The organism is Halorubrum persicum (genome assembly GCF_002727125.1).
GTDB lineage: Archaea > Halobacteriota > Halobacteria > Halobacteriales > Haloferacaceae > Halorubrum > Halorubrum persicum.
This window is the reverse complement of sequence record NZ_NHOA01000008.1, coordinates 1-54,612: the sequence shown is the minus strand read 5'-3', so window position 1 is coordinate 54,612 and position 54,612 is coordinate 1. Positions and strand designations below refer to the sequence as shown.

The 54,612-nt window shown below is 70.6% G+C and carries 54 protein-coding genes, 1 tRNA gene, 1 other RNA gene and 1 pseudogene (1 of these 57 only partly in view); 32 read left to right on the top strand and 25 right to left on the bottom strand.

The genetic code is table 11. From position 1 onward, the window contains the following. The 9 genes from DJ69_RS01085 to DJ69_RS01045 form a co-directional block, all read right to left on the bottom strand. A protein-coding gene (locus DJ69_RS01085; RefSeq protein ID WP_099253910.1) for a 30S ribosomal protein S3 crosses the window boundary here: on the bottom strand, positions 1-497 show its 5' portion. It extends 448 nt beyond the left edge of the window; the window shows 497 of its 945 coding nt (coding positions 1-497); its start codon is at positions 495-497; the stop codon falls past the left edge of the window. Continuing rightward, positions 497-961, bottom strand: coding sequence for a 50S ribosomal protein L22 (locus DJ69_RS01080; RefSeq protein WP_099253909.1), 465 nt, complete (start codon positions 959-961; stop codon positions 497-499). The genes DJ69_RS01085 and DJ69_RS01080 overlap by 1 nt, the downstream gene beginning before the upstream one ends. 3 nt (positions 962-964) lie before the next feature. Then, positions 965-1,390: a 30S ribosomal protein S19 gene (locus DJ69_RS01075; RefSeq protein WP_099253908.1), complete on the bottom strand. Its 426-nt coding sequence runs from the start codon at positions 1,388-1,390 to the stop codon at positions 965-967. Continuing rightward, positions 1,387-2,109, bottom strand: a complete 723-nt coding sequence (locus DJ69_RS01070) for a 50S ribosomal protein L2 (protein ID WP_099253907.1) — start codon at positions 2,107-2,109, stop codon at positions 1,387-1,389. The genes DJ69_RS01075 and DJ69_RS01070 overlap by 4 nt, the downstream gene beginning before the upstream one ends. Before the next feature lies 1 nt (position 2,110). Beyond that, positions 2,111-2,365, bottom strand: a complete 255-nt coding sequence (locus DJ69_RS01065) for a 50S ribosomal protein L23 (RefSeq protein WP_099253906.1) — start codon at positions 2,363-2,365, stop codon at positions 2,111-2,113. Then, on the bottom strand, positions 2,362-3,108 hold the full coding sequence (gene rpl4p, locus DJ69_RS01060; protein ID WP_099253905.1) for a 50S ribosomal protein L4: 747 nt from the start codon (positions 3,106-3,108) through the stop codon (positions 2,362-2,364). Before rpl4p ends, DJ69_RS01065 begins: the two co-directional genes overlap by 4 nt. A 3-nt stretch (positions 3,109-3,111) precedes the next feature. Further along, complete coding sequence (locus DJ69_RS01055) at positions 3,112-4,128, bottom strand: 50S ribosomal protein L3 (RefSeq protein ID WP_099253904.1); 1,017 nt, start codon at positions 4,126-4,128, stop codon at positions 3,112-3,114. Between the two features lie 4 nt (positions 4,129-4,132). Then, a complete protein-coding gene (locus tag DJ69_RS01050; protein WP_099253903.1) occupies positions 4,133-4,999 on the bottom strand; it encodes a putative RNA uridine N3 methyltransferase in 867 nt (288 codons plus the stop codon). 221 nt (positions 5,000-5,220) lie between these two features. Beyond that, complete coding sequence (locus DJ69_RS01045; RefSeq protein ID WP_099253902.1) at positions 5,221-6,501, bottom strand: PQQ-dependent sugar dehydrogenase; 1,281 nt, start codon at positions 6,499-6,501, stop codon at positions 5,221-5,223. A 135-nt stretch (positions 6,502-6,636) separates the two neighbouring features. Here DJ69_RS01045 and DJ69_RS01040 point away from each other — a divergent pair. Continuing rightward, positions 6,637-6,707: transfer RNA gene (locus DJ69_RS01040), tRNA-Gly, on the top strand. 494 nt (positions 6,708-7,201) lie between these two features. Then, positions 7,202-8,035, top strand: coding sequence for an aldo/keto reductase (locus DJ69_RS01035; RefSeq protein WP_099253901.1), 834 nt, complete (start codon positions 7,202-7,204; stop codon positions 8,033-8,035). Between the two features lie 12 nt (positions 8,036-8,047). Here DJ69_RS01035 and gfo6 read toward each other — a convergent pair whose 3' ends face one another. Then, positions 8,048-9,145, bottom strand: coding sequence for a D-xylose 1-dehydrogenase Gfo6 (gene gfo6, locus DJ69_RS01030; RefSeq protein WP_099253900.1), 1,098 nt, complete (start codon positions 9,143-9,145; stop codon positions 8,048-8,050). Positions 9,146-9,214: 69 nt separating this feature from the next. After that, positions 9,215-9,742, bottom strand: a complete 528-nt coding sequence (locus DJ69_RS01025) for a redoxin domain-containing protein (RefSeq protein WP_099253899.1) — start codon at positions 9,740-9,742, stop codon at positions 9,215-9,217. A gap of 142 nt (positions 9,743-9,884) precedes the next feature. On the opposite strand from DJ69_RS01025, the gene DJ69_RS01020 reads away from it, so the two are divergent. After that, complete coding sequence (locus DJ69_RS01020; RefSeq protein WP_099253898.1) at positions 9,885-10,430, top strand: DedA family protein; 546 nt, start codon at positions 9,885-9,887, stop codon at positions 10,428-10,430. Between the two features lie 48 nt (positions 10,431-10,478). Here DJ69_RS01020 and DJ69_RS01015 read toward each other — a convergent pair whose 3' ends face one another. The 3 genes from DJ69_RS01015 to DJ69_RS01005 form a co-directional block, all read right to left on the bottom strand. After that, on the bottom strand, positions 10,479-12,311 hold the full coding sequence (locus DJ69_RS01015; RefSeq protein WP_099253897.1) for an acyl-CoA carboxylase subunit beta: 1,833 nt from the start codon (positions 12,309-12,311) through the stop codon (positions 10,479-10,481). A gap of 94 nt (positions 12,312-12,405) precedes the next feature. Next, positions 12,406-13,293 carry a class 1 fructose-bisphosphatase gene (locus DJ69_RS01010; RefSeq protein WP_099253896.1) on the bottom strand — a complete coding sequence of 296 codons (888 nt, stop codon included), beginning with the start codon at positions 13,291-13,293 and terminating at the stop codon, positions 12,406-12,408. Next, entirely contained in the window at positions 13,293-14,096 is an 804-nt protein-coding gene (locus DJ69_RS01005) for a class I fructose-bisphosphate aldolase (RefSeq protein ID WP_099253895.1), read from the bottom strand. Before DJ69_RS01005 ends, DJ69_RS01010 begins: the two co-directional genes overlap by 1 nt. Before the next feature lie 235 nt (positions 14,097-14,331). On the opposite strand from DJ69_RS01005, the gene DJ69_RS01000 reads away from it, so the two are divergent. Continuing rightward, a complete protein-coding gene (locus DJ69_RS01000; RefSeq protein WP_099253894.1) occupies positions 14,332-15,189 on the top strand; it encodes a 3-hydroxyacyl-CoA dehydrogenase family protein in 858 nt (285 codons plus the stop codon). Between the two features lie 32 nt (positions 15,190-15,221). Here DJ69_RS01000 and DJ69_RS00995 read toward each other — a convergent pair whose 3' ends face one another. From DJ69_RS00995 to DJ69_RS00980, 4 genes are all read right to left on the bottom strand, one after another. Continuing rightward, positions 15,222-15,905: a phosphate ABC transporter permease gene (locus tag DJ69_RS00995; RefSeq protein WP_099253893.1), complete on the bottom strand. Its 684-nt coding sequence runs from the start codon at positions 15,903-15,905 to the stop codon at positions 15,222-15,224. 101 nt (positions 15,906-16,006) lie between these two features. After that, positions 16,007-16,285, bottom strand: a complete 279-nt coding sequence (locus DJ69_RS00990; RefSeq protein ID WP_099253892.1) for a zinc ribbon domain-containing protein — start codon at positions 16,283-16,285, stop codon at positions 16,007-16,009. A 34-nt stretch (positions 16,286-16,319) separates the two neighbouring features. Continuing rightward, positions 16,320-17,636: an MFS transporter gene (locus DJ69_RS00985; RefSeq protein ID WP_099253891.1), complete on the bottom strand. Its 1,317-nt coding sequence runs from the start codon at positions 17,634-17,636 to the stop codon at positions 16,320-16,322. A 90-nt stretch (positions 17,637-17,726) separates the two neighbouring features. After that, positions 17,727-19,505, bottom strand: a complete 1,779-nt coding sequence (locus DJ69_RS00980; protein ID WP_099253890.1) for a PAS domain-containing protein — start codon at positions 19,503-19,505, stop codon at positions 17,727-17,729. 177 nt (positions 19,506-19,682) lie between these two features. Between DJ69_RS00980 and DJ69_RS00975 the strand changes: the two genes are divergently transcribed. The 3 genes from DJ69_RS00975 to DJ69_RS00965 all read left to right on the top strand — a co-directional run bounded on the left by DJ69_RS00975 (position 19,683) and on the right by DJ69_RS00965 (position 22,801). Beyond that, positions 19,683-21,110 carry a Y-family DNA polymerase gene (locus DJ69_RS00975; RefSeq protein WP_099253889.1) on the top strand — a complete coding sequence of 476 codons (1,428 nt, stop codon included), beginning with the start codon at positions 19,683-19,685 and terminating at the stop codon, positions 21,108-21,110. A gap of 85 nt (positions 21,111-21,195) precedes the next feature. Beyond that, complete coding sequence (locus DJ69_RS00970; RefSeq protein ID WP_099253888.1) at positions 21,196-21,741, top strand: NUDIX hydrolase; 546 nt, start codon at positions 21,196-21,198, stop codon at positions 21,739-21,741. 115 nt (positions 21,742-21,856) lie between these two features. Then, positions 21,857-22,801, top strand: coding sequence for a type II CAAX endopeptidase family protein (locus tag DJ69_RS00965; RefSeq protein WP_099253887.1), 945 nt, complete (start codon positions 21,857-21,859; stop codon positions 22,799-22,801). A 41-nt stretch (positions 22,802-22,842) separates the two neighbouring features. Here DJ69_RS00965 and rnpB read toward each other — a convergent pair. After that, positions 22,843-23,225: RNase P RNA component (gene rnpB / locus DJ69_RS00960), an RNA gene on the bottom strand. Between the two features lie 173 nt (positions 23,226-23,398). On the opposite strand from rnpB, the gene DJ69_RS00955 reads away from it, so the two are divergent. Then, complete coding sequence (locus DJ69_RS00955; RefSeq protein WP_099253886.1) at positions 23,399-24,001, top strand: TIGR00296 family protein; 603 nt, start codon at positions 23,399-23,401, stop codon at positions 23,999-24,001. A gap of 33 nt (positions 24,002-24,034) precedes the next feature. Here DJ69_RS00955 and DJ69_RS00950 read toward each other — a convergent pair whose 3' ends face one another. Together DJ69_RS00950 and DJ69_RS00945 are read right to left on the bottom strand one after the other, a co-directional pair. Continuing rightward, a complete protein-coding gene (locus tag DJ69_RS00950; protein WP_099253885.1) occupies positions 24,035-25,192 on the bottom strand; it encodes a nicotinate phosphoribosyltransferase in 1,158 nt (385 codons plus the stop codon). A 126-nt stretch (positions 25,193-25,318) separates the two neighbouring features. Continuing rightward, positions 25,319-27,106 (bottom strand): Hvo_1808 family surface protein, encoded by a 1,788-nt coding sequence (locus DJ69_RS00945; protein ID WP_099253884.1) that lies wholly within the window; start codon positions 27,104-27,106, stop codon positions 25,319-25,321. A 160-nt stretch (positions 27,107-27,266) separates the two neighbouring features. Here DJ69_RS00945 and DJ69_RS00940 point away from each other — a divergent pair, with 160 nt between their 5' ends. From DJ69_RS00940 to DJ69_RS00870, 15 genes are all read left to right on the top strand, one after another. Further along, complete coding sequence (locus DJ69_RS00940) at positions 27,267-27,845, top strand: cysteine hydrolase family protein (protein ID WP_099253883.1); 579 nt, start codon at positions 27,267-27,269, stop codon at positions 27,843-27,845. 88 nt (positions 27,846-27,933) lie between these two features. Next, complete coding sequence (locus DJ69_RS00935; protein ID WP_099253882.1) at positions 27,934-28,503, top strand: preprotein translocase subunit SecD family protein; 570 nt, start codon at positions 27,934-27,936, stop codon at positions 28,501-28,503. Positions 28,504-28,623: 120 nt separating this feature from the next. Then, complete coding sequence (locus DJ69_RS00930; RefSeq protein WP_303645876.1) at positions 28,624-28,791, top strand: HVO_2523 family zinc finger protein; 168 nt, start codon at positions 28,624-28,626, stop codon at positions 28,789-28,791. A 151-nt stretch (positions 28,792-28,942) separates the two neighbouring features. After that, a complete protein-coding gene (locus DJ69_RS00925) occupies positions 28,943-29,908 on the top strand; it encodes a phytoene/squalene synthase family protein (RefSeq protein WP_099253880.1) in 966 nt (321 codons plus the stop codon). Positions 29,909-29,920: 12 nt separating this feature from the next. Then, positions 29,921-30,130 (top strand): hypothetical protein, encoded by a 210-nt coding sequence (locus DJ69_RS00920; protein ID WP_099253879.1) that lies wholly within the window; start codon positions 29,921-29,923, stop codon positions 30,128-30,130. 63 nt (positions 30,131-30,193) lie between these two features. Further along, positions 30,194-31,471 (top strand): histidinol dehydrogenase, encoded by a 1,278-nt coding sequence (gene hisD / locus DJ69_RS00915; RefSeq protein ID WP_099253878.1) that lies wholly within the window; start codon positions 30,194-30,196, stop codon positions 31,469-31,471. A gap of 127 nt (positions 31,472-31,598) precedes the next feature. Beyond that, entirely contained in the window at positions 31,599-32,753 is a 1,155-nt protein-coding gene (locus tag DJ69_RS00910; protein ID WP_099253877.1) for a mechanosensitive ion channel family protein, read from the top strand. A 199-nt stretch (positions 32,754-32,952) separates the two neighbouring features. Beyond that, positions 32,953-33,318 (top strand): HesB/IscA family protein, encoded by a 366-nt coding sequence (locus DJ69_RS00905; RefSeq protein ID WP_099253876.1) that lies wholly within the window; start codon positions 32,953-32,955, stop codon positions 33,316-33,318. A 90-nt stretch (positions 33,319-33,408) separates the two neighbouring features. Then, positions 33,409-33,654: a DUF5816 domain-containing protein gene (locus tag DJ69_RS00900; protein ID WP_099253875.1), complete on the top strand. Its 246-nt coding sequence runs from the start codon at positions 33,409-33,411 to the stop codon at positions 33,652-33,654. Between the two features lie 114 nt (positions 33,655-33,768). Further along, positions 33,769-34,107 (top strand): DUF7116 family protein, encoded by a 339-nt coding sequence (locus tag DJ69_RS00895; RefSeq protein WP_099253874.1) that lies wholly within the window; start codon positions 33,769-33,771, stop codon positions 34,105-34,107. Positions 34,108-34,183: 76 nt separating this feature from the next. Beyond that, positions 34,184-34,384, top strand: coding sequence for a dodecin (locus tag DJ69_RS00890; RefSeq protein WP_099253873.1), 201 nt, complete (start codon positions 34,184-34,186; stop codon positions 34,382-34,384). Positions 34,385-34,516: 132 nt separating this feature from the next. Then, complete coding sequence (locus DJ69_RS00885; protein ID WP_099253872.1) at positions 34,517-35,821, top strand: alanyl-tRNA editing protein; 1,305 nt, start codon at positions 34,517-34,519, stop codon at positions 35,819-35,821. After that, a complete protein-coding gene (locus tag DJ69_RS00880) occupies positions 35,818-36,843 on the top strand; it encodes an AIR synthase family protein (protein ID WP_099253871.1) in 1,026 nt (341 codons plus the stop codon). Before DJ69_RS00885 ends, DJ69_RS00880 begins: the two co-directional genes overlap by 4 nt. Positions 36,844-36,920: 77 nt before the next feature. Beyond that, positions 36,921-38,111, top strand: a complete 1,191-nt coding sequence (locus tag DJ69_RS00875; RefSeq protein ID WP_099253870.1) for an acyl-CoA dehydrogenase family protein — start codon at positions 36,921-36,923, stop codon at positions 38,109-38,111. After that, positions 38,108-38,779, top strand: coding sequence for an HAD family hydrolase (locus tag DJ69_RS00870; RefSeq protein WP_099253869.1), 672 nt, complete (start codon positions 38,108-38,110; stop codon positions 38,777-38,779). Before DJ69_RS00875 ends, DJ69_RS00870 begins: the two co-directional genes overlap by 4 nt. Positions 38,780-38,817: 38 nt before the next feature. Here the strand turns inward: DJ69_RS00870 and DJ69_RS00865 are convergent, their stop codons facing one another. Continuing rightward, positions 38,818-39,282, bottom strand: coding sequence for a DUF5822 domain-containing protein (locus DJ69_RS00865; protein WP_245851430.1), 465 nt, complete (start codon positions 39,280-39,282; stop codon positions 38,818-38,820). Between the two features lie 124 nt (positions 39,283-39,406). On the opposite strand from DJ69_RS00865, the gene panB reads away from it, so the two are divergent. From panB to DJ69_RS00850, 3 genes are all read left to right on the top strand, one after another. Beyond that, entirely contained in the window at positions 39,407-40,213 is an 807-nt protein-coding gene (panB, locus tag DJ69_RS00860) for a 3-methyl-2-oxobutanoate hydroxymethyltransferase (protein WP_099253868.1), read from the top strand. A 72-nt stretch (positions 40,214-40,285) separates the two neighbouring features. Next, positions 40,286-42,340, top strand: coding sequence for a DUF460 domain-containing protein (locus DJ69_RS00855; RefSeq protein WP_099253867.1), 2,055 nt, complete (start codon positions 40,286-40,288; stop codon positions 42,338-42,340). A 91-nt stretch (positions 42,341-42,431) separates the two neighbouring features. Next, the gene (locus DJ69_RS00850; protein WP_099253866.1) at positions 42,432-43,418 is read left to right on the top strand and encodes a tyrosine--tRNA ligase; all 987 of its coding nucleotides are present in this window, start codon (positions 42,432-42,434) and stop codon (positions 43,416-43,418) included. A gap of 45 nt (positions 43,419-43,463) precedes the next feature. Here the strand turns inward: DJ69_RS00850 and DJ69_RS00845 are convergent, their stop codons facing one another. Further along, a complete protein-coding gene (locus DJ69_RS00845; protein WP_180271687.1) occupies positions 43,464-44,216 on the bottom strand; it encodes a topoisomerase DNA-binding C4 zinc finger domain-containing protein in 753 nt (250 codons plus the stop codon). An 84-nt stretch (positions 44,217-44,300) separates the two neighbouring features. After that, positions 44,301-46,643: a DEAD/DEAH box helicase gene (locus DJ69_RS00840; protein WP_099253865.1), complete on the bottom strand. Its 2,343-nt coding sequence runs from the start codon at positions 46,641-46,643 to the stop codon at positions 44,301-44,303. Between the two features lie 200 nt (positions 46,644-46,843). Between DJ69_RS00840 and DJ69_RS00835 the strand changes: the two genes are divergently transcribed. The 5 genes and pseudogenes from DJ69_RS00835 (at position 46,844) to DJ69_RS00815 (ending at position 52,861) form a co-directional block, all read left to right on the top strand. After that, a complete protein-coding gene (locus tag DJ69_RS00835) occupies positions 46,844-47,206 on the top strand; it encodes a TRAM domain-containing protein (protein WP_099253864.1) in 363 nt (120 codons plus the stop codon). A 119-nt stretch (positions 47,207-47,325) separates the two neighbouring features. After that, positions 47,326-51,381 (top strand): LAGLIDADG family homing endonuclease, encoded by a 4,056-nt coding sequence (locus DJ69_RS00830; protein WP_099253863.1) that lies wholly within the window; start codon positions 47,326-47,328, stop codon positions 51,379-51,381. After that, positions 51,382-51,690, top strand: a complete 309-nt coding sequence (locus DJ69_RS00825; RefSeq protein WP_099253862.1) for a DUF7854 family protein — start codon at positions 51,382-51,384, stop codon at positions 51,688-51,690. A 51-nt stretch (positions 51,691-51,741) separates the two neighbouring features. Then, positions 51,742-52,046: pseudogene (locus DJ69_RS00820) on the top strand (DUF7855 family protein). Beyond that, positions 52,043-52,861, top strand: a complete 819-nt coding sequence (locus tag DJ69_RS00815; protein ID WP_099253861.1) for a DUF7856 family protein — start codon at positions 52,043-52,045, stop codon at positions 52,859-52,861. Before DJ69_RS00820 ends, DJ69_RS00815 begins: the two are co-directional and overlap by 4 nt. 75 nt (positions 52,862-52,936) lie before the next feature. On the opposite strand, the gene DJ69_RS00810 is transcribed toward DJ69_RS00815, so the two are convergent. Beyond that, positions 52,937-53,356 carry a Rieske (2Fe-2S) protein gene (locus DJ69_RS00810; RefSeq protein WP_099253860.1) on the bottom strand — a complete coding sequence of 140 codons (420 nt, stop codon included), beginning with the start codon at positions 53,354-53,356 and terminating at the stop codon, positions 52,937-52,939. 121 nt (positions 53,357-53,477) lie between these two features. On the opposite strand from DJ69_RS00810, the gene DJ69_RS00805 reads away from it, so the two are divergent. Then, entirely contained in the window at positions 53,478-54,428 is a 951-nt protein-coding gene (locus DJ69_RS00805) for a winged helix-turn-helix domain-containing protein (protein ID WP_099253859.1), read from the top strand. Positions 54,429-54,612 lie beyond the last annotated feature (184 nt).

Genomic DNA, 54,612 nt, shown 5'->3' with positions numbered 1-54,612 from the left:
TGGCCGTGATCGACGACCTCCTCCGCGGGCTCACCGTTGTGCTTGATGTAGCCGCGGTTGAACTTCTCGACGCGCGAACGCGCGCCAGTGACCTTCCCGCTCAGGACGATCTCGGCGCCCAGCGCGCCCGCGTCCATGATCCGGTCGATCGTCGTGTGTCCGGCCTTCCGGAAGTACCAGCCGCGCTCCAGCGCGTTCGCGAGACGGTCCGCGACGATCTGAGCGTTCAGGTCGGGCTCGTCGACCTCCTGAACGTCGATCTGCGGGTCGTCCATGTCGAAGCGGTCCTCGAGCTCGGTGGTGATCTTGCGGATGTTCTTCCCGCCCTTCCCGATCACCATGCCGGGCTTTTCGGCCTTCAGGACGATCTGCGTGCCCATCGGCGTCTGGGCGACATCCATGCCGCCGTAGCCGGCGCGGCCGAGCTCGTCCGCGAAGAACTCGTTGATCTGTGAACGGCGCAGGCCGTCCTCGATGAATTGGTGTTCGTCAGCCATTATTCGTCAGCCTCCGGCTCTTCGATGATGAGCTCGACGTCGGCGAGGGTGGTGTTCCACCCGGTGGCACCCGCGGCTCGCGGGTTCCGGCCGGGTCGTTCGCCGACCTTGTGGGGAGCGACGTGTTTGATGACCATCCCGTCGCCGTCGAACCCCTGTTCGTCCGCGTTGTGCTTGACGTTCTCCAGGAGCTTCAGGAAGTCCTTGGCGGCCTTCTCGGGGTACCGTCCCGCGTCCCAGCCGTCGATGTCGGAGCGGTGGCCCGCGCCGGCGTTGTGCTGGCGCATCGGCACCGACGTCTCCTCGTCGATGACTTCCTGGAGGAACTCCTCGGCGTCGGCGACCGTCTCGCCTTTGATCTCCCGGGAGATCTCCTTGCTGTCCTTCACGCTGATGGGCCGCTCGCGGAGCATCCCCTTGGCGGTGGTCTCCGGGTCGGCCTCGACGCTGTAGTTGATTCCCATGGGTTACTTGAGGGGCACGAACTTCGAGGACCGGGTCGCGCCGATGCCGGCCTGACCGTGTTCGACGGTGCTTCGAGTCAGGTGGAACTCGCCGAGGTAGTGACCGATCATCTCGGGTTCGACCTGCACGCGCTCGAAGCTGTGTCCGTTGTACACGGAGAAGGTGACGCCGACGAACTCCGGCAGGACCGGCATGTCGCGCAGGTGCGTCCGGATCGGGTTGTCCGCCGTCGTCTCCTTGTCGCGGCTTCGGACCGTCTCCAGCAGCTTCTGCTGTTCGGTGCCGAGTCCGCGAACGATGCTTCGCCGCTGGCGTGCGGGGAGCAGTTCCGCGACATCCTCTACGTCCATCTCCTGCAGCTCGTCGAGCGAGTGACCGCGGTAGGCGAACTCCTTGCCCTCGCGGCCGGTGCGGTAATCTGAACTCATTTGTTGCCACCTCGTCCGGTGCGCTTGGATGCGATGTCACCGACCTTGCGTCCCGGCGGGGCGTCCCGCGAGACGGACTTCGGCTGGCCGGGGTGTTGGCGACCACCGCCACCGAAGGGGTGGTCGACGGCGTTCATCGCGACGCCGCGCACGCGCGGGTATTTGGTCCCGCGCGCTTTCATCTTGTGGTGTTTGTTACCGGCCTTGACGAAGGGTTTCTCCGTCCGACCGCCGCCGGCGACCACGCCGATCGTGGCGCGGCACTGCGGGTCGAGTCGCTTCACTTCGCCGCTGGGGAGCTGGACGACCGCGACATCGCGGTCGTGGGTGAGAAGCGTCGCCGACACGCCGGAGGCGCGCGCGAACTTCCCGCCGTCCCCGCGGTTGCTCTCGACGTTACACACCGGGACGCCCTCGGGGATCTCCGCCAGCGGGAGCGTGTTCCCGGGCTTGATCTCCGCGCTCACGCCGACCTGGATCGTCTCGCCCACGCGCACGCCTTCCGGCGCGAGCACGAGTCGACGGTCGTCGTCCCCGAACTCGATCTCCGCGAGCGGAGCCGAGCGAGCGGGGTCGTGTTCGATCCCGACGATTTCGCCGGTGATCGTGTCCACGTCTTCGAGCTTCTTGTGCGACAGTTCCGCCTTGTAGCGGTGGGACGGGGCCCGGAACGTCGGGCCGCCGCGTCCACGCCGCTGTCCTTGGATTCGTCGTCCCATCTCAGAACACCCCGATGCGCGATGCGATCTCGGTTGCGTCGTCGTCCTCGGAGAGCGTGACGGTGGCCTTCTTCGCGCCCTGCGGGGTCACCTGCGTGTTCACGTCCGTGACGGAGACGTCGTACCGGTCCTGCACTTCCTCGCGGACCTCGGGCTTGGTCGCGTCGACGTCGACGAGGAACAGCAGCTTGTTCTTGAAGTCCATCTCGTTCATCGCCTGCTCGGTGACGATCGGGTGCTCGATGATGGAGTTCATCGGTCGGCCACCTCCTCGACGGCGCTCTCGGTCCACAGCGTGAGTCGACCCGGGTGCGCGCCCGGCGCGAGGTCTTCCGCGTTGACCTCCTGCGCGGTCGCGACGTCGACGCCCGACAGGTTCCGGGCGGCGCGGGACGGCTCCTCGCTGGTGACGACGAGCACGGACTTCGGTTGGCTGTACTTGCGACCGCGGGTCTTCCCGCGGCCGGCTCGGACGGAGCGACCCTCCTCGGCGCGCTCGATGTCGGCGTCGACGCCGACGGCTTCGAGCACGCCCAGGGCCTCCTGGGTCTTCTGGAGGTCCTCGAACTCGTCGCTCACGACGAGCGGCAGGTCGAGGTCCTCGTCGAACGCGTGACCGCGCTCGGCGACCAGCTCGGCGTCGGCGGTGGCCGCGATGGCCGACCGAATGGCGAACTGTCGCTCCTTGTCGTTCAGGCTCTTCGTCTGGTCCTTCTCGGCCTTCGGCGGGTGCGCGGCGCGGCCCGACACGGCGTTCGGGACGCGTCGAGCGACGTTCTCGGAGCGCGGGATGTGTGCGAGCCCGCGTCCGGAGCCGAACGACTCCGCGGGGGTTCGCAGCCCGGCGAACTCGTCGGCACCGTAGGCCTGTTTCCGGTTAGCCTGTGCGGCGGAGACCGCCCGACCGATGAGGTCCGGTCGGAACGCGGTCTCGAAGATCGCCGGCAGCTCGACGCTGCCCGCGTCCCCGCCGTCCAGGTCGTGTACTGTTGCGTTCATGGATTATCCCTGGTTGGATGCGGTGGATACGTACCGGACCTCGGGATCGAGGCGCGGCTGGTCGTTCGGCCGGATGGCCGGGCGGAACCGAAGCAGGCGCTTGTCCGGACCGGGCAGCGAGCCCTTGATGAGCGCGTAGTCGCCGTCGACCTCGCCGTAGTTGACGAAGCCGCCGTCGACGGAGGCGTCGTCGCCCTCGCCGAAGTCGATGAGGCGCTTGTTGAGCTCGGTGCGCTGGTGGTAGCCGGTCTGCCCCTGCTGGGGGACGGTGGAGCGAACGCGGGAGGGGTTCCACGGACCGAGGTTGCCGATCCGGCGCCGCCATCCCTGGCGGGCGTGCTTACCCTTCCGCTTCTGGACGCCCCAGCGTTTGACGGGACCCTGGGTCCCCTTCCCCTTCGTGATACCCGACACGTCGGTGTACTGACCCGCGCGGAAGACGTCGCCGAACTCGTGGGCGCCGCCCTCCTCGATCAGGTCGAGTCCGAAGTCGACGCGCTCCTCGAGGGAGCCGCCGCCGACTCGGGTCTCCATGATGTCGGGCTTCTTCTTGGGCACGTTCGCGAGCTCCGAGGGGACGGTGTGAGTGATGACGCGGACGTCGTCGACCGCGCCCTCGTCGAGCAGCGCGCGCAGCTCGTCGGCGTCCTCCTCGAAGGTGTCTTCCGCCGGAAGGTCGAGCGCGCGGTCGAGCTCCTCGTGGAACTCGGTCGCCCAGACCTCTTCGACCGGCTTCTTTCCGTACGGCGTCTGTTCGTAGGCGCGCAGGGCCACCGCGTACATCGGCGGCGTCTCGACGACGGTGACGGGAACGGACGTTTCCATCCCCTCACGCGGCGAGTTGGCCTCGTCGTTGACCATAACGACGTGCGTCATACCGGCCTTGTAGCCGGCGAACCCCTGCAGTGCGGGGGCTCCGTCGTCGTCGGGCCACGAGCGAATGCGCGGAACCTCTCGGTCTGCGCGGGTACGCGGGCCGTAGCCCAGCGAGCCTTTTCGTGGTCGGCTTGGTTGTGGCATGTGTTTACTCCGTGAGTGTGAGCGAGCCGAGAGTCACGAACAGAGCCTCCTCCGTCCGGACGACCTCGCTCGCCTGTGCCGGGATCGTGTTCAGCCAGAGGTCGAACCCCGGATCGGGTTCGACCGAGCGGCCGTCGGCGACGGCCGCCCGAATGCCGTCGGGCGAAAGCCCGAGCATCTCCGGAAGCCCTCGCTCGGGCGCGCCGAAGGCGACGGTGTATCCGCCGGCCTCCCGCGCGTCCGAGACGATGGTGCCGAGCCGCGGGACGGAGAGTTCCTCCCCGTGCCGCGACGTCGCGACGGCCAAGCCGTCGCCGGCGAGCGCTTCCGACAGGTCCGCTTCCACGACCTGGAAACCGTCCTCCGGCTTCCCGGTGATGCGGGCGCGGACCGGTTCTCTCGAAGAGACCCTGATGGTGACGCGCTCCCCCTGCTCGACCTCCATTCCGGAGGGCACGAGCAGGGAGATCGGGTGTTCCCGCAGCGGGGAATTGACCCGGACGCGGCCTTCAGGTCCGACCTCGGTCACGAGTCCCTGTGTTTTCGACTCTTCCCCGCTAGGGGTCGAGCCGGTCCGCCACGGCACGCGGAGCGGCGGGAGCACGCCGACGTACCGGAGTTCGTCGTGCTCCCCCCAGAGATCCTTTCGGAGCTCCGGAGGGGTCGCGGCGTACCCCAGCACGGTCCGAACGTACTCGCCGCCCCGTCGCCGCTCGCCTTCCCTGTCGGGGAAGACGACCAGTCGATCCGCCCGGAACACCGCCGCCGCACGGGCGACGTAGCCGAGTTTGCGAGTCGCCTCGCGATCGTCCTCGGCCTCCCGGACGACCGAAGACGGAATGCAGATCGTGGGTCCGTCTTCGGTACGCATCGTGGCGAGACTGTACCCCTCGATTTCGGACGGCAGCCTAAAAGGGTAGCGGTCCCGATTTCGGGCTGTGGAGCGTTCACACGGGGTCTGGCGGGGGTTTTTCGTCCGAGGATCGAGGGACGGAGTCACACGGTCGAGCGTGAGGGCCGGCGGATCCGTGCGGTCGTCACAGGCCGACTCACGTCAGAGCTTGGGGCGGATGGCTCACACCGGCGACCGGATCAAGGCGGGACGATCCGCGCGATCGGCGCGTCCCCGTCGTCGACCGCGACGTAGAGGTGTCCCGTGGCGGGCTCGACCGCGATCGCCCGGATCCGCCATCCCTGGTCGTCGAGCAGGGGATCGCGCTCGGTCACCGCGGCGTCGGGGGCGCCCGCGCCGTCGACGGTGAACCGACCGAGGTACTGCCCGGCGAGCGTCCCCGCGAACAGGTCGCCCCGCCACGCGGGGAAGGCGTCGCCGTCGTAGAAGACGGCGCCGCTCGGCGGGAAGCCGCCGGAGCCGCAGGGCCAGTAGTGGACCGGAGCGACGACGTCGCCACGCTCGCGGTGGCTCGGCGCGACCCGTTCGTCCGTTCCGTACCGGCACGCCTCGCTGGCGACCGGCCAGCCGTAGTTGCCGCCCCGCTCGACGACGTTGATCTCGTCGCCGTCCTCCTCGCCGTGCTCGCACTGCCAGATCCCCCCCGTCTCGGGACGCACCGCCATCGCCTGCGGGTTCCGGTGACCGTAGCTGTAGATCGCGTCCGCCGCCGCCGGATCGTCGACGAACGGATTGTCGGGATGAGCGTCGCCGTCGGGCGTCAGCCGGAGGGTCGAGCCGAGCTCGTTCGCCCGGTCCTGCGAGACGTGGTCGGGTCCGAACTCGGTGTCGCGCCGGTCGCCGACCGTGACGAACAGCGCGCCGTCCGAGCCGAACGTCACCCGCGAGCCGAAGTGGAGGTCGGAGTCGACGAACGGCTCCGCGACGTGGACCGCCTCGAACGCGTCGAGTGCGGGCGGCCCGGAGTCCGCGAGGGAGAGTCGCCCGCTCCCGACGTGGGTCGCCGACTCGCCGGCGTCGTTCGTCGCGGCGTACGTGAGATACACGCGCGCGTCGTCCGGGTACGCGGGATGGACCGCGACGTCGAGCAGCCCGCCCTGTCCGGCGACGTGGACCTCGGGGGCTCCCTCGACGGTCGAGCGAGAGCCGCTCTCGGGATCGACGAGCGAGAGCCGCCCGGTGCGTTCCGTGACCAGCAGTCGCCCGTCTTCGGGGAGGAACGCGAGCCCCCACGGGTTCTCGAACCCCTCCGCGACGCGCTCGACGGCGTACTCGACGTCGGCGCCGTCGTCGGGCGCGACGGGCGCGCCGTCGTCGCTGTCACCGCCGTTGCCGTCGCCGTCGGACAGGCCGTCGTCGTCGCCGCCCTCACCGAGACAGCCGGCCAGCGAGATCGCCGTCAGACCGCCGGTCGCTCGGAGCACGGTGCGCCTGTCGGCGACAGTGGGGTGACGCGTCATGGGGATCGTCTCGTGTTCGCCTTGGTCGCGGGACCGATGACGCTTCCGACGGCCGAGGCGGGGATCGGCTGCGTCGGCGACCGTCGTTCGGAACCCTTATATCTCCGACTCGGGCTATGTGCAGATGCGAAGCACGCACCGGTAGTGTAGTGGTATCACGCAACCTTGCCATGGTTGCAACCCGAGTTCAAATCTCGGCCGGTGCACTCCCTTTGGTCGTGCACCACCCTGACTCCCCGCTCGCTGCGCTCGCGTGGAGTCTCGGCCGGTGTCTTTCTCGAACGTAGTGAGAGAAATCACCGAGTGATTTGAACGCTATCAGTCGCGCGCAGCGAACGCAGTGAGCGAGCACGTCTGATTCTGAGTCCAAATCTCGGCCGGTGCACTCCCTTTGGTCGTGCGCCGCCCTGACTCCCCGCTCGCTGCGCTCGCGCGGAGTCTCGGCCGGTGCGGTTCCTAACTACGCAAGTCGACTCTGAGAGAGATCCGTGTTAGTCGCGGCCAACGTGTGGACAAATCCGGCCTCACGCGCCCACCGCACGGCACCTCACGCCTCCCCAGCCTCGTCGCGAGCGCTGACACGCGCTCGCGACTCCCTCGCACGCGCTGTTCGCGCCCGAATGGCGCTCACAGGCGCGCGCCACCGCACGCGGTTCCCCGACCGGTAGTTTCAATCGGCGATCCGCCGAACCCGTTCCCCGTGACCGTTCCAACCAAGACGCTCCCGAGCGGCGCCGAGTTGCCGGCGCTCGGACTGGGCACTTACGACCTCGGCGACCAGACGGGCGACAGCGTCCGCGCGGCGCTCGACGCCGGCTACGCGCACATCGACACCGCCGAGGGGTACCACAACGAGGCGGCGATCGGCGACGCGCTCGCGGAGTACGACCGCGACGACGTGTTCCTCACCTCGAAGGTGCTCGCGAAGAACCTCAACTACGAATCGGTGATCGCGTCGTGCGAGGCGTCGCTCGACCGGCTCGGCACCGACTACGTCGACCTGTATCTCATCCACTGGCCCAACCCCGCGATCTCGCTGCGAGAGACGCTCCGGGCGATGGCCGAGCTCCGCGAGCGGGGGCTCGTCCGCGATGTCGGCGTCTCGAACTTCAGCGCGTATCAGCTGAGCTGCGCCCACCACGTCTCGGACGTGCCGATCGCGGTCAACCAGATCGAGTTCCACCCGTGGTTCCAGCGCCCCGACCTCGTCGACTACTGCCGCGAGTCCGACACCGTGATCGAGGCGGCGGCCCCGCTCGCGCGGACGGACGTGTTCGGCGACGAGGTCGTCGCCGAGCTCGCAGAGACGTACGACAAGAGTCCGGCGCAGGTCGTCCTCCGGTGGGCGCTCGACAACGACGTGGTCGCGCTGCCGCGGTCGTCGACCCCGGAGCACGTCCGGGCCAACGCCGACCTCGACTGGGAGCTCGACGAAGCCGACCGCCGGCAGCTCGACGAGCGCGACCGCGACGAGCCGGTGTACGACACCCCGGCCCGCGACTGGACGAGCGACGTGTACGGGATCGAGCAGTAACGGTCCTCGGCGTCAGGCGGCGTCGTCGAGGGTGACCGGGCGGCCGGTCTCGGCCGACTCGTAGATTCCGTCCAGCGCGCGCACGTCCGTGAGGGCGTGCTCGCCGTCCGGGTGGAACGGCTCGTCCGCCAGCAGCTGGTGGCCGAAGTACGCGAACTCCTCTTCGATCTGGTGGACCTGATCGAAGTCCACGTCCACGCGGGTGCCCTCGCGGACGACGGCGAACCCGCGGTCCTCGCGCTCGTAAAACGCCGGATCGAGGATCAGCCTGGCCTCCATCCCGACGACCTCCAATCGGCTCGCGTGCTGGGCGTTCTGGCTCACCGAACAGAGCGCGTCGACGCCGTCCGGGAACTCCAGCCGGAAGGTGGCGTGCTCGTCGACGCCGGCGAACGCCTCGTGGCGCGTTTTGGTCCGCCCGGAGACGCGCAGCGGGTCGGCCCCGAGCACGAACCGGGTCGTGTTGAGCGGGTAGACGCCCAGGTCCATGAGCGCGCCGCCGCCGGAGAGCTCCGGATCGAGCCGCCACTGGTCGTGGTCGCCGCCGAGCTCGCCGAGCATCGTCTGCGACATCGTCGCGTGGACGTGGATCACCTCCCCGGCGACGCCCGCGTCGAGGAGCTCTCGGAGCCGCCGGACGGCGGGGTCGGTCTGCATCCGATAGCCGACCATCAGGGGAACGCCGGCGTCCCGACACGCGGCCACGAGCCGGCGGGCGCGCTCCAGCGTCGCCTCCAGCGGCTTCTCACAGAGGACCGCCTTCCCCTGCTCCGCGGCGGCCCGAACGTACTCCAGGTGGGTCGCGTTCGGCGTCGCGACGTACACCGCGTCGTACGCGTCGGCGGCGACGCCGGACCGGAACTCCTCGGGGGTGACGCCGATCAGGTCGCGCTCGGCGGTGACCGCCTCCACCGCGTCGGCGTCCACGTCGGTGACGACGGTCGCCTCGGTGTACGGCGACCGGGCGATCCCCGGCAACGCCCAGTCGCGGGCGAACCAGCCGAGGCCGACGACCGCGATCCGGACGGGATCGGTGACGGCGTCCGGATCGAGGGTCTCCCAGTCTCGGCGCGTGAACTCGTCGAGGTAGTCCGCGAAGTCGGCTTCCATGTCGGAACGTCGACGCGGGGAGGTGAAATAACCCCCGCGGCGCGGGGGGTGACAACCACCGCGCCCGGGTCACCACGGCCCGTCGTAGTTCACCCGCGGCCGGTCGGCGTCGATCCCCAGTTCTCGGAGCGCCGCGGTCGCGTTCTGGACGGGCGCGGGCGCGGGACGGTCGAGCGCGTCGGTCGTCGCCTCGGCGAACCGCACCGTCCAGTCGCCGTCGACGACGACCACGGCCCGCCGGGGGATGTCCGAGTGGCCCTCCCACGAGTCGGCGAGCAGGTCGTACGACTCCGCGACGCCCCCGTGGAAGTCGGAGGCGATCGGGAAGGGGAGGTCGAACTGGTCGGCGTACGCGAACCCCGCGTACAGCGAGTCGCCGGTGACCGCGACGACGGCGAGGTCGTCGCGGGCGTGCCAGCCCGCGTCCCGCACCGCGGCGAGGGCGGCGGTACAGGTCGGGACGAAGTTCGCGGGCGCGAAACAGCAGACGACGGCGTCGTGTCGGTCGACGAGCCGGAACAGCTCCAGCTCGGTCGCCGTTCCGCCGACGGCCGCGGGCGCGATGAAGTCGGGTGCCGTGACGCCGGTGTCGATCATGGGGTCACGTGAGCGCCGGGCGGTAAATACCCACCTGCGGAGGGCTCCGTTCCGGCGGGCTCCGGGGCAAAAATCGAGGTATGTGCCCTGAGCGCACTGTTCACGGTGGAAGAGTTTTACGTGGTGGCGACCGACGGGAGCCGTGTTCGGTTCCCACGCGGCGGCCGCACTCGCCTTCGTCGACAGCTACGGCGCCGTCGCGGTCTTCGTCGTGTTCGCGCTGGAGGGCGCCCTCGTCGGGAAGGTGCTCCCGGCGCGGACGCTGTTCGTCGCCGCGATCGTCGCTGTCGGCGTCGAGGCGGTCGCGGTGCTGCCGGTGTTCGCCGCGGCGGTGGTCGGCGCGACCGTCGGCCAGTCGGCCGTCTTCGTGGCCGTCCGTCGGTTCGGCGTCGACCCCACGTCGCTCGCGGTGGTGCCGGTTGGCGAGGGGCGGCTCGACGGCGCGGGGCGCTGGTTCGACCGGTGGGGGCTCCCGGCGGTGGCGGCCTCGAACGCGGTCCCCGGCACCCGCGGCTGGCTCGCCGTCCCGACCGCGAACGCCTCGTCCGTCTCGGCCCCGCGGTTCGCCGCGGCGTCGCTCGTCGGCTCCGCCGCGTACGTCGGCGCGCTGCTGGCGGTCGGGATCGCGGTGGCGCTCGGGTTCGGGGGCGCTCTCGGACTGCTCGGCGCCGAGATGGCGGCGCTGTAGGGGCGGACCGCTTCCCACGCGCGGCGCAAAAGAACCGTCTCGCCGGGGTCAGAGGACGGTCCCGTGTTTCTTGTCCGGCAGATCCTTCTCCACGTCCTCGTAGAACGCGAAGCGGGCGGCCAGCTCCTCCCGGAGCGTCGAGGGGGGAACGATCTCGTCGATGACGACCTCGCTCGCCATCCGGTGGATGTCGATGTCCTCGCGGTACTCCTCGCGGAGCCGCTGCTCCGTCTCGGCGCGCTCCTCGGGGTCGTCGATCTCGGCGAGCCTCCGCGCGTACACGGCGTTGATCGCGGCCTCCGGCCCCATGATCGCGATCTCGCCGGAGGGGAGCCCGATGACGCTCTCGGGGTCGTAGGCGGGCCCGCCCATCGCGTAGATCCCCGCGCCGTACGCCTTCCGGACGACGACGGTCTGTTTCGGCACCGTCGCGGAGGAGGTGGCGTAGATCATCTTCTTCCCCTTCTCCAAGATCGCGTCCGTCTCGACCTGCGAGCCGGCCATGAAGCCGGGCGTGTCACAGAGGTACAGCAGCGGGATCTCGTAGGCGTCGCAGGTCCAGATGAACTCGGCGGCCTTCTCGGCCGCGTCCGGGAAGATGGCGCCCGATCGGACCGCGGGGTCGTTGGCGACGACGCCGACGGGGCGTCCGTCGATCCGGCAGAACGCCGTGACGATCTCCTCGCCGTACCCCTCCTTCAGCTCGAACACCGACTCGGCGTCGGCGATCCGGTCGAGCAGGTCGCGCACGTCGTAGGGGCGGTTCGGCGACTCCGGGATCAGCTCGTCGATGCCGTCGGGCGAGAACTTCGGCGACTTCGTCTCGGCTCTCGGCGGTTTCTCGCCGGCTTTGTCGGGGAGGTAGCCGATCAGGTCGGCGACGAGCTCGCGGGCGTGCTCCTCGTCGCGGGCGACCAGATCCGCGGAGCCGGACTCCTCGGCGTGGACGCGGGGGCCGCCCAGCTCGTCCAGTTCGATCTCCTCGCCCGTGACCATCTTCACCATCCGCGGGGACGCGATGGCCATCGCGGACATCCCCTCCACCATCACGGTGAAGTCGGCGAAGACGGGGGTGTACGCCGCGCCGGCGATGCAGGGGCCGTACAGCACGCATATCTGCGGCACCGCCCCGGAGAGCATCGAGTGGTTGTAGTAGTACTTCCCGATCCCCTCGCGGTTGGCGAAGAAGCCGGTCTGCTGGTCGATCCGGCCGCCCGAGGAGTCCATCAGGTAGAGCACGGGGTTCCCCGTCTTGAGGGCGCGCTGCTGCATCCGGAGGAACTTCTCGACGCCCTTCGCCGCCATCGACCCCGCCTTCACGGTGAAGTCGTTGGCCATGAAATGCACGTCGCGTCCCTCGAACTCGGCCGCGCCGGTGAGGAGGCCGTCGCCGGGGAGGCGGTCGCCGCTCTCCCCGTCGCCCTCGCCGTCCTCGTCCGCCCCTCCACGGCCCGCTCGTCCCGGCGCGTTCGGGTGCCAGTCGTCGAACGCGGCGAACTTCCCGTCCTCGAAGTGGACCCCGGCCGGGCCGCCGTCAGACGCGCCCGCGTCGCCAGCGCCGCGCGTCCCGCCCTCGCCGCCGAACCAGAGGTCGAGGCGGTCGCGGACGAACAGCTTCCCCTGCTCGGGGAGCCGGTCGCGGTACTTCTCGGGGCCGCCCTCGAGGATGTCGTCGATCTCGGCCCGAAGGGCGCGCTCGCGGTCCGTGGGACCGAGGTCGTCGTCGAGCGGGTACTCGACCTCGGGGGGTGACGCGCTCGCCGCGGGCTCCGCGCTCTCCCCGACGTGGACGTCGACGTCGACGCCGAGGTGTTCGGCGAGGGATTTCGCGATCGCCTCGGCCTCCTCCGGCGTCGCCGCCGCGCCGACGTGGACATTCATGCGCGCAAGATTTGCGGACAATCGTAAACAGTTTTCCATGCAACTCCGGCCAGCGCGGGGAGTCGGGTGCAGAAGGGACCGCGGGCCGCCCGACTCAGTCCAGCGCCGTCTCCAGCCGGTCGACCAGCTCCCCGTTGCCGACGTAGAGGGGAACGCGGTCGTGGACGCCCTCGGGCTCGATGTCGAGGATGTCGGTGTCGCCGTCGGTCGCGGCCCCGCCCGCCTGCTCGACGATGTAGGCGATGGGGTTCGCCTCGAAGGAGAGCCGGAGTTTCCCCTCGGGCGCGTCGACGAGGGCGGGATAGGCGAAGATCCCGCCGTAGGTGAGCACCTGGTTCACGTCGCCGACCATGGCGCCGCCGTACCGGAGCTTCAGCTCGTCTTCGATCTCGCGGGCGAAGGCTGTGAACGCGTCGGGCCAGTCGGGGACGCGCCCGCCGAACCCGTAGACGAGCGGGTCGTCGGGGAGCCGCAGGTCATCCTCGACGACGGAGCGGGAGACCGACCCGTCGTCGGCCTCGACGACCTCCTCGCGAACGCCGGAGTCGTCGGCGACGACCATCGTCGTGATCGGGCCGTAGAGCACGTACCCGGCGGCGACGAGGTCGCGCCCGGTCGCGGGGAGCGGGGCGTCGTAGACGCCGACCACGGTGCCCATCGCGTTGTTCGACCGGAGGTTCGAGGAGCCGTCGAGGGGGTCGATCGCGACGGCGTACGCGTCGCCGTCGCCGCTGCCGACCGCGCCGCCCGCGTCGACCGCCGCCTCCCGCTCCTCGCTGACGAACGAGCCGACGCCGTCGACCGCGGTCAACGCGTCGCCGAGCAGCTCGTCGGCGTACAGGTCGCCGGCCATCACGCTCTCGCCGGAGGGGTTGTCGGTCCCGCTCTTGACGCGGCGGCCGGGAAGCGCGGCGCGGATCTCGGGGGCGGTGGCCGCAACCGCGTCGAAGATCGCCTCGACGACCGGGTCGGGGGACGCCATCAGTCGTCGCTCTCGGCGATCGCCAGCGCCTCGGCCGGGTCGACCTCCTGGAAGATCACGGCCTCCAGGGCGTCGAGGATGCGCTCCGGCTGGTCGCGCTGGAAGACGTTTCGGCCGACCGCGATGCCGGTGGCGCCGGCGTCGATGGCGTTCGAGACGTTCCGGAGGAACGCCTTGTCGTCGCGCATCGTTCCGCCGGACATCACGACGTCGGCCGGTCCGGCCATCTCGACCGCGTGGCCCATCGCCTCGGCGGAGCCGGGGTATTTCACCTTCACCACGTCGGCCCCGAGCTCCAGGCCGAGCCGCGCGCCGTACGAGATAACGTCCGGGCTCCCGTCGTTGCGGAGCCCCTGGCCGCGGGGGTACGACCACATGACGACGGCCATGTCGTGCTCGCGAGCGCCCTCCTGGGCCCGCCGGAACTCCTCGGCCATCTCGACCTCGTGGTTCGAACCCCCGTAGACGGTGAACCCGATCGCGTCGGCGCCCAGCCCCGCGGCGTACTCGGCCGTGCAGTTGACCGCGCTGTCGGGCTCGCCGCGCCAGAGGTTCGAGGTCCCGTTGAGCTTCAACAGGAGGTTCACGTCGTCCTCGTAATCCGGGTAGTACGCCTCGGCGAGCCCCTTCTGGACGGCCAGCGACGTGACAGCCTCGTGGGTGGCGAGATCGAAGATCCGCTCGGGATCCGCCGTGTCGGGATTCGGTTCGAAGTCGACCGGCCCGTGTTCGAGCCCGTGGTCGTAGGCCAAGATGAGCGACTTTCCGTTCCGCGAGATGTTGTCGGCGGCGTGAGGAAGCATCAGTTCGTACTCCCGTTACATCAATAAAAAACGCTATGGTCGTCCCGCAAGACGTGAAGAAATGAATTCGGTGGTTTCCGCGCGTTTCGCCCGCATCTTCAGCGCATCCCACCGTAGGCATACTTACTACTCAGATAGTTACTTATCTACCAGACAAGGTGAACGGACACCCGGACCGGCGGGGCGCGACCGCGGAGCCGCAATACTTACCACCCGCGGCGCGGCAGCGACCTCCATGCGGGAGCTATCCGACATCGACACCGTCGGCGTGGTCGGGGCCGGCACGATGGGCAACGGGATCGCGCAGGTCGCCGCGACCGCCGGCTACGAGGTCGTGATGCGCGACATCGAGCCGGCGTACGTCGAGCGCGGGCTCGACGCCATCGACGACAGCCTCGCCCGACTCGACGGGAAGGACCGACTCGACGAGGACCCCGAGACGATCCGCGACCGGATCGAGGGAGCCGCCGATCTGGACGCGCTCGCGGAGGCGGACGCGGTCGTCGAGGCCGCCGTCGAGGATCTGGACGTGAAGCGCGACATCTTCGCCGACCTCGACGAGGTGACCGACGACGACGTCGTCCTCGCCACCAACACGTCGACGCTGTCGATCACGAGCATCGCGAGCGCCACCGAGCGCGCGAGCGACGTGATCGGCCTCCACTTCATGAACCCGGTCCCGATCATGGACGGCGTGGAGGTCGTCGTGGGGGAGCGCACCGCCGACTCCGTCGTCGACTTCGCACACGACTTCGCGGAGGGTCTCGGCAAGGAGACGTGGGAGGCCGACGACAAGCCCGGCTTCGTCACGAACCGCATCCTGATGCCGTGGATCAACGAGGGCGTTCGCGCGTACGACGAGGGCGTCGCCGACAGGGAGGACATCGACCGCGGGATGCGGCTCGGCACGAACGTGCCGATGGGGCCGCTCGAACTCGCCGACCACATCGGGCTCGATGTCGTCTTGGACGCCAGCGAGACGCTCCACGCCGAGCTCGGCGATCGCTACAAGCCGGCGTACCTCGTCAAGCGGAAGGTGGAGGCCGGCGACCTCGGGAAGAAGACGGGGAAAGGGTTCTACGAATACGAGTAGCGGGCAGGCGGCGGAGCGGTACCCCGGCGCGATCAGGTGCCTCCGGCGCCCTCGGCGGTGTCGTCGTCGCCGGCGGTCCACCGACGCGCGCCGGGGAGCAGGGCGACGAGCTTCGTCACGTAGCCGAACTTGAAGAGGCCGAGCTGGGAGAGCGCGCCGAGGGCGAACACGGCGAGGAACGCGGGGGCGCTCACGTCGAACAGCAGCGGTTCGATCGCCGTCTCCGCGGTCGCCGCGTCCAGCGTCGCGGGAGTGATCGACCGCGACGCGAACGCCGCGCCGATGAACGCCGTGGAGACGACGAGCGTCGTCCGGCTCATCACGAACCCGAACAGCGCGCCGACCGCGACGCCGGCGAGCGTGGCGCCGACGAGGAGGAGGGTCCCCTCGATCCCGGCCGCGTCGGCCGCGTACATCGGGCCGACCGCGAACCGCCCGGCGAAGCCGCCGACGAGCCCTCCGATGGCGACGACCGCGAAGGAGAGCCCGGCGTACGCGAGGAAGCCGCCCACCGCGGCGCCGAGCGCGGCGGCCGCGCCGGCCAGCGCCAGCCCGTCGACCGCGATCACCCCGGCGACGGTCGGCGCGGCGAGGTAGCCCGCACCGGCGCCGACGAGGATCCCGGTCAGCGTGACGGCGTAGACGGACACCGCAGCCCCGACGAACGCGAGGAGCAGGCCCGCGACGACGAGTCCGGCGGAGAGTGGCGTGATCATGTCACCACGTGGCCCGCGGTCCGACTTAAAACGTCGCGAGACGGGGCGACGACGGGGCGACGACGGGACGACGGGGGAGCGACTCCGCCAGCCAGACGCCGTCACCGGCTGCGACGCCCCGCTTGCCGATCGACGTGTCGGGTGTAGCCGCCGACGGCGAGGCCGAACCCGACCACGATCAGTCCGAGTCCGAGCATGCGGGTCGTCCCCAGCGTCATCAGCGCGAGGATGGCGCCGAAGACGAACGCGAACACCCCGGCGACGACGACGCCGACGTCGAGGAGCGGCGACGGCTGGACGGTCTCGCAGTGGGGACAGATCCGCGCGTCGCTCGGGATCGGCTCCCGGCAGTCGACGCAGTGGACGCGGTCGCGGGACACGGTCCGCGGTTCGGTCGTCGGGAACTTATATGAATCAGTCCGCCGCGGACGGGGTCGAAGCGTCCTTCCCCGCCCCGAGGGTCTCCTCGACCTGCGTCACGACGGTCACGAGCGCGACGACGGCGAGCGCGGCGCCGGCCGCGAAGGGAACGACGAAGCCGAAGCCGTAGAGCCAGCCGGACGCCAGCGGCCCGACCGCGACTCCGAAGCCGAACCCCATCGTGAGCACCGACAGCGTCGTGCCGGACTCGCCCTCCCGCGCGAGGTCGCCCGCGAGCGCCAGCGACGGCGCGAACACGCAGGCGACGGCGACGCCCTGGGCCAACCGGACGAGCGTCATCACCAGCGGGTCGGTGACGATCCCCTGCAGGAGCGTCGTGGGCGCGAGCAGCACGAAGCCGGCCAACAGGAAGGGGCGACGCCCGATCCGGTCGCTGGCCTGCCCGACGGGCACCTGAAACAGCACGTTCGCGATGGTGACCGCCGCGAACTGGAGGCCGAACCACACCGGCGGCTGGTCGAGCCGAGCGTTCACCTGCGTCTGAAGGGTCGCGAACAGCGCGATGCAGATCCCCATCGCGACCGTCGCCAGCCCGAGCGCGAACACCGGATCGAGCAGGCGCCCCTCGCCGCGGACGCGGATCGAGAGGTCGTCGCTCGCCTCGCTCGACTCGGCGGCGTCGCGCACGAGGAGGAAGACGAGCGCGAAGCTGAGGTACGCGCCGGCGCAGGCGGCCACGAACGCCGCGTCGAACCCGTCGAGGACCGGTACCCCGATCGCGGAGAGGTCGTACGGCCCCCGCGAGACGACGGCGCCGGCGACGACCGGCCCGAAGCCGAAGCCGATCAGCCGGAACGTGTTGTACACGCCGAAGTTGCCGCCGCGGTCGGCGTCGCTCGCGGCGTACTCGTTGACCAGCGCGACCGTCGACGGGATGATGAGGGCCGCGCCGAACCCCTGCGCCGCGCGGAGCGCGATCAGCTGCCAGTAGGCGTCCGCGATCGTGTACAGCCCGCTCGCGGTCCCCAGCAGGAGGATGCCGGCCAACACGAACGGGCGGCGCACGCCCGTCCGATCAGAGAGTCGCCCGGTGAGCGGCTGCGAGAGGCTGTTGAGGAAGCCGAACAGCGAGAGCACGAGCCCGATGAGCAGCGGTTCGGTCAGCGTCACCGACGCCGCGCCGACCCCGACCGCCGTCCCGAGGAGCGAGTCGATGTCGACCAAGTCGCTCGCGATGTACAGCGGCAGGACGACGATGAGAAAGGAGTTGCCGGCGGCGCCGACCATCCGGGCGAGCGCGAGCACGATGACTCGGCGGTCGGTGTCGACGACGCCGGAGACCAACCCCATTGACCGTGGGTACACCCGCAAGTTCAAAGGCGTTTGCGAACGCCGGGGATCGTTCCGGTTCCGCGCCCCGCTCCGACCGGTTCCGCCCCGTTACGCCGGCGACGGAGGGCGTCCGACGCCGCGGATCTCGAATCGCGCGCCGCCGTCGACCGCGTCGACCGCCTCGACGGTCCACCCGTGGGCGGTGGCGATCTCCTGGACGATCGCCAGCCCGAAGCCGGTGTTGCCGTCGACGCCGCTCTCTCCGGGCTCGAAGAGGGCGTCGCGAACGGGCTCGGGGATTCCGGGGCCGTCGTCCTCGAGGTAGAAGCCGTCCGAGAGGTCGCCGACGCAGATGCGCACCTCCTCGCCGGCGTGTTCCACGCTGTTGCGGACGAGGTTCTCGAACAGGTTCCGGAGCCGGTCCGGGTCGGCCATGATTTCGTCGTCCGACTCGACCGACAGCGAGGCCGAGCCGGTGTCGACCGTCTCCCAGCTGTCGGCGGCGACCTCGGCGATCGCGACCGGTTCCGGGTCGCCGACGGTCTCGCCCTCGCGGGCGAGCGTGAGGGTGTGCTCGACGATCGACTCGATCCGGTCGAGCGCGTCGGCCGCGGCGTCGAGGTGAGACGGCTCTTCGGTCGTTCGCGCCAGATCGACCCTCCCCTGCGCGACGTTGAGGGGGTTCCGGAGGTCGTGCGAGACGATGCTCGCGAAGGCGTCGAGCCGCTCGTTCTGGTGTTCGAGCGCCGTCTCGCGCTGCTTGAACGCCGTGATGTCCTCCTGGAAGCCGACCCACTCGGAGACGGAGCCGTCGTCGTCGCAGATCGGCGCGATGCTGACGCGGTTCCAGAACGGCGTGCCGTCCTTCCGGTAGTTCAGCAGCTCGACGCTTTCCGGCTCCTGGGCATTGATCGCCTCGCGGAGCCGGGCGACCGGCGCCGGATCGGTGTCGTCCCCCTGCAGGAACCGGCAGTTGACGCCGACCGCGTCCCCGCGGCCGTAGCCGGTCATCTCGACGAACCGGTCGTTGACGTACACCATCGGGTTGTCCTGCAGGGCCGGGTCGGTGATCGTGATGCCGACGGGGGCCTCGTCGAGCGCCCGCGTCTTCGTCTCCAGCTCCTCGCGGCGGGCGCGCTCGTCGGAGACGTTCCGGAGGATGCCGACGCTCCCCTCGAACGACGTACCCTCGTACGGGAGCGCCGCCATGTGGTCTCGGCAGGGGATCGGATCGCCCCCCTTCGGGACGATGTCCACCGAGAAGCGCTCGACGTCGGGGCCGGAGCTCGAGAGGACCCGACCGAGTCGGCGCTCGGCCTCGTCGACCGCCGCGGCGTCTTTGATGAGCTCCGGCCTGCTCCCGATGATCTCCTCGCGGTCGTAGCCGGTCAGCTCCGCGAACGGCTCGTTGACGAACCGGAAGACGCCGGTCTCGTCGACGACGTAGACGGGGTAGCCGAGCGCGTCGATGACCGTCGAGTAGCGGTCGGCGATCTCGCGGGTCCGGTGCTCCGCGACCGCCTGCTCGACCCGGTTCGCGAGCCGTCGGAGCTGCTCGGGGCCGCCCTTCTGGAAGTAGCCGGTGACGCCCGCGTTGAGCGCCTGGCTGGCGATCTCCTCGGACCCCTTGCCGGTGTAGAGAACGAACGGGAGCTTGCGGTGGTCCGTGTGGACGGCTTCGAAAAGCTCCAGCCCGTCCGTGCCGGGCATATCGTAGTCGCTGACGACGCAGTCGAACTGCTGCGCTTCGAGCGCGTCGAGGGCGGTCGCCGGCTCCGTGACGCTCGTCACCGCGACGGACTCCAGCTCGCGTTCGAGGTACGCCTCCGTGAGGTCCAGCACGGACGGGTCGTCGTCGACGTGCAACACGTCGATCCGTTCGGACATGGCCCTGTCTTCGCGCTCTCCGGATAAACGAATGTCGTCTCGGTTATCAGCGGTGAGGACGGCGCTCGTCCGGTCGCCGCCGCGGCGCCTCCTCCGCTCGTCCGGCCGCCGCGGTTCCGCTTCACTACCGCCCCGCGTGGCTGATTCTTAAGGCCGCGCGGCGCGGACCCCCGGGCGATGGCGGGCGGAACGCTCCCCGGGACCGACGCGGACGACGACGACGGGAGCGACCGCGTCGTGTTCCACGTCGACATGGACTGCTTTTACGCCTCCTGCGAGCGCCTGCGCCGCCCCGAGCTGGCGGGCGAACCCCTCGTCGTCGGCATGGGCTACGAGGCCGGGGAGACGATCGGCGCGGTCGCGACCGCGAGCTACGAGGCCCGCGCGCACGGCGTCGAGAGCGCGATGCCGATCTCGGAGGCGCTGGAGCTGCTCCCGCGGCGGGCGAACGCCGACCCCGCCGACCCGGACGCGCCCGATCCCGGCGAGGCGGGCCGGTACCTCCCCGTCGACCTCGACTTCTACAAGGAGGTCGCCGGCGACGTGAAGGCCGTCCTCCGCGACTGCGCCGACGTGCTCCGCGAGGTGAGCGTCGACGAGGCGTACCTCGACGTCACCGACCGGACCGCGTGGGACGCCGCGGGCACGCCGGCCGACCCCCCGCCGAGCGCCGCGGCCGGCCCCGCCGAGACCCGGACGCTGGCGGAGGGGTACGCCCGGCACGTCAAGGAGCGCATCGAGCGCGAGGCCGGGGTGCCCGCGAGCGTCGGCGTCGCGCCGAACATGTCGACCGCGAAGGTCGCCAGCGACGCCGACAAGCCGGACGGGCTGGTCGTCGTGCCGCCGGGCGAGGTCGAGCCGTTCCTCGCGTCGCTGCCGACCGCCGAGATCCACGGCGTCGGCCCGGTGACGGAGCGGACGCTGGCGGAGATGGGGATCGAGACCGCCGGCGATCTCGCCGCCGCCGACCCAGATCGCCTCGGAGATGCGCTCGGCGATCGGGGGCGAGAGCTCTACCGGCGGGCGCGGGGGGAGGACGACCGAGAGGTCACGCCCACGGGGCTGCCCAAGAGCCTCTCGCGGGAGTCGTCGCTGTCGACGACGGCGGACGAGGAGCGCAAGCGGGAGACGGTGCGCGCGCTGGCCGCCGACGTGGCCCGCCGCGCCCGCGAGCGGGGGTGTCTGTACCGCACTATCGGGATCAAGGCGGTCGAGCCCCCCTACGAGGTGAACACCCGCGCCCGGAGCCTCCCCGGACCGGTCGACGACCCCGACCTCGTGGAGTCGGTGGCGCTGGACCTCCTCGAGGAGTTCGCCGGCGACCGGGTTCGGAAGCTCGGCGTGCGCGTCTCGAAGCTGGACTTCGCGGAGAGCGATCAGGCGACGCTCGGCGGGTTCGACGCGGGGGGCGGCGGGGCTGATTCGGGCGGCGACGGACGCGACCGCGAACGCGGCTCGGAGCCCCGGTCACCCGCCACCGACGGCGACGGCGGCAAGCTCACCGACTGGGTCGGCGGCGAGCCGGACGGCACCGACGCGGACGACGGCGGGAAGGCCGACCGACGCACGGCCGACGGACAGGCGTCGCTCGGCGACTGGTCGTGAGTGACCGTCGGGCCGTCGCCGAATCCGAGCCGACACGCCGCGGCCGAGTGCGGGGATTTAGGTGCTCGAGCGCCGACGCCGACGCATGGACGACCTGGCGTGGGAGACCCTCGGCACCGACATCGACTACACCTGCCCCGGCTTCGACGTGCGGCGCGACGAAGTGCGCTTCCCGGACGGCGAGACCGACGGGTACCACTACGTCGACGAGCCGCCGGCGGTCGTGGTGCTCCCGCTGACGCCCGACGGCGACGCGGTCGTCATCGACGAGTGGCGGCAGGCGGTCGGCCGGGTCAACCGGGGACTCCCCGCGGGGTCGGTGGAGCCCGAAGACGCCGACGACCTCGAACGCGCCGCCGCCCGCGAGCTCGCCGAAGAGACGGGGTACGAGGCCGGCTCCTTCGAGCGCCTGACGACGGTGGAGCCGACGAACGGGCTGGCGGACTCGGTCCACCACCACTTCCTCGCGACCGGCTGCGAGCCGGCCGCCGAGCAGGACCTCGACCACAACGAGTCGATCGCGGTCGAGACGGTGCCGTACGACGACCTCCTCGAGGCCGTCGTCGACGAGGGGCTCCGCGACGGGCGGACCGTGACCGCCGTGCTGTGGTACGAACTGCTCCACCGATGAAGCCGGGGCAGGGGCGGCGACCGGTCGATTCCGGCGGGCGCGGCGACGGCAACCCGGTCCGGCGATCGCGCCGACGACGGACAGGCCTTTCAGCGATCGGTCCGTACGGGGCCCGATGAGCGATCCCTCCGACCCCGACACCGAATCCGGCCGCGGCGGGCGTGAGCGCGACGAGCCGGCGGACCCCGCGGCCAGCGACGGCGGCGAGCCCGGTACCGCCCGCACGGCGGTCGACACGGGTGACCCCCCCGACGAGACGGACGGCGGGTCGCCGCTGCGAGCGGTCGGCGTCGCCTTCGGACTGGGCGTCGCGGGCATTCTCGGTCTCCTCGCCGTCACCACGGTCGCCGGGGGGATCATCTTCGGCGTCGCGACGCTCACCGGGCGGCAACCCTCGCTCCTCGTCTCGTTCGTCGTGCCGTTCGTCGCCGGACAGGTCCTCGCGTTCGTCGGCGTCAGCCTCGGCTACCTGCGGTGGCGCGGCCTGAGTCGCGAGGAGATCGTCGCGTACCTCGGCGTCCGACGGCCGACCGTGGTCGAACTCGTGCTCGCCGTGTTCGGCGCGGTCGGGATGATCGCCCTGGCGCTCGTGCTCAGCTCGCTCGTGTTGCTTTTCGGAACGGAGCCGGCCCAGAACCAGGGCGCCCAGATGACCTTGGACAACCCGTCGATCATGCCGCTGATGATCGCGGCCATGTTCCTCGTCGTGGGGCCGTGCGAGGAGCTCCTGTTCCGCGGGGTCATCCAGAGCCGCGCGCGAGAGGCGCTCTCCGCGGCCCCCGCCATCCTCCTCGCCGCCGCCGTCTTCGCGCCCGCCCACGTCGTCTCGCTGAGCGGCGGCGCGAGCGCGGTGTTGACCTCGATCAGCATCCTCTTCGTCCCGAGCCTGATCTTCGGCGCGGTGTACGAGTACACCGAGAACCTCGCGGTCGTCGCGCTGATGCACGGGCTGTACAACAGCCTCCTCCTGACGATCGCGTACGTCGCCATCACCTACGGTCCCGAGGTGGAGAACGCGGGTCAGGCGGGCCAAGCGGGCGCGGCGCTCCTCGGCCTGTAGGTGATCGCGGCGGCGACACGCACGGCTCGCGAGCAGAGGCGGACTGAGGGGAGTAAGCCCCCTTCGGTTCGTCCCGACATTCGGCTGAGCGTCCGCGCCGTGGCCGGACTACCTTGTGGCGCGGACTTGCACCGGCGAGGATTCGCCGTTCCATCCGTTCCCGCCCGTCGATAACGTGGGAAACCCACGCGCCCTCGTCGGGTTAGCTCCCTTCCCTTGCGGGTCGGTTCGCGCGTTCGCGGGTGACCCCGCGAACGCCGCCGGTCGCCGAAGCGACCGAACGCGACTCACAGGTCGGGGCGGGGGGTGTCGTTGCTGTTCCAGAGCCAGCCGTCTCCGACTCCGGGCGTGTGCCCGGTCGCCTGTCCGGCCGGTGGGGGGACTTTCCTCATGCCAGAGGCACGGGAGTCGGGCTCCCTCTGTCCGGTCGCGTGTAGCCGGCGCCAGCGAATAAGCGGTTCGGTCGGCGGGGACTGACGCGGGCGAGACCGACGCCACGGAGGGATCGATCGCCCCCCGTATCTCCCAGATAAGCGGGGGTGAGCGGGCGAGTCCCCAAGGGAAGCGTTCAAGTCGTCAGCAACGTAAGGGACTATCATGTCCGAGGCTCAGACCGTTCAGCTGTCGTACGACGACGGTGCACGAGCGGTCGAACTCGCGCGGGAGGCGGTCGAGTCGTTCGTCCGACACGGGCAGCGAGAACAACCCGGCAGTATGCGCGAGGCGTTCTACGCCCGAACCGGGGCGTTCGTCCGGCTGGAGTCCACACGAGGGAGGGGGCGGCTCCGGGGCTGCGCCGGCGCGTGGGAGACCTCCGATCAGCTCGGTCACGCCATCGTCGAGGCCGCGATCAAGGCCGCCTCCGGCGACTCCTGCGGCTCCGAGGTCGAACCGAAGGAGCTCGACAACATCACCGTCTCCGTGTTCGTCGTCTCGAACACGGTGCTCACCAACGATCCCCTCGCCGACCTCGAGGTCGGCACCCACGGCGTCGCCGTCGACGGCGGCAACTCGCACGGCTGGCTCTACCCGACGGTTCCCGTCGAGAACGGCTGGTCCGGCGCCGAGTTCCTCTCGCGCGCCTGCCGGAAGGCCAAGCTCGCGCCGAACGCGTGGGAGGACGACGAGACGATGGTGACGCTCATCGAGGGACAGGTGTTCCGAGAGCGCGCCGACGGCGGCGCGGTCGAAGAGCTGTAGCGGCCGCAACCGACCCGATTTTTCGACGCCCCCTTACTCCGTCCCGTATCCCACCGCCGCTGCGTCGGCGAGCGCGCGCTCCGCCGCGGCGTCGAGGTCGAACGCGTCGTCGGCGACAACCTCGCCGTCGCGGATCACCGGCTCCATGAGCGACTCGGCGCCCTCGGGGGCCGGGCGGTCCGCCAGCCCGACCGCGTGTGCGCCGTCGGCGGTGCGATACACGTCCTTCGCGCCGGAGAGCTTGCCGCGCTTGGCGGCCAGCTCCCCGTCGACTTCGACGATGTCGAGCGCGAAGTCGACCGGGTCGGCGTTCGAGACGTACCCGCCCACGCCGAAGCCGTCGACCACGTCGCGGAGCTCGCGGAGGTCGTCGGGACCGAGCCCGCCGGAGACGTACACGTCGACGTCGTCGTGGCCGCGAACGTCGAGCTCCCACCCCACCTCGCGGGCGATGTGTCTGAAGTCGCCGCGGCGCGACCCCGTGGTGTCGAGCCGGACGCCGTCGAGCCGGTCGCCGAGCGTCGCGACCGCGCGCAGCACCTCGTCGACCTCGTCGGAGTAGGTGTCACAGAGGGCGACGCGCGGGACCGACTCGTCGACGGCCTCGTCGAAGGCGCGCCACGCCGCCTCCTGTTCGCCCCGACCGAAGCAGATCGAGAGGGCGTGGGGCATCGTCCCCGACGCCTCCCGGCCGATCACGTCGCCGGCGGCGACGTGCGAGAACCCGTCGAGCCCCGCCGCGAGCGCCGAGCGCTCGACCGCCGCCGCCATCGACGGATGAACGTGGCGCGCGCCGAAGGAGAGCACCTGCGACCCCGGCGCCGCGACGCGGCAGTCGAGTCCGGCGGTCGCGATCCCGGAAGCGTGCGAGAGGAACCCCAGAAGAGCGGTTTCCAGCCGCGCGAACGCGAGGTACGGCCCCTCGATCCGCATCACCGGGCCGCCGTCGAACAGGCGCCCCTCGGGGATCGCGTCGACGTCGACCGCGCGACCCTCCAAGAGCGCGACCGCGTCCTTCAGCCCGGCGAACAGCTCGAAGTCGCCGTCGGGGAACTGGTCGGCGGTGACCTCGGCGACGACGCGGGGGTTTCGCCCCGCGTGCTCCAAGGCCGCCTCGGTCCGCTCGAAGTACGCGTCCGTCGCCCGGCCCTCGCGGATCGCGGCCGCGTCGACGATGTCGAACTCGGTCATGCCCGACGGTTCGGCCGCCAGGGAGGAAAAGCCACCCGGGTCCGCCGGGCGGTCGTCTGCGGGTCGGCGGGCGGGTCCGGCGGGAGGTCGCTCCCGGCTCAGGGGCGCCGGGCGGTCACCTCCGGCTCAGGGGCGCACGCGGCGCGCGAAGACGGCCACCGTCGCGAGCAGACCGACGAGGGCGGCGGTGACGCCGAACCCGGGCGCGCCGTCACCGGTGGCGGCGTCTGGGCCGCCGGAGCCGCCGTCGTCGCCGTCGGGGGTGTCATCGGTTCCGCCGTCGGTCCCGTCCGCGTCGTCGATGCCGCCGTCGGTTCCATCGTCCCCGTCAGTCCCGTCTCCGTCGGTCCCGTCCCGGTCGGCTCCGTCGTCGTCTCCGGTCGAGGGGAGGTCGAAGCCGGCGTCGGGCCGGAGCTCGAGGACGTCTCGCGGCTCCGGACCGTGGGCGATCGTCACCGTGGTCCCGTCGCGCTCGACGCCGTAGGCCCCGCGGAAGTCGCCGTCGGCGATGTCGTACGCCTCGCCGTCGGCGTACTCGGCGTCGCCGTGGGCGGTGAGCATGCGGAGGTACGCCGCGCGGAACTCGGCCGCGTCCGCGGTCGTCTGCCACTCGGTCACCCAGACGTAGCCGTCCTCACCGTCGGTCGCGTTCCCGCCGCTCCCGTTCGCGGTGGCGTTGCCGCCGTTCCGGTAGGGGTACAGCCTGTCGCCCGCCCAGCCGTCGGTCGACTCGTGGGCGTAGTTGTAGTTCATCCGGGTCCGGAGCCGCTCGTCCGGCCGCGTGTGGATCTGGACGTTCTCCTGGACGTCTGCCGACGGATCGAGGACCGAGTAGTCGTACTCCCAGCTCTGGTACCAGAACATCACGAACATCGACGCCTCGCCGGCGGTGTCGGAACCGTTGACGCCTTGGTCCGGATACGTCTCCCATCCGTCAGTGGCCGTGTCATTGAACGCCACCTCGCTGGTCTCGTAGTCGGGGTCGCGGTGGATCACCTCCGCGGTCGCGGTCGGCGGCTGGTTCATCGTCTCGTTGACGGCGCTCCACCCGCCCTCGTCGACGAGCTCCGCGGCGTAGAGCGCGCCGTCGGAGTACGGTTGGAGCACGGTCTGGAGGATGCCGAGGTTGTAGTCGGGCGTCGTTCCGCCGCCCCCGCCGGCGGAGTCGGGCGCGGCGAGACAGCTCCAGTTGGCGGCGCAGCGCGCGTCGTACAGCTCCTCGACGTGGACCGCCTCGCCCTCGACGATCCCGTCGACCGCGAGGTCGGCGTCCTGCGTGGCGCCGACGTAGCGGGGGCGCGTGAGGTCGTGGTACTGGTCCTGCATCGCGTGGACCAGTTCGTGTGCCAGCGTCGACGGGTCGATCTGCGGATCCTCACCCTCCGGGACGACGAGGACGATCCGGTCTTGGCTCGGCGAGTAGAACCCGGAGACCGCGCCGCCGTAGACGCTGTCGATCGCGTCGGAGGCGTTCTCGTCCTCGCCGACGACGAACAACGCCTTCCACACCTGGTCGTTCCAGCGCTGGAACTCGGCGTCCGACCCGCCCGCGCCCTCGCTCGCGGAGTCGTTCGTGAACGCGGAGCGCGTGACGGTCTCGACCGGCACGTCCTCGCGGAAGGGACGCTCGCGAACGTGTTCGACCCGAGCCATCGTCAGGTCGGTCAGCGCCTCCAGCTCCGACTCGTTCAGCCCGTCCGTCTGGTTGAACGCGAGGTCGTCCTCGTAGTGGGTGCCGTTCCAGCAGCCGACGATGTCCGTCCCGTCGCCGACATCGCACTCGGCGGCGGTCGCGCTGGCGGGGGCGTCTCCGGGTGCCACGGCCGCCGGTCCCGCGGCGGCGGCCCCGGCGGTGCCGATCAAGAGGAGGGCTATCGCGGCGGCGATGACGGAGAGGGTGAGAACCCGTCGCATAGGTGCGATTACGGCCGACCCGATAAGTAGTTTGTCGGTGGCGTCGAGTAGTTTGTCGGCGGCGACGCCACGACGAGGGCAGGGGTCGGGTGGCGACCGAACCGGGCGGCGGGGGGCGACGCGACGATGACTTTTGCCCCCGGACGTTCAACGCCCGGACATGCCGTACGATCCGACCGAGACCGCGGTGATCGTCGTCGACATGCAGAACGGGTTCTGTCACCCGGACGGGAGCCTCTACGCCGAGCCGAGCGAGGCGGCTGTCGAGCCGGTGACGGCCCTCGTCGACCGCGCCCGCGAGGCCGGCGCGAGCGTCGTGTACACCCGAGACGTGCACCCGCCCGAGCAGTTCGACGACACCCACTACTACGACGAGTTCGACCGGTGGGGCGAACACGTCGTCGAGGGGTCGTGGGACGCCGAGCTCCTCGCTGACCTCGACGTGCGCGGCGAGGATCACGTCGTCGAGAAGCACACGTACGACGCCTTCTACCGGACGGATCTGGACGGGTACCTCGACGCGCACGGGATCCGCGACCTGCTGATCTGCGGGACGCTCGCGAACGTCTGCGTGCTCCACACCGCCGGCAGCGCCGGACTCCGCGACTATCGCCCCGTCGTCGTCGAGGACGCGCTCGGCTACATCACCGAGGACCACCGCGAGTACGCGGTCGATCACGCCGACTGGCTGTTCGGCGAGACGGCGACCCGCGACTCGGTCGCGTTCGGGTCGCGGTGAGCACAGGGCGCGGAGCGAACGCCGCCCCCGTTATCAGCCGTGTGAATCGGCGTGTAACCCTTTTTACCGCCGGCGGGGACCGTCGCGTATGGAACTCACTCGACGCGGCATGCTCGGCGGGGCCGGGGCGGCGCTCGCGGTCGGCGCCGTCGGCTTCGCCGGCGCCGCCTCGGTGTCGGACGGCGACGCGGTCGCGGACGGAGCCGACCCCGGCGGTGACGCGGTCGGCACGGGCACGGACGGAACGGGCAGCGACGACGAGAACGGCGATTCCGGGTCCGTCCCGGTCGATCCCGAGGCCCCGTTCGAGGCGCGACTGCTCCACGAGGGCGACGGCGAGCGGAGGCTCTTCGACGCGGGCGACCTCGACCGCGTGCAGGGCGTGGTCGCCGACGGCGGCGAACACCTCGTGTACGTCTCGCTCGGGGACGCCGGGATCGACGCGGTACAGTCGGGGCTGGCCGACGCCGGCGCGACGGACGATCCGGAAGGGTTCGTCGTGTCGATGACCCTCGACGGGACCGAGGTCAGGCGGGTCGCGCTGGACGAGGCGACGGTGTCGGAACTGACGGACGAGGAGTGGGGCGGCGTGTTGACGCTCCCGTTCGGCGAGCCGTCGGTCGCGGAGTCGGTGTACGACTCGCTGGCGGACGCCTGATTCGCGTGCAGGCCTCCGGCCCGCGTGCCTCCGTCGAGGACAGCGGTTATGGCGGCCGCGTCCGTTCGACACGGTATGAGCGACGCCGAGGGAGACGTAGCCGGCGCCGAAGCGGGAGACGTGGCCGGCCCCGAAGCGGAGGAGGCAACCGGCGCCGAGGGGGAGACGACCGCCGACTGCGGGGGCCGGCCCTGTCCCCGCTGCGAGACGCCGATGTACCACCGTCACTGCAAGTACGTCTGCCCGGCGCACGGGGTCGTCTACGACTGCTCGGACACTTTCTACTGAGGCCGGTCGGTACCGCCGGTTATCGCAGGCTGCGGAGCCCCGACCGGACAGCGATCCGGCTTGTGCGAACTGTTATGTTCTTGCAGTCCGACTCGTATGTTATGATCGGCGACCCGCTCTCGACCCCCTCTGCCGACTGTCAGAGGTCAGCATGGTAGAGAAAACGCAGGTTGCCCAGGGGAAGCGGATCCAGCGCCGAACCGGGAAGACGTTCCACGTCGCGACGCGGCTGCTCCCGGAGCGGATCCGGCACCCGACCTACGTGTTGTACGGCTTCTTCCGGATCGCCGACGAAGTCGTCGACGCCGAGGAGACCGCGCCGCCGGACGAACAGCGGGCGGAGCTCGACCGGCTCCGCCGGGCCGCGCTGGGCGAAGCGGAGACGGACGACCCGGTGTTGGAGGCGTTCGCCGCGGTGTGCGACGAACACGGCATCCCGGACGGGGACGTGCACGCGTTCGTCGACGCGATGGCGAGCGACATCGACACCGACCGGTACGAGACGTACGACCAGCTGGAGACGTACATGGACGGCTCCGCGGCCGCCGTCGGTCGGATGATGACGGCGATCATGGAGCTCGACGAGGAGGCCGAGGCGAGGGCGCTCCCCCACGCGACGAAGCTCGGCGAGGCGTTCCAGATGACGAACTTCATCCGGGACGTGCGCGAGGACGTGGTCGAGCGCGACCGGGTGTACCTCCCGCTGGAGACGCTCCGCCGGCACGGCGTGAGCGAGGAGCAGATCCTGAACCTCGAGTTCGACGACAACGTGTCGGCCGCGATCCGCGAGGAGCTCGCCCGGACCGAGCGCCTCTACGAGGAGGGCGTCGCGGGGATCAAGTACCTCCCCGAGGACTGCCAGCTGGCGGTGTTGCTCGCGGCGGTGCTGTACGCGGACCACCACCGGCTGATCCGGGATCTGGGGTACGACACGGTGTCGACGACGCCGGATCTGTCGTTCACTCGCAAGATCTCCCTGCTCGTCCGGACCCGCTGGAAGTGGCAGTGGAACAAGGACCCCGAGGCGGTGTTCTACGAGATGTGCGGCGGCTTCGATTCCACCCACGAACACCGCGAACACGGGCCGCACGGACCGGGGATCCCCCAGTCCGACTGACTCGGAGATACCGTGAACAGATCTCGGTTCGTCGGCCTCGCGCTCGCCGCGTTCGGGCTCGTCTTCCTGTCGTTCGTCGTCCGGGGGACGACCCGCCTCCTCGCCCCCTACGAGGTCGCCGTGGCGCTGTCGGCGCCGATCCTCTTCGCCGCCGCCGCGCTGCTGGTCGGGCTGGTCGCGCTCGCAGCGCTGGACGTGATCGGGATCCGACCGCTCGAGTGAGAACGGCCCGACCGTCGGAGTGAGAGTCGGAACGCCCTTTTGACCCCGGCTCCCAGTGCGGGTATGGACGTACGAACCGTCGCCGACCTCTCGCCGGCCGAGCGCCGCGCCTTCTTCGAGCGCGACGCCGGCGTCGACGCGGTCCGCGACGACGTGAGCGAGATCGTCGGTCGGGTGCGCGAGGAGGGGGACGTGGCGCTGCGGGAGTTCTCCGAGGAGTTCGACGGCGTGACCGTCGGCAACATCGACGTGACGGACGACGCCGAGCGCGCGCACGCCGAGCTCGACGACGCGAACGACCCGGTGCTCGACGCGGTCCGCGAGGCGGCCGCCAACATCCGCGCGTTCCACGAGCGACAGCGCCCCGAGGACTGGCGCGAGACGTTCGGCGACCGCGAGCTCGGGCGCCGGTTCCGCCCGCTCGACCGCGCGGGGGTGTACGTGCCCGGCGGCGCGGCGGCGTACCCCTCCAGCGCGCTGATGGGCGTGATCCCGGCGACCGTGGCCGGCGTCGAACACGTCTCGGTCGCGACCCCGCCGGCGGAGGATCTGAACCCGGTGACGCTCGCGGCGATCCACGAGGCCGGCGCCGACGCGGTGTACCAGGTCGGGGGGGCGCAGGCTATCGCCGCGCTCGCGTACGGCACGGAGACCGTGACGAACGCGCAGAAGGTGGTCGGCCCGGGCAACAAGTGGGTCACCGCCGCGAAGGCGGTCGTGCAGGGCGACGTGGGGATCGACTTCCTCGCCGGCCCGAGCGAGGTGCTCGTGCTCGCCGACGGCACCGCCGATCCCGCCCTCGTCGCGGCCGATCTCGTCGCGCAGGCGGAACACGACCCGAACGCCTCGGTGGTCGCGGTCACCGACGACGCCGCCCTCGCCGAGGCGGTGGCCGAGGCGGTCGACGAGCAGGCCGCGGGCCGCGAGCGCGAGGAGACGATCCGGGCCGCCCTCGACAACGACGCCTCCGGCGTCCTCCGCGCCCGGTCGATGCCCGAGGCGGTGCTGTTCGCCGAGGAATACGCGGCCGAGCACCTCTCGATCGTCGCCGACGACGACGAGGCGCTGCTCTCCCGGATCTCGAACGCGGGCTCGGTGTTCCTCGGGCCGTACTCGCCGGTCGCCGCCGGCGACTACGCGACCGGGACGAACCACGTGCTGCCGACGAACGGCGGCGCGAAGCGCTACGGCGGCCTCTCCGTCGACACCTTCCTCCGGTCGTCGACGGTCCAGCGGCTCGACCGCGACGGGCTCGACGGCCTCGCCGACACGGTCACGACGCTCGCGGAGGCCGAGGGGTTGGAGGCGCACGCCGAGAGCGTCCGGAAACGGTTCGAGTAGCCGGAAGCGGTTCGAGTAGCCGGGAGCGTCGCCGCAGGCCAAGAGCGCCACCCGCGAGCCGAGAGCGTCGGCCGCGAGCCGTCGACAGCGCAGAAACGGTTATCTCCCGTAGCGGCGTCTCGAAGGCATGATCCCGTCGCTACCCGCGTTGTTCGATGGAGTCTCCGCGGTCGAGGCGACGGTCGCGGTCATCGTGGTCTCCGTCGTCGCCGCGCTGGGGATGGAGTTCGTCGTCCTGCGACTCGCCCGGCGGTTCGTCTCGACCACCGACTCCGCGTACGACGACATCGTCATCTCCTCGCTGCGCGCCCCGCTCGTCGTCACCGCGGCGCTCGTCGGCGTCTTCGTGCTCACGCAGGTGCCGGCGGTGCGGGAGTCGGTGCTCTTAGACCCGCAGCTGCTCGACGACATCTTCGGCCGGCCGTCGCTCTCGGTCATCGTCCTCGTGTGGGCGTACGCGGCCAACGCCGTCGTGAACCGGCTCGTCGCCGCGGTCAACGAGGAGGGGAACCGGTTCGACTTCGCGCCCGTCTTCTCGAACGTCTGGACGCTCGCGGTGCTCGTCGGGAGCGTCGGCACCCTGCTGTGGCTGTGGGGTATCGAGATCACGCCGCTGCTCGGCGCGGCGGGGGTCGCCGGGATCGCGGTCGGGTTCGCCGCGAAGGACACCGTCGCGAACTTCTTCGGCGGCATCGCGCTGTACTTCGACGACACCTACAAGATCGGCGACTACATCGTCCTCGACGACGGCACCGCCGGGACGGTGAGCAAGGTGGGCGTGCGATCGACGACGCTGCTCACCCGCGACGAGGTGCTGGTGACGGTCCCCAACGCCGCGCTCAACGCCGCGAAGGTGACCAACGAGTCCGCGCCGCAGAGCCGCCGCCGCGTCCGGGTCCCGATCGGCGTCGCCTACGGGACCGACATCGACGCGTTCGAGGCGCTCGCGATCGAGGTCGTGCAGTCGGAGTCGCTGGTCCTCGACTCACCGAAGCCGCGGGCGCGGCTCCGGTCGTTCGGAGACTCGGCGCTGCAGTACGAGCTGCTCTGTTGGGTGAGGGGGCCGACGCGCCGACGGCGCGCCCAACACGAGCTCAACAGCGCGCTGTACAAGGCGCTGGCCGCGGCCGACATCGAGATCCCGTACCCGAAGCGCGACGTGACGGTCGCCGCCGCGGCCGACGGCCACGCCCCCGGCGTCGCGGACGGACGACCGGACGTTGCCTCGTCGGTCCCCGAGGGGACGACCGAAGCGACGCGCGACGGCGACCGGGGACGGTAAGCGGGTTGCCGGCTATCGCGGGGGCACCGCCCGAACCGCCCTCGGGACCGGTCGGCGAAGACGACCGCGTCGCGGTCGGCGCAGGCGCGGACGACGCGCTCGGGGTCGCCGCCGCACTCACTCGCCACCGAGTCAAAGCCGTGTCGCCCGTGCCGCCGGCGCCGGCAGGGTTTTTATCGTTCGGACAGAACGTGTTCGCATGAGCACCGAAACGGTCGACGCGGGAAACGACCCGGCGATCGAAGTGACCCCGGACGCCGCGGAGGAGGCGCTCTCGCTCCTCGAGGGCGAGGGACTCGACACGGAGGAGGCGGGGCTCCGGCTGTTCGTCCAGCAGGGCGGCTGCGCGGGCCTCTCGTACGGGATGCGGTTCGACACGGAGCCGGAAGACGACGACCTCGTGGTCGAACACCACGGACTGCGGGTGTTCGTCGACCCCGCGAGCCGGAACTACATCGGCGGGAGCAAGCTCGACTACGAGCACGGCCTGCAGGCCGCGGGCTTCGAGGTCGAGAACCCGAACGTCGTCTCCGAGTGCGGCTGCGGCGAGTCGTTCCGGACGTAGGCGGGCCGTTGGCGGGGCCGACGGGGAGCCCGCCGAGACGCTCCGCGGTCGAGTCATCCTTTTAAACGGTTCCGACCGATACGGACGGGTATGAGTCTCGACGCGTCGACGACGGGCGACGGCGAACGGGTGTACACCGACCGGACGCGGGTCGAACGGGGCGCCGAGGGCCCGTTCTACGTCGTGTTTGCGGACCCCGACGGCTCCTCGCGGTGGGGGTACCGCTGCGGCAACTGCGGGTCGTTCGACACCGCGATGGACACCATGGGGCGGATCCAGTGTACGGAGTGCGGAAACCTGCGGAAACCGGACGAGTGGGACGCCGCCCACGAGTGAGAGAGGGCGACGAGCCGGGGGAACGCGGCGAGCCGGGACGAGCGCATCGGGCCGATCGCAGACGGCCCGAATCGTGAGAAAGTTTATCACGGAAGCCGGCCAACGTCGGAGTAGATGGCCACTGCGAGCATCCCACCGACGACGGAGGCCAGAGACGTTTTTCGCGAACTCGGGTACACCGTCTCCGAGGGCGGACAGGAGTTCGTCGCGGAGCGGAAATGGCGGCGCGTGCTCGTGACCGTGTTATGCATGGAGAACGACGATCTGGACCCGTATCTGGCCGACGGCGGCGAGACACCGCAGCTCCGCTGTTTCGTCACGTGGCGCGATCGGGCCGGCGACCTCCGAGACCGGCTCGTCTCCGCCAAGCCCCCGTACGACTGGGCGGTGATCGGCATCGAGGCCGGCGGCGAGGAGTTCGCGGTGATGGAGGGCGCTCCCGGGAGCCCCTGACCGCGACGACGGAGTCGCGCGTCGTCGGGGAGTTCCACCTGCTTTTATATCGCCGTGCGTGCAACTAGCACGCGACATGGTGTTTAAAAAGATCACACTGATCGGGACGAGCGAGGAGAGCTTCGACGACGCGGCCGACGACGCGATCGACCGCGCGGAGGACACCCTCGAAAACGTCTACTGGGTGGAAGTCGAGGAGTTCGGCGTCGAACTGAAGGGCGAAGCCGATCGCGAGTACCAGGCGGAAGTCGAAGTCGCGTTCGAGCTCGAGGGCTGAGATCGGTTCGCGCCTCGGCGAGCGCCGTCCGATTTTTCGCACCCCCCACCCATCGGAGCGCTGTCCACGCGCCGCGTGTAACCGATCAGCGATGCGCCCACCTATTTATCCGACCGCCACGAGGGACCGCCAATGACCGCGTCACGCGCGCCGGGGAACCCCGACGTTCGGGAGTTCGAGGCGACGGTGGAATCGGTCGACGGCCGAGAGATCGTCCTCGACGAGACGTACTTCTACGCCGAGTCGGGCGGCCAGCCGGCGGATCGGGGAACGATCGACGGGACCCTCGTCGAACACGTGGACGAGCGCGACGGCCGAGTCGTCCACACTCTCGACGGCGACGCCGAGAGCCTCCCCGAAGCCGGCGAGACGGTCACCGCGATCGTCGACGACGCGTTCCGGACCTACTGCACCCGCGCGCACACCGCCTCGCACGTGCTCTACGGCGCGGCGCGCCGGACCTGTGAGGAGCTCGGCTACGCCGGCTTCGACATCTCCGAGACGAAGGTGCGCGTCGACCTGACGACCGCGGAACCGCTCGACGACGCGGACCTCGTCGAGTTGGAGCGGCTCGCCAACCGCGCCGTCTGGGACTCGTTGCCGGTGTCGTGGGAGACGCTCCCCGAGGACGAGGCCCGCGCGCTCGACGGGATCGCGTTCAACACCAAGACGGAGGAGGGCGCGATGAGCGGGAGCGAGGCGGTCCGCGTCGTGACGATCGGCGAGCGCGGCGGGGAGCGTGACGGGGAGCGCGGAGAAGGCGGCGGGACGGGCGCACCGACCTGGGACGTTGCCGCCTGCGGCGGGACCCACGTCGGAAACACGAGCGAGATCGGCCCGATCTCCGTCCTCGACCGGTCGAACCCCGGCGAGGGCGTGACCCGCGTGGAGTTCGCGGTGGGGCCGACCGCGATCGACCACGAGGCCGCGGTCCACGCGGCGGCGCTCGACGCCGCGACCGCCCTCGACGCGCGGATCGGGGACCTCCCGGACGCGGTCGACCGGCTCCGCGAGCGGGCCGACCGGCTCGAGGCCGACCTCCGGGCCGCCACGACCGAGCTGCTCGCCGCGCGTCTGCGGGAGCTCCCGACGACCGAGGCCGACGCCGACGCCGCGACGTGGGCGGTCGGGACGGTCGACGACGGGGATCCGAACGACCTGCGCGAGCCGGCACAGCGCGTCCTCGCCGCGGAGGGATCGCCCGACGCCATCGCCGCGGTCGGTACGGGGGAGGCGCCGTTCGTGGTCGCCGCCGTCGCCGAAGAGGCGATCGGAGGGGGGGAGGGCGGTGACGCCGACGCCCCCGACGCCGGGGCGGTCGTGGACGCCGTCACCGACGCGTTCGGCGGCGGGGGCGGCGGCGGCCCGACGTTCGCGCAGGGCGGCGGGCTCGACGCCGACCCGGAGGCCGTCGTCGCGTGGCTCCGCGACCGATGACCGGCAAGCTCGGTCCCGACGCGCTCGCGGAGGTGCTCGCGGCCACCGGCGCCGACGACGCCGCGGTCGACGCGGGGCCGGCCTACGGCGAGGACGCGGCCGCGATCGACCTCGACGGCGCGGAGTCGACGCTGGTCGTCGCCGCGGATCCGCTGTCGCTGGCGGCGGACGCCGTCGGGGAGCTGGCGGTCCACGTCGCCTGCAACGACGTGGCCGCGAGCGGCGCGGACCCGCGGTGGCTCACCCACACGCTCTTCCTCCCCGACGACGACCCGGCCCGGCGGCGGACCGTCACAGAGCAGGTGGACGCGACCGCCCGCGGTCTGGGGGTCGCGATCGTCGGCGGTCACACCGAGGTGCTGCCGTCGCTGGAGCGCCCGCTCTGCTCGATGACCGCGCTCGGCACCACGGACCGGTTCGTGTCGAGCGGCGGGGCCGAGCCGGGGGACCGGCTCCTGCTCACGAAGGGCGCCGGGATCGAGGCGACGGCGATCCTCGCGACCGACTTCCGCGAGGAGTGCGCCGAGGCGGGCGTGTCGGCCACGACCCTCGACGCGGCCGCCGAGTTCCTCGACGAGGTGAGCGTCGTCCCCGACGCGGCCGCCGTGCGCGACGCCGCGAGCGCCATGCACGACCCGACGGAGGGGGGCCTGCTGACCGCCCTCGTCGAGACCGCGAGCGCGAGCGGGACCATTCTGTCCGTGGAGCGCGAGCGGGTCCCGATTCGACCCGAAACGGAGGCCTGCTGCGGCGCGCTCGGCGTCGACCCGCTGGCGACGTTCGGCTCCGGCGCGCTGCTGGCCGCGGTGCCGCCGGAGCGCGTCGACGAGGCGTTCGACGCGCTGGGGGCCGCCGGGATCGACGCCGGCGAAATCGGCGAGGTGCGGGCGACAGCGGTCGATGAGGACGGTTCCGATGCCGGCGGCGGTTCCGATGCCGACGACGACGCTGGCGCCGTCCTCCTCGACGACGATCGGATCGACGAGGCGCCGCGCGACGAGCTGTACCCGCTGTGGGAGTAGCGGGCGGCCCGCGGTGGCCGCGCGAACGATCCCACCCGATCGCTCACCTTTTTCAGTGTGAGATCGAATCGAACGGTATGACTGGCGCACGCGTCGGCTCGTCGCTCACCGACGAACAGGAGGCGATCCGCGACCTCGTCCGCGAGTTCGCGGCCGAGGAGGTCCGGCCCGGGGCCGGCGAGGCCGACGAGGCCGAGTCGTTCCCGGAGGACGTGTGGGACGGGCTCGCCGAGCTCGGCCTGACGGGGCTGACGGTGCCCGAGGCGTACGGCGGCTTCGGCGCCGACGAGACGACCTACGCGATCGTCAACGAGGAGCTGGCGCACGGCCACCTCGCGGTCGCGACCGCGCTCTCCGTCCACTGCCTCGCGACCTCCTGTATCGCCGAGTTCGGCAGCGAGGCCCAGCGGGAGCGCTGGCTCCCGGAGATGGCGGCCGAGGGGCGCCCGGTCGGGATGTTCTGTCTCTCCGAGCCGCACGCGGGGTCGAACCCGGCGGAGATGTCGACGACCGCCGAGTACGACCCCGAAACCGACGAGTACGTCTTGAACGGCGAGAAGCAGTGGATCACGAACGGGGAGCGGGGCGGGGTCGCGATCGTCTTCGCGAAGGCCGTCGCCCCGGACGCCGAGGGGGCGACGACGGACGCGGACGACGGCGGGTCGATCACCCAGTTCCTCGTCCCGGCAGACACCGACGGGTTCGCGGTCGGGAAGAAGGAGGAGAAGCTCGGGCTCCGCGCGTCGGACACGACCGCGATCTCCTTCGACGACTGCCGGGTGCCGGCCGCAAACCGGCTCACCGAGGAGGGGAAGGGGCTCTCGGCCGCCTTCCGGACGCTCACCGGCGGCCGGATCGGCATCGCGTCGCAGGCGGTGGGGGTCGCGCAGGCGGCCTTCGACGAGGCGAAGGCGTACGCCGCGGAGCGCGAGCAGTTCGGCGGACCGATCAGCGACATCCAGACGATCCGGCACACGTTCGCGGAGATGGCGACTGACATCTCGGCGGCCCGCCTGCTCGTCCGGGAGGCGTGCCGGCAGGCGGAGGCCGGCGAGGACAACCGCGTCGCGGCCTCGAAAGCGAAGTACCGGGCCAGCGAGACCGCGATGTCGGTGACCAACGAGGCCGTCCAGATCCACGGCGGATACGGCTACACCACCGAGTTCGACGTGGAGCGGTTCTACCGCGACGCGAAGATAACGGAGATCTACGAGGGGACGACGGAGATCCAGAAGACGATCATCGCTCGGGGGGTGTTGGGCGAGTGACGGGCGACGGTGGGCGAGCGAACGGGGGGGACGAGAGCGGCGGAGACGCCCCGAAAAGCGCGGCCGGCGGCGTCCCGAGCGTCGACCGGCCGATCGACCTCGACGCGTACGACGCGGTCGTCTACGACCTCGACGGGACCCTCGTCGAACTCGCGGTCGACTGGGGCGCGGTCGCAGAGTCCGTCCTCGAGGTGTACGCCGGGCACGCGAGGATCCCCCCGACCGACGAGCTGTGGGGCCTGCTCGAAGCCGCCGGGGAGTACGGGATCCGCGATCCCGTCGAAGCGGCCATCGCGGAGCACGAGCGGTCGGGCGCGCGCAGTTCGATGCTGCTCCCGCTCGGAAGACGGCTGACCGAGGGGGCCGAACGGAGTGACGGCGGCCGGAACGTACCCCCCGCCGGCGTCTGTTCGCTCAACTGTGAGGCGGCCTGCCGAGTCGCCGTAGAGGCCCACGGGCTCGGCGAGGCGCTGGACCCCCACGCGATCGTCGGACGCGACACGGTCGACACCCACAAGCCGGAGCCGGAGTCGGTGCTCGCGGCGGTCGACCGGCTCGGCGCCGAACCGGCGCGCGCGCTGTTCGTCGGCGACTCGCGGCGCGACGCCGTGGCCGCGGAGCGCGCCGGCGTCCCGTTCGCGTGGGCGGAGGACCTGATCGATCAGTGAACCCTCACAGGTAATCGGACAGCGCCTCGGGGAGCACGTCAGGCGGAGCCGTCGCCAGAGGTCGGCTCGCCCGCCTTCTCACCGCCTCCGGGAGACCCCTCCTCGGCAGCGTCGGCGTCACCGGCTTCGCCGCCGGCGGGGGTGTCGGCGTCGTCGGCGTTACCGGCGCTATCGGCGTCATCCTCGCTATCAGCGTTATCGTCGCCATCGTCGCCGTCGGTGGCATGGCCGTCGACAGCGTGGCCGTCGTCCGATTCCGCGACGCCACCGTCCCCCGCGTCGGTGCGCCGCGCGTAGACCGCGACGGCGACGGCGGTGACGAACCAGATGGGGGCGCCGACCCGGACGGCGAACGCCGCGCGGGCCCCCCACGAGTCGAGGGTGACGAACGCGGAGAGGACCGCGACGATCGGGGCGCCCACGAGGATGGTGACGACGAACGTCGTCTGCATCACCCAGCCGTAGTCGACGCCCTCGTACTCGGCCCGCTCGACAGGTTGCACGACGAATTGTCCGTGGCGGACGTGCAAATCGGTGACGGTCCGCGGGAGCGGGGAGGGCGGCCCGGAAGTGTCCGATGTTCCGGATTCCGGCGACTTTAACGGGTTGCACGGGCGTGTTCGAGATATGACCACGACGCGGGGACTCCGGGAGGGCGACGAGCCGATCACGATGCTGACCGCCTACGACGCCCCGACGGCGGCGGTCGTCGACGAGGCCGGGATCGACGTGATCCTCGTGGGCGACAGCATGGGCAACGCCGCCCTCGGCTACGACTCCACGCTCCCCGTGACGCTCGACGAGGTCGCGAGCCGGACCGCCGCGGTCGCCCGGGCGACCGAGGACGCGCTCGTCGTCGCCGACATGCCGTTCCTCTCCTTCGGCGTCGACGAGGCGGAGTCGGTTCGCAACGCGGGGCGCCTCCTGAAGGAGGCGAACGCCGACGCGGTGAAGATCGAGAGCGGCCCCCACACCGTCGAGATGACCCGGCGGATGGCCGACGTCGGGATCCCCGTGATGGCGCACCTCGGGCTGACGCCCCAGCACGTCAACCGGCTCGGCGGCTACACGCGACAGGGAACCGATCAGGACGCCGCCGAGGAGATCGTCGACCTCGCGGGGGCACACGCCGAGGCCGGCGCGTTCGCGCTCGTGTTAGAGCACGTCCCCGCGAACCTCGCGGCGGCGGTGACCGAGGCGCTGGAGATCCCGACGATCGGGATCGGCGCCGGGGCGGACTGCGACGGGCAGGTCCTCGTGATCAACGACGTGGCGGGGCTCGGCGAGTGGTCGCCGCCCTTCGCGGAGCGGTTCGGCGACGTGCGGAGCGAGATGCTCGACGCGGTCGCGGCGTACCGCGACGCGGTGACGGCCGGCGAGTTCCCGTCAGAAGAGCACTCGCACGTCGAGTCCGAGCTCGACGACATGTACTGAGCGACCGCGCCGTACCCCACAACCACCGTCCCTGGCGTGGGGTATATAGGCGTCAGCAACCTACGTGACCACGTGACAACCCGGACCATCCGCGCCCGCGACCGGCCGGTGTTCGGCGTCGACGTGCACAGCGGCGACGTTCGCGGCGACGACCCCTCCTACGCCCTCGTCATCCTGGATCCCGTCGACGACGACGACCCGGACGCGCCCGACGCCGACGGCCCGATGGCGCGGGTGACCCGGGACGTGGTGTCGTTCCGAAAGCTCTGCCGGCTGATCGACGACCGCGAACCCCTGTACGTCGCCACCGACAACGCCTACGAGCTGGCGGCGGACAAGGGGGAGCTCGTGGGGTTCCTCCAGTCGCTCCCCGACGGCACGCGGCTGGTGCAGGTGACCGGCGCCGAGCGCCCGGAGCCGCTGTCGCGGGTCGCCTCCAGACACGGGATCCCGTACGGGAAAGAGCCGATGAAGGAGGCGGAGGCGTCGGCCCGGCTCGCGGCCGCCAACGTCGGCCACGAGGTGACCGCCTTCACCGACGAGACGACGGTGAAAGTGTCTCGCGGGCGATCGACCGGAAAGGGCGGGTGGAGTCAGGACCGCTACACCCGGCGGATCCACGGGAACGTCCGGAAGCGGACCCGGCAGGTCCAGTCGAAGCTCAAGGAGGCGAACCTCGAGTTCGAGCGCGACGTGACCGAGAAGTACGGCGGGTACGCGAACGCGACGTTCACGGTCGAGGCGCGTCCCGAGGACATCCCCGTCTCGAACTCGCGGGCCGGCGACGTGCGCGTCGAGGTCGAGCGCGAGCGGCGAGACGGGATCGAGTACGAGCCGCTCGTGCAGCGGCGCGACCGGGTGATCGTCGGGATCGACCCGGGGACGACCACCGCGGCCGCCGTGGTCGGGCTCGACGGCACCGTCCACGCGCTGTACTCCTCGCGGACCGCGGACACGGCGGACGTGACCGAGTGGATCATCGAGCAGGGGCGACCGATCATCGTGGCCGCCGACGTGGAGCCGATGCCGGAGACCGTCGAGAAGTTCCGGCGCTCCTTCGACGCCGCGGGATGGCGGCCGACCACGGACCTCCCCGTGGACGAGAAGCTCCATCGGACCCGCGAGGCGGGCTACGACAACGACCACGAGCGCGACGCGCTGGCGGCGGCGCTGTACGCCTACGACGACCACGAGGACCAGTTCGAGCGCATCGCCGCGAAGACCCCGCCCCGGCTCGATCGGGAGGCGGTGATCGCGGGGGTCGTCGCGGGCGACGCCTCCGTGGAGTCCGTCGTCGCGGAGCTAAGCGAGGACGATGGGAACGGCGACGGAGCGGGCGAGGACGGCGCCGACGACACCGACCCCACCGCGCCGGAGCGCACCGAGGAGGAGGAGACGATCCGCCGGCTCCGCGAGCGCGTCGACCGGCTGGAGTCGCACGCCGAGTCGCTGGAGGGCGACCTCGCCGAGCGCGACGAGCGGATCGCCGAGCTGGAGGGTGAGCTCGAAGAGGCGAAACGCGAGGAGCGCATCGAGGCGCGGACCCGGCGCGCGGTGTCGCGGCTCGAACGCGAGACTGACCGGCTGGAGCGCGAGCGCGACGAGGCGCGCGAGCGGGTCGCGGACCTCGAGGGGAAGGTGGAGACGCTCAAGGAGCTGTGGCGGCTCGACCACTCGAACTTCGACGACGTGGCCGACGACCGGGGGCTCGTGAGCGTGAAGGTGGTCGAGCAGTTCACGCTCGACGCCTTAGAGACCGCCGACGACGAGTACGGGCTCGTCGCCGGCGACGTGGTGTACCTCCGCGACGCCTCCGGTGCCGGGCGGCGCACCGCGGAGCGGCTGGCGGAGACGGACCCGCGGGCGGTCGTCCGCGGCGAAGGGAACATCTCTGAGGTGGCCGATCAGGTGTTGTTCGACCACGACGTACCGGTCCTCCCGGCCGACGCGGTCCCGGTCCGCGAGGTCGACGAGCTGGCGGTCGCGAGCGAGGAGGCCGTGGCGGCCGCCGTCGACGACTGGGAGCGTCGGGCCGAACGGCGACGGAAGACGGAGAAACAGGAGCACCTCGACCGGATCATCTCGGAGCACCGGGCGGGGCGGACGCTGCCCGAGACCGAGGAGTAGGAGGGGGCGTCGAGGCGCCGCTTTCCGACTCCGCACCACCCGTCAACACGCATCCAGAAGTCATATGACCGACAACCGCGCAGTCGGGGGTATGGACGCTTACGAGCGGATCACCCGGAACGCGGCCGAGGTGGTCACCGAGGAGGAGATCGAGGCGCTGGCCGACGACCCCGACGGGAAGCGGGCGTACGTCGGCTACGAGCCCTCGGGAGTCCTCCACATCGGGCACATGCTCACCGCGAACAAGCTCATCGACTTCCAGGAGGCCGGGTTCGAGGTGACGGTGCTGCTCGCCGACGTGCACGCCTACCTCAACGACAAGGGCTCGTTCGAGGAGATCCGCCACACCGCCGAGCGCATGCGCGATCAGTTCATCGCCTACGGGCTCGACGAGTCGAACACGCAGTTCGTGCTCGGCTCCGACTTCCAGCTCGACGACGACTACACGCTGGACCTCCACGCGCTGGAGCTGGAGACGACCCTCGCCCGCGCCGAACGCGCGATGGCCGAGATCAAGTCCGGCGATTCGGTGAAGGTGTCGCAGGCGGTGTACCCCCTGATGCAGGCGCTCGACATCCCGTACCTGGGCGTCGACCTGGCGGTCGGCGGGATGGAGCAGCGCAAGGTCCACATGCTCGCGCGCGACGTGCTGCCGAGCATCGACCGCGAGCCGCCGACGAGCCTCCACACCCCGCTCATCGCCGATCTGGGCACCGGCTGCGGGAAGATGTCCTCGAGCGAGGGCGTCACCATCTCGATGGAGGACTCCCGCGACGACATCGAGTCGAAAGTGAACGACGCGTACTGCCCGCCGACGGCCGACCCCGACCCGACCGACGACGGCGAGGCGCGGGAGAACCCCGTCCTGCAGGTGTTCGAGTACCACGTGTTCCCGCGGTTCGACGCGATCGTCGTCGAGCGCCCCGAGGAGTACGGCGGCAACCTGGAGTACGAGCGCTACGACGCGTTGGAGGCGGAGCTGGAGTCGGGCGAGCTCCACCCGGCCGACGCGAAGGGCGCGCTCGCGGAGTACCTCGACCGGCTGATCGCGCCGGGGCGCGAGCAGCTCGCGGAGTAGGCGGAGTCGCCGCGGCCGACCCGAGTCGCCGGGTTTCCTCCCGGTTTATTCGTGCGCCGTGTGCCCCTCTCGCTCGCAGCTCCCGTCCAGACAGCCGCGACCGGCGGCCGTCTCGAACACCGGGAGCCCGCAGTCGCACTCGTCGACGACGACGCCGGAGGGGATCGAGAGGGTGGTCTCACACTCCGGGCGGCGTTCGCAGGCGAGGTACACGCGACCGGGCGCGGACTGGACGGTGAGGTCGCCACCGCAGTCCGGGCAGTCCCAGACGCGGTCGAACCGGTCGCTGACGGCGGCCTCCATGGGATCGCAGGCGGGATCGAGACAGAGGTGGAACGGCTCGCCGCGCTCGATCCGGATCTTCGGAAGCCCGCAGTCCTCACAGACCCCGTCGGTGACGCTCGCGCCGGCCGGGAGGCCCCAACGGGTCTCGCAGTCGAGGCAGGTTACGTCGCCGCGCGAGCGCACCAGCGTTCCGCCGTCGTCCGGGCAGGTGCCGACCGGGAGCCCCGCCTCGGTGACCGGCAGCGCGCGGCTCGCGGTCGCCTCCTCGGCGACGACGCGGAGCCGACGGGAGCCGTCGCGGGCGGTGATCGAGAACCCGTCGCCGTCGCCCTCGACGACGACCGAGTCGGGGCGAGTGAGCCACGCGACCGGCTGGTAGCCGTCGGCGTCGTGGACGAGCGTGGTGTCGTCGGGCTTGACGAGGACGACGACGCGCCCGCGGTGGGTCCGGGAGCGGTCGCCGCGTTCGGTCACTCGGCAGTCGCCTGCGAACACGCGGAGTCGTTCGGGCATACGGCGGGTGGCCCCGGTATGGGTGAAAAGCGGTCGGAGCGGAGGTTTATGCGCGATGCGGAGCGCTCGCCGACGCCGGGGGCGCTACTCCACTCGAACCGTCCGCGCGGCCCTGACGGGCATCAGCGGCAGGTCGGGGAAGACGACCTCGACGAGGAACTCCAGTTCGTCGGCGTCGGGGGGGCCGAACACCCCGACCGGGACCGTCGTCTCGCCGTCGAGGTACGTCGTCGTCGCGGTCATCTCGACGTCGTTGACGGTGACCCTGATTCCCGCGCGAGCGCTCCCGGAGACGGCGGCCACGGCGACCTCGCACATCTCGTTTTCGCCGACCGCGATCGCGTCGGGGAACTCGCCCCAGTCAACGTCGACCCGGGGGCAGTCGCGGGCGGCATCGACGATGCGCTCGGCGACGGAGCCGCTCATGCCGGCGCGTTCGAGTTCCGTCGCGCCCGCGTCGACGACGGCGGCGGGGGAGGTGAGCCCGGCGTCGGCGAGCCGCTCGGCGCGGCCGGAGCCGACGCCGTCGATCGCGGTGAGCGCGACCGCCTCGCGGGAGACGCCGTGCTCGACGCGCGCCTCTACCCGGCACGCGAGGTTGGCGGCGCGGGGGCCGGCGAACCGATCGAGGAACTCCGAGAGCGCGGCGAGCAGTCGGAGCGCGTTCTGTCGGATCACCCACGCGTCAGAGCGCAGGTCCGAGGGGATCGTGTCGGCCATCCCGGCGACCAGAATGGCGAACACCTTGCGGTGGCCGTCCTCCAGGTCGGTGTCGCGGCCGTCGAGGATGCGGTCGATCGCGTCCGACTCGGCCGACCGCGCCGAGACGGAGTCGAACTCGCCGGCCGCCGCGACGGTCTCTAACACCGAATCGACCGTGAGCGTCTCCCGGTCGGCGAGCCGGCTGAACCGCCGGGCCGTGTCGAGCCGGAGGTAGTACTTCGAGGCGAGTCGCCCGAGCGCGGTCGGTTCGATCGCGAGCTCGTCGTCGGCCGCGACGAACCCGTCGTCGACGAGGGATTCGAGGGTGTCGCGGACCCGATCGCGGAGCGTCGGGAAGTCGTACACGTCCGGCTCCGACCGCGCGCGGACGTAGTAGAACGTGGTCTCCAACCACGCCATCACGTCCTCCAGTCCGCGGATGGTGCCCATCGCGATCTCCGCGTTGAGATGCGACTCCAGTTCGGCGGCGAGCCGCGACTCGATCGCTTTCCCCTCCTTCAGCAGCGCGCGGTATTTGTCGGCGTCAGCGCGGTCGCAGACCACCCAGCCGTATCCCACGTCGTCGTAGCCGGGGCGGCCGGCGCGCCCGAGCATCTGGAGCACGTCGAGCGGCGAGATGTCGGTCTCGCCCTCCAGCGGGTCGTGGTACTTCGTGTCGCGGATGACGACGCAGCGCGCCGGGAGGTTCACCCCCCACGCGAGCGTCGACGTCGAGAAGAGGATCTTGATCTTCCCCTGCTTGAACCACTCCTCGACGCGGTCGCGGTCCTCCTTCCCGAGGCCTGCGTGGTGGAAGCCGACGCCGTCGGTGACCGACTGGCGGAGGGTGTCGTTGGTGAGCTCTGTCGCCTCGTTGTGGAAGTCGTAGTCGCCCCGCGAGTCGATCGGGATGTCTCGGTCGGTGATCTCGTCGCGCGCCTTCTTCGCGGCCTGCACCGTGTCCTGTCGCGAGGAGACGAACACGAGCGCCTGCCCGTCCTCTCGCACGTGCGGCTCGGCCAGATCGAGCGCGCGGTAGAGGCGGCGGTACTTGTCGGCGAAGGCGTTGGAGCCGTGCGAGTACGTCTTCACGCCGGTTTCCAGGTCGACCGGGCGGTACTCGTCGCCGAACGCGTAGGTCGTCTCCGCGGGCGCGTCGAGCCACTCGGCCACGTCCGCGACGTTCGGCATCGTCGCCGAGAGCGCGACGACGCGGGGGTCCTGCAGGCGGCGGAGCCGGGAGACGGTGACTTCGAGCACCGCGCCGCGCTTCTCGCTGTCGAGCAGGTGGACCTCGTCGATGACGACGCAGTCCACGTCGGTGATAAAGGAGTAGCGCCCGGAGTCGTGCTTTCGAGTGGCGCTGTCGGCCTTCTCGGGGGTCGTCACGAGCACGTCCGCGCGCTCCGCGCGGCGGGGGTTCAGGTCGCGCTCGCCGGAGACGACGTACACGGAGTAGCCGAGCTCCTCGAAGCGCTCCCACTCGCTCTCCTTCTCGTTTGTGAGCGCGCGGAGGGGTGCGACGAAGAGCGCGGTGCCGCCCTCCGAGAGCGTCTTGCAGATCGCGAGCTCGGCGAGCGCGGTCTTGCCGGAGGCGGTCGGCGCGGAGGCGACCACGTTGTGGTCGGTCTCCAAGATCCCCGGCAGCGCCTCGCGTTGCATCCGGTTGAACTCCTCGAACCCGAAGGCGTCGGCGAACTCCGGCACCGCGTCCGCGACCTTCACGCCGCACCACGCCCGTGGGCGACTCGACGGCGACCGAGAGTCGTTCGCATCACGTCGAACGGGGGGCCTCAAGCGCAAAGGCGTTTCTCATGCGGTCGGCCCGACGCGCTCGGTCCGGACCGGCGGGATGTGCTCGGTCCGGACCGGCGCGTTCGTCGTCGACCCCGGGCGTTTACGTGACTACGAGTCGACCGCCAGGTATGTTACCGTTACCACCGGTCGTCATCGGTGCCGTCGCCGTGATCGTCCTGCTCGTCCTGTTGGTCGTCGTCCGCCGACTGCGATCCCCCTCCTCGGAGGCGCGCGAGTCGAAGCGCGCCCACGAGGCCGCCCAAGAGCGCGATCCGCCGGTCGCGATCGGCGAGACGTACGAGTTCGGCGTCACCGAACTCACCGACCACCACTCGGGCGAGGAGGTCGCCGTCGGCAAGGTCGAGGGGTTCGTCCTCTTCACCGAGGACATCCCGGGCGACGTGGGGAAAGGTGACGTGATACGCGCGAAGGTGCTCTCGTTCAACGACGGCCGCACCTCGGCGGACGCGACGTACGTCGGGAAGGCCTGAGCGAGTTGGGTAGGCCTGAGCGAGTTGGGAAGGCCTGACGCGACGACGAGTTACCTCGATCGGACCACCTCCGCCCCGAGCATGAGGTTCATACGTGATGGTGACGAAGGGGTTTCGTAATGGCTCAGGCCGGGAATCAGGACCTCACGGAGCGGTTCATTCAGTTCTACCGTAACTACTACCGTGAGGAGATCGGACAGCTTGCGCAGCGATATCCCAACGAACAGCGCTCGCTGTACATCGAATACGACGACCTCTATCAGTTCGACCGCGACCTCGCGGAGGACTTCCGCACGAAGCCGGATCAGATGCGCGAGTACGCCGAAGAAGCGATTCGGCTCTACGACCTTCCCGCAGACGTCAGTCTCGCACGCGCACACGTTCGGATCGAGAACCTCCCCGAGAGCATCGACATCCGTGGGATTCGGGTCCACGACGACCACATCGGCAGGCTCGTCTCGATCAAGGGCATCGTCCGCAAGGCGACCGACGTCCGCCCGAAAGTGACCGAGGCCGCCTTCGAGTGCCAGCGCTGCGGCACGATGACGTACATTCCCCAAAGCGACGGCGGCTTCCAAGAGCCCCACGAGTGTCAGGGCTGCGAGCGACAGGGCCCCTTCCGCGTCAACTTCGACCAGTCGGAGTTCGTCGACTCGCAGAAGCTCCGCATCCAGGAGTCGCCCGAGGGACTCCGCGGCGGCGAGACGCCCCAGAACATCGACGTCGACATCGTCGACGACATCACCGGGAAGGTGAGCCCCGGCGACCACGTCACCTGCGTCGGCGTCCTCCACATCGAGCAGGTCGAGCAGGGGAACGAGAAGTCCGCTATCTTCGACCTGTACATGGACGGCGTCTCCATCGCCATCGAGGACGAGGAGTTCGAGGACATGGACATCACCGAGGCGGACAAACGCGAGATCATCGAACTCTCCAACCGCGACGACATCTACGACGCGATGGTCGACTCCATCGCCCCGGCCATCTACGGCTACGAGGAGGAGAAGCTCGCGATGATCCTCCAGCTGTTCTCGGGCGTCACCAAACACCTCCCCGACGGGTCGCGGATCCGCGGCGACCTCCACATGCTCCTGATCGGTGACCCCGGAACTGGCAAGAGCCAAATGATCAGTTATGTCGAGAATATTGCTCCAAGATCAGTTTATACATCTGGAAAAGGATCATCTGCAGCAGGTCTTACGGCTGCAGCTGTAAGAGACGATTTCGGCGACGGCCAGCAGTGGTCGCTCGAAGCCGGCGCGCTCGTGCTCGCTGACAAGGGGATCGCCGCGGTCGACGAGCTCGACAAGATGGACTGCGTCACGGGCGACACGCTGGTCTCGCTCGCGGACGGACGCGTCGAACGCATCGACGAACTGGCGCGGGAAGCCGCGAAGGACGGTGAGATCGAGGAGCTCTCGAACGGGCGTCACATCCGCGACGTCGACCTCGACGTCTGGACGATGGACGAAGACGGGCGGCTGGTCGAGCGCCCGGTCTCAGCGGTCCACGAGTACGACGCGCCCTCGGAGCTCACTCGGGTCACGATGGAAACGGGCGAGTCGCTGACCGCGACGGCCGATCATCCGTTCTTCATCCTCGACGACGGGGAGCGCGTGGAGCGCGAGGCGGCCGCGCTCGACGACGGCGACTGGGTGTACGTTCCCAGACAGATTCCGACGAAGGCGGCAGACGGCGGCGGAGCGGTGGCGGCCACGAGCGCTGACGACAGCGGGGTCATCGATCAAGGACGGGCCTCCGACGCTGACGGCGTCGGCGCCGCGATGGCGAGGGTCCTCGGGTACCTCTCGGGCGACGGGAACGTGTACTACGACAGAGACGAGGGCGTCTACGGCGTCCGGTTCACCAACGCCGACGACGAACTGCTGGCCGACTTCGAGCGGGCGGCCCGCGAAGCGTTCGACGCCGAGCCGACCCGGCCGCCGAGCGAGAAGCGCGACGGCGGCGTCGAGACGGTCCGAGTGAACGGGAAGGAACACGCCGACGCCGTCCTCGACGCGGGGATGAACCTCGGTCGGTATGACCAGAAGTGCTTCCCGACCCCCGTTTCGGCCGGCAGCCGCGCGGCGAAGGCCGCGTTCGTTCGCGCGCTCGCCGACAGCGAGGGGCACGTCGACGAGTCGGCGGGGAACGTTCGGGTGGCCTCGGCGAGTCGAGACCTGCTTCGCGGCACGCGGAACCTCCTCTTGCAGTTCGGCGTGTCGAGTCAGATCCAGCATCGCGAACGGAACGGGGGCCGGGACGTGTACTACCTCGCGGTGACCGACGCCGCCTCACTCGCTGCGTTCCGACGCGTCGTCGGGTTCACGGCCACGCGAAAGGCGGCGGCGCTCGATCGAGTTGTCGATGCCGCCGACGGCGACCGCACGATTCTCGACGTGGTCCCGCGGATCGACGACGTGCTCGCGGAATGCCGCGAGTCGCTCCGGCTCCACCAGAGCGAATGCGGGCTCAACGAGGGCACGTATCACGACTTCGAGAACGGGGCCGCGAACGTCTCGCTCCACCGTGCGAGCCGGGTCCTCGCGGCGTTCGAAGACCGACTGGAGACGGCCGCCACGGACCGGCTCCGGCTCGACGAGACGGTGACGTGGGAAACGCTCTCGGAACTGCGACAGCGGTACCACGTCTCGCAGACCGAGTTGGCCGAGGGGACGGCGCTGTCACAGCAACAGATCTCTCGCGAGTGGGGCGAGAGCGACGACGTTCGGCGCACGGCGGCGGAGAGACTTCGCGCGATCCTCACGGCGGTCGAAGGGACCGATCTCGACGACCTCCGCGAATTTGTCTGCGGTGACGTGAAGTGGCGCCGAGTCGAGTCGGTCGAGGCCGTCCTCCCGGAGTCGACGGAACACCGCGGCGAGGTGCTCCGACAGCGGCTCGCAGACATCATCGATGGTCCGGTCGAGACGGCTGAACGGCGGGCTCGTGACCTGCTCGATCGTGAGCCGATCGGCGAAACGCCGGCAGAACTGTCGGCGGCGCTCGACGCCTACGGAATCAGTCAGTCCGACGTGGCGTCTCGGCTCGACGTGGATCAGGCGACCGTGTCACGGTGGTTGTCGGGTGCGGTCGAGACGGACCGGCTCGGACACCTACGCGAGGCCGTCGCGGAAGAGGTCGACGCCGTCGAGGCGGAACTGCGGTCGACGCTGGCACGGATCAGGGACGGAGAACGACCAAGGGTGTACGACCTGACCGTCGAAGAGACCCACAACTTCGTTGCGAACGGGCTGGTCGTCCACAACTCCTCGGACCGCTCCGCGATGCACGAGGGGCTCGAACAGCAGAAGATCTCCGTCTCGAAGGCGGGGATCAACGCGACGCTGAAGGCGCGGTGTTCCCTCTTGGGCGCCGCGAACCCCAAGTACGGCCGGTTCGACCAGTACGAGCCGATCGGCGAGCAGATCGACCTCGAACCCGCGCTCATCTCGCGGTTCGACCTCATCTTCACGGTGACGGACAGTCCGGATCCGGAGCACGACTCCCGACTGGCGAAACACATCATCAAGACGAACTACGCCGGCGAGCTCAACACCCAGCGCGAGGAGCTGGCGAGTTCGGAGTTCACCTCGGACCAAGTCGCGGAGGTGACCGAAGAGGTCGCCCCGGAGATCGACGCCGAACTGCTGCGGAAATACATCGCGCACGCAAAGCGCTCCTGTTACCCGACGATGACGGAGGAGGCGAAGGAGCTCATCGAGGAGTTCTACGTCGACTTGCGCTCGAAGGGCGCCGACGAGGACGCGCCGGTTCCGGTCACCGCCCGGAAGCTGGAGGCGATGGTCAGGCTCTCGGAGGCGAGCGCCCGGGTCCGTCTCTCGGACACCGTCGAGCGCGAGGACGCGGACCGGGCGACGGACATCATCGAGTCGTGTCTCAAGGACATCGGCGTCGACCCGGAGACGGGCCAGTTCGATGCCGACGTCGTCGAGACGGGCACCTCGAAGAGCCAGCGCGACCGCATCAAGAACATCAAGGGACTCATCGCGGACATCGAGGAGGAGTTCGAGGAGGGCGCACCCGTCGACGAGGTGCTCGACCGCGCCGGCGAGATCGGGATGGATCCGGGGAAGGCCGAACAAGAGATCGAGAAGCTCCGGACCAAGGGCGAAGTGTACGAACCCAAGCAGGGCCACCTCCGGACGACGTAGATGGACCGGATCTCCGCGATACGGAACGTCGAGGACGCGCTCCGCGCGTTCGAGAACGGCGACGCCGACCTCGCCGACACCGAGCGGCGCGTGGCGGCGGTCCTCCGGACGTACGCCACCGAGTTCGACGGCGACGACGACGTGTTCCGCGCGGTCGGCGACGACGCGGTCGACGGGACGGTCGTGGTCGCGCCCTCGGCGCCGGCGGCCCGAGAGCGCGTGCTCGCGCTCTCCGGCGGCGATCGTTTATCTGATTCGACAGGTGGGAACGGCGACTCAGTCCCCGAATTCGACGTGGAACGGGTGTGATCGGCGTACCGGTTCGGAACCGATAAGTTCCGGAGCCGATCAGGCGCGTTCGTGCTGCTGGTCGTGACGTATTCGGCGGCTGCTCGCACCGGCCTCCGAAACCTGTGTCGCCGCCACGAGGAGGCGGTCGCGCGGCGGTTCGGGCGGGCGGCGCTGCTCGACGAGACGGTGTACGCCGCGTTCCTCGCGCTCCGGCTGCGCGAGACGCACGGCGGGGACGTACAGATCGAGCGGACGGAGCCGTTCAACGAGTTCGTCGCGCTCGNNACCGCGAGGAGAAGGCGACGCCGTACGCCGCGTTCGCGGCCGGGACTGACCACCCGGATCCGGAGTCGATGCGGGGCGACGAGCTGTGACCGGGGCGGACGGACGGGGTGACCGGGAGCGGTCCGACGACGCGTCCGAAAGCACCGCGGCCGACGCCGTCGATCCCGGACCGGCAGTCGCCGACCCGGCCGCCGTGATCGGTCGCGTTCCGACAGAGGCGGGTCTCCGACGCGAACTCGCCGCGGCGGCCCGAACGCTCGGGCTGTCGTCGTCGATCGAAGGGCGGCTGATCGAGCTCCGCAATCGCGTCGCGGCGATCGAAGTCGAACCGGTCGACCTCGACGCGGCCCGGCGTCGGGTCGCGGACGCGAGCGGCGAGGAGGAGCGGCTGAAGGAGCGTGTCGCGGCCCTCCGGGGAGGAGTCCAAGCGCGCCGGGAGATCGAGGCGGAGACCGACGAGGCCCTCGACGAGTTGCAGTCGGCCGCCGCTGAGCTGTCGGCCGCACAGAGCGAACGGATCGCGGCCGAGCAGGCGCTCCGACGCGCACGCACGCGAGCCGCCGACGCCCGCGACGCCCGCGAGCGGCGCCTCGAACTCCGGGATCGGCTCCGGAACCGGCGCCGAGACGCGCGGCGAGAGCTCGCGAGAGAGGTGTACCCGTCGTTCCGTGACGCGCTGGCGGCCGTGCCGGGCGTCGATGTCGACGACGCCGGCGCGGATCCCGGGGCGTACGACGGCCCGTCGCTTGCGGCGTCGCTGGCGGCGGTCCGGATCGCTGACCTCGACGGGGCGGTCGTCCTCGGCGCGGAGGCGCTCGGATGGATCGCCGAACGCGGCGGTTCGGCGCCTGAATCCGTGCTCGACGGGCCGGTGGTTCGACCGTGCGGCCGGCCGCGGCTCTGACGGGGTGGGTCGGGGGGACGCCGCACAGCCGCCGACCAGCGGCGACGACTGCGGGGCCAATCCGGCCGCGGCGGCTCAAAACGAGACGTGCGAGGTCGACCCCGGCCCGTCGTCGCCGTCGGTCACGCCGCCGTCGTGCAGGTAGTCGTACTGCTCGTCGGTGAGGAGGATGGCGTCGCCGTCGACCGCGATATCGACGCCGGGCAGGGTGGTCCCCGACGCCTCCCCGTTGTCGCACTCGCCGGAGCAGGCGTCGAACATCGACCCGTGCCGGGGGCAGATGATCTCGCCGTCGCGGATCGCCGCGCCGCGGCCCGCGTCGAAGCGCTGGTCCTCGTGGGTGCAGCTGTTGACCCACGCCCTGACGCCCGGGTCGTCCTCGCAGGGGACGAGGATGACCTCCGTCTCGTTGCCGAAGGCATCTTCGGCGGTGAAGCGGTACGAGCCGCCCGCAGGAACCTCGGAGCGATCGGCGATCGCGGTGGCGTCCGACATGGGATCGCCGTAGGCCCGTCCGGTCGAAAAGCCTGCCGACCGGTCCGGTCGTCGGGCTGCGCCGGTTCGACAACCGGGCCCGTTCGATGGGTTTTATCCGGTCGTGCCGCGTGGATCCGGTGTGAGTCAGTTCGATCGGACCGCCGGCGCGGACGCGGGTGCGGAGACCGACGCGACCGCGGATGCCGACGGCGACCTGACGGCCGCCCTCCGGACGGAGTCCCGGGTCCTCCCCGCGGAGGTGTTCGCCACGCTCGGCAACGACACGCGGGTCGACATTCTGCGCGCCCTCCTCGAACTCGGCGCCGACGAGGAACCCGTGAGCTTCACCGACCTCTTCGAGCGGGTCGACATCGACGACAGCGCCAACTTCAACTACCACCTCCGCCAGCTCACCGGCCACTTCGTCAAACAGAGCGACGACGGCTACGAGTTCCGCTACCCCGGTCGGAAGGTCGTCAGCGCGATCTTTACCGGCACCCTCACCGAGCGCGCGCAGGTCGGATTCTTCCCGGTCGAGGGGGCGTGTTACGACTGCGACGGCGAGCTCCACGGCTGGTACGTCGACGACACGCTCACCGTGGGGTGTGCTGACTGCGGCACGATTCAGGTGAGCTACCCGTTCCCCTCCGGCGGGCTCGACGACCGCACGACCGACGAGCTGTTGCAGGCGTTCCACCACTACGTCCGCCACCACTACTGCCTGGCCGCGGACGGGGTCTGTCCCGAGTGCACCGGCGCGGTCGAGACGACGCTCGTCCGCGACCCCGACGACGAGGACCTCGACGTCGCCGTCGAACACGTCTGTCGGCGGTGCAACTACCGGTTGCGGTCGACCGTCGGGGTCACCCTGCTGGACCACGCCGAGACGCTGCTGTTCTTCTCCGAGCGCGGCGTCGACCTGAACACCGAGCCGTTCTGGACGTTCGACTGGTGCGTGAGCGACGAGCGGACGACTGTCGTCTCCGACGACCCGCTCCGGGTCCGGCTCTCGCTGCCCTGCACGGGCGACGAGCTCCGCGTGGTCGTCGACGAGTCGGTGAACGTGGTGGAGACGGCGCTCGTGGAGTGATCGAAGGGAGGGAGGTGACGCCCCCGTCGCTCGCGGAACGAACGCGTCCGCCGGGCGAAAGGAGCGACCCGGCGGGGAGTAGAATACCTCGGTACGGTCGGTCACGCGCCGACCGATCGGACGACGGTCGCCGTTACTCGAAGAGTTCGACGGCCTGCTCGTAGCGGGTCGACGGCTCTTCCCA

What these genes read in the sequence shown, in the direction of transcription:
- DJ69_RS01080 (WP_099253909.1), bottom strand. Translation starts at nt 961, where the DNA reads ATGGGAATCAACTACAGCGTCGAGGCCGACCCGGAGACCACCGCCAAG.
- DJ69_RS01075 (WP_099253908.1), bottom strand. Translation starts at nt 1,390, where the DNA reads ATGAGTTCAGATTACCGCACCGGCCGCGAGGGCAAGGAGTTCGCCTAC.
- DJ69_RS01070 (WP_099253907.1), bottom strand. Translation starts at nt 2,109, where the DNA reads ATGGGACGACGAATCCAAGGACAGCGGCGTGGACGCGGCGGCCCGACG.
- DJ69_RS01065 (WP_099253906.1), bottom strand. Translation starts at nt 2,365, where the DNA reads ATGAACTCCATCATCGAGCACCCGATCGTCACCGAGCAGGCGATGAAC.
- rpl4p (WP_099253905.1), bottom strand. Translation starts at nt 3,108, where the DNA reads ATGAACGCAACAGTACACGACCTGGACGGCGGGGACGCGGGCAGCGTC.
- DJ69_RS01055 (WP_099253904.1), bottom strand. Translation starts at nt 4,128, where the DNA reads ATGCCACAACCAAGCCGACCACGAAAAGGCTCGCTGGGCTACGGCCCG.
- DJ69_RS01050 (WP_099253903.1), bottom strand. Translation starts at nt 4,999, where the DNA reads ATGCGTACCGAAGACGGACCCACGATCTGCATTCCGTCTTCGGTCGTC.
- DJ69_RS01045 (WP_099253902.1), bottom strand. Translation starts at nt 6,501, where the DNA reads ATGACGCGTCACCCCACTGTCGCCGACAGGCGCACCGTGCTCCGAGCG.
- gfo6 (WP_099253900.1), bottom strand. Translation starts at nt 9,145, where the DNA reads ATGGAAGCCGACTTCGCGGACTACCTCGACGAGTTCACGCGCCGAGAC.
- DJ69_RS01025 (WP_099253899.1), bottom strand. Translation starts at nt 9,742, where the DNA reads ATGATCGACACCGGCGTCACGGCACCCGACTTCATCGCGCCCGCGGCC.
- DJ69_RS01015 (WP_099253897.1), bottom strand. Translation starts at nt 12,311, where the DNA reads ATGAATGTCCACGTCGGCGCGGCGGCGACGCCGGAGGAGGCCGAGGCG.
- DJ69_RS01010 (WP_099253896.1), bottom strand. Translation starts at nt 13,293, where the DNA reads ATGGCGTCCCCCGACCCGGTCGTCGAGGCGATCTTCGACGCGGTTGCG.
- DJ69_RS01005 (WP_099253895.1), bottom strand. Translation starts at nt 14,096, where the DNA reads ATGCTTCCTCACGCCGCCGACAACATCTCGCGGAACGGAAAGTCGCTC.
- DJ69_RS01000 (WP_099253894.1), top strand. Translation starts at nt 14,332, where the DNA reads ATGCGGGAGCTATCCGACATCGACACCGTCGGCGTGGTCGGGGCCGGC.
- DJ69_RS00995 (WP_099253893.1), bottom strand. Translation starts at nt 15,905, where the DNA reads ATGATCACGCCACTCTCCGCCGGACTCGTCGTCGCGGGCCTGCTCCTC.
- DJ69_RS00985 (WP_099253891.1), bottom strand. Translation starts at nt 17,636, where the DNA reads ATGGGGTTGGTCTCCGGCGTCGTCGACACCGACCGCCGAGTCATCGTG.
- DJ69_RS00980 (WP_099253890.1), bottom strand. Translation starts at nt 19,505, where the DNA reads ATGTCCGAACGGATCGACGTGTTGCACGTCGACGACGACCCGTCCGTG.
- DJ69_RS00975 (WP_099253889.1), top strand. Translation starts at nt 19,683, where the DNA reads ATGGCGGGCGGAACGCTCCCCGGGACCGACGCGGACGACGACGACGGG.
- DJ69_RS00970 (WP_099253888.1), top strand. Translation starts at nt 21,196, where the DNA reads ATGGACGACCTGGCGTGGGAGACCCTCGGCACCGACATCGACTACACC.
- DJ69_RS00965 (WP_099253887.1), top strand. Translation starts at nt 21,857, where the DNA reads ATGAGCGATCCCTCCGACCCCGACACCGAATCCGGCCGCGGCGGGCGT.
- DJ69_RS00955 (WP_099253886.1), top strand. Translation starts at nt 23,399, where the DNA reads ATGTCCGAGGCTCAGACCGTTCAGCTGTCGTACGACGACGGTGCACGA.
- DJ69_RS00950 (WP_099253885.1), bottom strand. Translation starts at nt 25,192, where the DNA reads ATGACCGAGTTCGACATCGTCGACGCGGCCGCGATCCGCGAGGGCCGG.
- DJ69_RS00945 (WP_099253884.1), bottom strand. Translation starts at nt 27,106, where the DNA reads ATGCGACGGGTTCTCACCCTCTCCGTCATCGCCGCCGCGATAGCCCTC.
- DJ69_RS00940 (WP_099253883.1), top strand. Translation starts at nt 27,267, where the DNA reads ATGCCGTACGATCCGACCGAGACCGCGGTGATCGTCGTCGACATGCAG.
- DJ69_RS00935 (WP_099253882.1), top strand. Translation starts at nt 27,934, where the DNA reads ATGGAACTCACTCGACGCGGCATGCTCGGCGGGGCCGGGGCGGCGCTC.
- DJ69_RS00925 (WP_099253880.1), top strand. Translation starts at nt 28,943, where the DNA reads ATGGTAGAGAAAACGCAGGTTGCCCAGGGGAAGCGGATCCAGCGCCGA.
- hisD (WP_099253878.1), top strand. Translation starts at nt 30,194, where the DNA reads ATGGACGTACGAACCGTCGCCGACCTCTCGCCGGCCGAGCGCCGCGCC.
- DJ69_RS00910 (WP_099253877.1), top strand. Translation starts at nt 31,599, where the DNA reads ATGATCCCGTCGCTACCCGCGTTGTTCGATGGAGTCTCCGCGGTCGAG.
- DJ69_RS00905 (WP_099253876.1), top strand. Translation starts at nt 32,953, where the DNA reads ATGAGCACCGAAACGGTCGACGCGGGAAACGACCCGGCGATCGAAGTG.
- DJ69_RS00900 (WP_099253875.1), top strand. Translation starts at nt 33,409, where the DNA reads ATGAGTCTCGACGCGTCGACGACGGGCGACGGCGAACGGGTGTACACC.
- DJ69_RS00895 (WP_099253874.1), top strand. Translation starts at nt 33,769, where the DNA reads ATGGCCACTGCGAGCATCCCACCGACGACGGAGGCCAGAGACGTTTTT.
- DJ69_RS00890 (WP_099253873.1), top strand. Translation starts at nt 34,184, where the DNA reads ATGGTGTTTAAAAAGATCACACTGATCGGGACGAGCGAGGAGAGCTTC.
- DJ69_RS00885 (WP_099253872.1), top strand. Translation starts at nt 34,517, where the DNA reads ATGACCGCGTCACGCGCGCCGGGGAACCCCGACGTTCGGGAGTTCGAG.
- DJ69_RS00880 (WP_099253871.1), top strand. Translation starts at nt 35,818, where the DNA reads ATGACCGGCAAGCTCGGTCCCGACGCGCTCGCGGAGGTGCTCGCGGCC.
- DJ69_RS00875 (WP_099253870.1), top strand. Translation starts at nt 36,921, where the DNA reads ATGACTGGCGCACGCGTCGGCTCGTCGCTCACCGACGAACAGGAGGCG.
- panB (WP_099253868.1), top strand. Translation starts at nt 39,407, where the DNA reads ATGACCACGACGCGGGGACTCCGGGAGGGCGACGAGCCGATCACGATG.
- DJ69_RS00850 (WP_099253866.1), top strand. Translation starts at nt 42,432, where the DNA reads ATGGACGCTTACGAGCGGATCACCCGGAACGCGGCCGAGGTGGTCACC.
- DJ69_RS00845 (WP_180271687.1), bottom strand. Translation starts at nt 44,216, where the DNA reads ATGCCCGAACGACTCCGCGTGTTCGCAGGCGACTGCCGAGTGACCGAA.
- DJ69_RS00835 (WP_099253864.1), top strand. Translation starts at nt 46,844, where the DNA reads ATGTTACCGTTACCACCGGTCGTCATCGGTGCCGTCGCCGTGATCGTC.
- DJ69_RS00830 (WP_099253863.1), top strand. Translation starts at nt 47,326, where the DNA reads ATGGCTCAGGCCGGGAATCAGGACCTCACGGAGCGGTTCATTCAGTTC.
- DJ69_RS00825 (WP_099253862.1), top strand. Translation starts at nt 51,382, where the DNA reads ATGGACCGGATCTCCGCGATACGGAACGTCGAGGACGCGCTCCGCGCG.
- DJ69_RS00810 (WP_099253860.1), bottom strand. Translation starts at nt 53,356, where the DNA reads ATGTCGGACGCCACCGCGATCGCCGATCGCTCCGAGGTTCCTGCGGGC.